48 protein-coding genes and 1 tRNA gene (2 of these 49 running past the window's edge) are annotated in these 57671 nt (G+C 48.7%); 26 read left to right on the top strand and 23 right to left on the bottom strand.

Annotated elements, in window-relative coordinates:
- The 4 genes from BLS44_RS01815 to BLS44_RS01795 all read left to right on the top strand — a co-directional run.
- Positions 1-753, top strand: the 3' portion of a protein-coding gene (locus BLS44_RS01815; protein WP_090388300.1) for a 3-keto-disaccharide hydrolase. Its footprint begins 48 nt before the window's first position; the window shows 753 of its 801 coding nt (coding positions 49-801); its start codon lies off the left edge, out of view; the stop codon is at positions 751-753.
- Positions 754-797: 44 nt separating this feature from the next.
- Positions 798-2135: a Gfo/Idh/MocA family protein gene (locus tag BLS44_RS01810; protein ID WP_090388299.1), complete on the top strand. Its 1338-nt coding sequence runs from the start codon at positions 798-800 to the stop codon at positions 2133-2135.
- Between the two features lie 509 nt (positions 2136-2644).
- Positions 2645-2718 (top strand) — tRNA-Pro (locus BLS44_RS01800).
- A 112-nt stretch (positions 2719-2830) separates the two neighbouring features.
- A complete protein-coding gene (locus BLS44_RS01795) occupies positions 2831-3076 on the top strand; it encodes a hypothetical protein (protein ID WP_143019630.1) in 246 nt (81 codons plus the stop codon).
- 14 nt (positions 3077-3090) lie between these two features.
- On the opposite strand, the gene BLS44_RS01790 is transcribed toward BLS44_RS01795, so the two are convergent.
- The 5 genes from BLS44_RS01790 to BLS44_RS01770 form a co-directional block, all read right to left on the bottom strand.
- On the bottom strand, positions 3091-5190 hold the full coding sequence (locus BLS44_RS01790; protein ID WP_090388296.1) for a beta-N-acetylhexosaminidase: 2100 nt from the start codon (positions 5188-5190) through the stop codon (positions 3091-3093).
- A gap of 97 nt (positions 5191-5287) precedes the next feature.
- Positions 5288-6442: a glycerate kinase gene (locus BLS44_RS01785; protein ID WP_090388295.1), complete on the bottom strand. Its 1155-nt coding sequence runs from the start codon at positions 6440-6442 to the stop codon at positions 5288-5290.
- 139 nt (positions 6443-6581) lie between these two features.
- Positions 6582-6947 (bottom strand): GntT/GntP/DsdX family permease, encoded by a 366-nt coding sequence (locus tag BLS44_RS01780; protein ID WP_245729065.1) that lies wholly within the window; start codon positions 6945-6947, stop codon positions 6582-6584.
- Between the two features lie 80 nt (positions 6948-7027).
- The gene (locus BLS44_RS01775) at positions 7028-7237 is read right to left on the bottom strand and encodes a hypervirulence associated TUDOR domain-containing protein (protein ID WP_090388294.1); all 210 of its coding nucleotides are present in this window, start codon (positions 7235-7237) and stop codon (positions 7028-7030) included.
- Between the two features lie 8 nt (positions 7238-7245).
- Complete coding sequence (locus BLS44_RS01770) at positions 7246-7797, bottom strand: DUF488 domain-containing protein (protein ID WP_090388293.1); 552 nt, start codon at positions 7795-7797, stop codon at positions 7246-7248.
- 186 nt (positions 7798-7983) lie between these two features.
- Between BLS44_RS01770 and BLS44_RS01765 the strand changes: the two genes are divergently transcribed.
- Positions 7984-8670, top strand: coding sequence for an SMUG2 DNA glycosylase family protein (locus BLS44_RS01765; RefSeq protein ID WP_090388292.1), 687 nt, complete (start codon positions 7984-7986; stop codon positions 8668-8670).
- A gap of 6 nt (positions 8671-8676) precedes the next feature.
- Here BLS44_RS01765 and BLS44_RS01760 read toward each other — a convergent pair whose 3' ends face one another.
- From BLS44_RS01760 to BLS44_RS01745, 4 genes are all read right to left on the bottom strand, one after another.
- Complete coding sequence (locus BLS44_RS01760; protein WP_090388609.1) at positions 8677-9606, bottom strand: Dyp-type peroxidase; 930 nt, start codon at positions 9604-9606, stop codon at positions 8677-8679.
- Positions 9607-9664: 58 nt separating this feature from the next.
- Complete coding sequence (locus BLS44_RS01755) at positions 9665-11251, bottom strand: sulfatase-like hydrolase/transferase (RefSeq protein WP_245729064.1); 1587 nt, start codon at positions 11249-11251, stop codon at positions 9665-9667.
- Between the two features lie 105 nt (positions 11252-11356).
- On the bottom strand, positions 11357-11953 hold the full coding sequence (locus BLS44_RS01750) for a GNAT family N-acetyltransferase (protein WP_090388290.1): 597 nt from the start codon (positions 11951-11953) through the stop codon (positions 11357-11359).
- 150 nt (positions 11954-12103) lie between these two features.
- Complete coding sequence (locus BLS44_RS01745; protein ID WP_090388289.1) at positions 12104-13234, bottom strand: glycoside hydrolase family 88/105 protein; 1131 nt, start codon at positions 13232-13234, stop codon at positions 12104-12106.
- A 291-nt stretch (positions 13235-13525) separates the two neighbouring features.
- Between BLS44_RS01745 and BLS44_RS01740 the strand changes: the two genes are divergently transcribed.
- The 3 genes from BLS44_RS01740 to BLS44_RS01730 all read left to right on the top strand — a co-directional run bounded on the left by BLS44_RS01740 (position 13526) and on the right by BLS44_RS01730 (position 17960).
- Positions 13526-14758: an oligogalacturonate lyase family protein gene (locus BLS44_RS01740; protein WP_090388288.1), complete on the top strand. Its 1233-nt coding sequence runs from the start codon at positions 13526-13528 to the stop codon at positions 14756-14758.
- Positions 14755-16200 (top strand): glycoside hydrolase family 28 protein, encoded by a 1446-nt coding sequence (locus BLS44_RS01735; RefSeq protein ID WP_090388287.1) that lies wholly within the window; start codon positions 14755-14757, stop codon positions 16198-16200. The genes BLS44_RS01740 and BLS44_RS01735 overlap by 4 nt, the downstream gene beginning before the upstream one ends.
- Before the next feature lie 164 nt (positions 16201-16364).
- Positions 16365-17960: a sulfatase family protein gene (locus tag BLS44_RS01730; protein WP_176954283.1), complete on the top strand. Its 1596-nt coding sequence runs from the start codon at positions 16365-16367 to the stop codon at positions 17958-17960.
- Positions 17961-18041: 81 nt separating this feature from the next.
- Here the strand turns inward: BLS44_RS01730 and BLS44_RS01725 are convergent, their stop codons facing one another.
- The 9 genes from BLS44_RS01725 to BLS44_RS01685 all read right to left on the bottom strand — a co-directional run bounded on the left by BLS44_RS01725 (position 18042) and on the right by BLS44_RS01685 (position 29461).
- Positions 18042-19376 carry a rhamnogalacturonan acetylesterase gene (locus tag BLS44_RS01725; protein WP_090388608.1) on the bottom strand — a complete coding sequence of 445 codons (1335 nt, stop codon included), beginning with the start codon at positions 19374-19376 and terminating at the stop codon, positions 18042-18044.
- A gap of 41 nt (positions 19377-19417) precedes the next feature.
- Positions 19418-22102 (bottom strand): glycoside hydrolase family 127 protein, encoded by a 2685-nt coding sequence (locus BLS44_RS01720; protein WP_245729063.1) that lies wholly within the window; start codon positions 22100-22102, stop codon positions 19418-19420.
- Between the two features lie 56 nt (positions 22103-22158).
- Entirely contained in the window at positions 22159-22932 is a 774-nt protein-coding gene (locus BLS44_RS01715; protein ID WP_090388607.1) for a rhamnogalacturonan acetylesterase, read from the bottom strand.
- Positions 22933-23022: 90 nt separating this feature from the next.
- Positions 23023-23943 (bottom strand): glycoside hydrolase family 43 protein, encoded by a 921-nt coding sequence (locus BLS44_RS01710; protein ID WP_090388284.1) that lies wholly within the window; start codon positions 23941-23943, stop codon positions 23023-23025.
- Between the two features lie 109 nt (positions 23944-24052).
- The gene (locus tag BLS44_RS01705) at positions 24053-25039 is read right to left on the bottom strand and encodes a family 43 glycosylhydrolase (RefSeq protein WP_090388283.1); all 987 of its coding nucleotides are present in this window, start codon (positions 25037-25039) and stop codon (positions 24053-24055) included.
- A gap of 4 nt (positions 25040-25043) precedes the next feature.
- Positions 25044-27863: a glycosyl hydrolase gene (locus BLS44_RS01700; RefSeq protein ID WP_176954282.1), complete on the bottom strand. Its 2820-nt coding sequence runs from the start codon at positions 27861-27863 to the stop codon at positions 25044-25046.
- A 94-nt stretch (positions 27864-27957) separates the two neighbouring features.
- Positions 27958-28272: an L-rhamnose mutarotase gene (gene rhaM / locus BLS44_RS01695; RefSeq protein WP_090388281.1), complete on the bottom strand. Its 315-nt coding sequence runs from the start codon at positions 28270-28272 to the stop codon at positions 27958-27960.
- A 202-nt stretch (positions 28273-28474) separates the two neighbouring features.
- Positions 28475-28948 carry a hypothetical protein gene (locus tag BLS44_RS01690; protein WP_090388280.1) on the bottom strand — a complete coding sequence of 158 codons (474 nt, stop codon included), beginning with the start codon at positions 28946-28948 and terminating at the stop codon, positions 28475-28477.
- Positions 28949-28972: 24 nt separating this feature from the next.
- On the bottom strand, positions 28973-29461 hold the full coding sequence (locus tag BLS44_RS01685) for a YkgJ family cysteine cluster protein (RefSeq protein ID WP_090388279.1): 489 nt from the start codon (positions 29459-29461) through the stop codon (positions 28973-28975).
- Between the two features lie 237 nt (positions 29462-29698).
- Between BLS44_RS01685 and BLS44_RS01680 the strand changes: the two genes are divergently transcribed.
- Positions 29699-30589 carry an Rpn family recombination-promoting nuclease/putative transposase gene (locus BLS44_RS01680; protein WP_090388278.1) on the top strand — a complete coding sequence of 297 codons (891 nt, stop codon included), beginning with the start codon at positions 29699-29701 and terminating at the stop codon, positions 30587-30589.
- A gap of 128 nt (positions 30590-30717) precedes the next feature.
- Here the strand turns inward: BLS44_RS01680 and BLS44_RS01675 are convergent, their stop codons facing one another.
- Entirely contained in the window at positions 30718-32388 is a 1671-nt protein-coding gene (locus tag BLS44_RS01675; protein ID WP_245729061.1) for an ABC transporter substrate-binding protein, read from the bottom strand.
- A 38-nt stretch (positions 32389-32426) separates the two neighbouring features.
- Between BLS44_RS01675 and BLS44_RS01670 the strand changes: the two genes are divergently transcribed.
- Together BLS44_RS01670 and BLS44_RS01665 are read left to right on the top strand one after the other, a co-directional pair.
- On the top strand, positions 32427-34088 hold the full coding sequence (locus BLS44_RS01670) for a M1 family metallopeptidase (protein WP_090388276.1): 1662 nt from the start codon (positions 32427-32429) through the stop codon (positions 34086-34088).
- Positions 34089-34097: 9 nt separating this feature from the next.
- Positions 34098-35609, top strand: coding sequence for an oligosaccharide flippase family protein (locus BLS44_RS01665; RefSeq protein ID WP_090388275.1), 1512 nt, complete (start codon positions 34098-34100; stop codon positions 35607-35609).
- Positions 35610-35774: 165 nt separating this feature from the next.
- Here BLS44_RS01665 and BLS44_RS01660 read toward each other — a convergent pair whose 3' ends face one another.
- On the bottom strand, positions 35775-36542 hold the full coding sequence (locus BLS44_RS01660) for a C40 family peptidase (protein WP_245729060.1): 768 nt from the start codon (positions 36540-36542) through the stop codon (positions 35775-35777).
- Positions 36543-36841: 299 nt separating this feature from the next.
- Here BLS44_RS01660 and dnaE point away from each other — a divergent pair, with 299 nt between their 5' ends.
- Positions 36842-40513: a DNA polymerase III subunit alpha gene (dnaE, locus tag BLS44_RS01650; RefSeq protein WP_090388272.1), complete on the top strand. Its 3672-nt coding sequence runs from the start codon at positions 36842-36844 to the stop codon at positions 40511-40513.
- A 121-nt stretch (positions 40514-40634) separates the two neighbouring features.
- Here the strand turns inward: dnaE and BLS44_RS01645 are convergent, their stop codons facing one another.
- Together BLS44_RS01645 and uvrA are read right to left on the bottom strand one after the other, a co-directional pair.
- Positions 40635-40952 (bottom strand): GIY-YIG nuclease family protein, encoded by a 318-nt coding sequence (locus BLS44_RS01645; protein ID WP_090388606.1) that lies wholly within the window; start codon positions 40950-40952, stop codon positions 40635-40637.
- A 272-nt stretch (positions 40953-41224) separates the two neighbouring features.
- Positions 41225-44059, bottom strand: coding sequence for an excinuclease ABC subunit UvrA (gene uvrA / locus BLS44_RS01640; protein ID WP_090388271.1), 2835 nt, complete (start codon positions 44057-44059; stop codon positions 41225-41227).
- Positions 44060-44366: 307 nt separating this feature from the next.
- On the opposite strand from uvrA, the gene BLS44_RS01635 reads away from it, so the two are divergent.
- From BLS44_RS01635 to leuB, 13 genes are all read left to right on the top strand, one after another.
- Positions 44367-45065, top strand: coding sequence for a hypothetical protein (locus BLS44_RS01635; protein WP_090388270.1), 699 nt, complete (start codon positions 44367-44369; stop codon positions 45063-45065).
- 150 nt (positions 45066-45215) lie between these two features.
- Positions 45216-45890 (top strand): YiaD family glycine zipper/OmpA-like lipoprotein, encoded by a 675-nt coding sequence (locus BLS44_RS01630; protein ID WP_090388605.1) that lies wholly within the window; start codon positions 45216-45218, stop codon positions 45888-45890.
- 39 nt (positions 45891-45929) lie between these two features.
- On the top strand, positions 45930-46634 hold the full coding sequence (locus BLS44_RS01625; RefSeq protein ID WP_090388269.1) for a porin family protein: 705 nt from the start codon (positions 45930-45932) through the stop codon (positions 46632-46634).
- A gap of 154 nt (positions 46635-46788) precedes the next feature.
- Positions 46789-47487 (top strand): outer membrane beta-barrel protein, encoded by a 699-nt coding sequence (locus BLS44_RS01620; RefSeq protein WP_176954281.1) that lies wholly within the window; start codon positions 46789-46791, stop codon positions 47485-47487.
- Positions 47488-47731: 244 nt separating this feature from the next.
- Positions 47732-48238 carry a GNAT family N-acetyltransferase gene (locus tag BLS44_RS01615; RefSeq protein ID WP_090388267.1) on the top strand — a complete coding sequence of 169 codons (507 nt, stop codon included), beginning with the start codon at positions 47732-47734 and terminating at the stop codon, positions 48236-48238.
- A gap of 637 nt (positions 48239-48875) precedes the next feature.
- The gene (gene leuC, locus BLS44_RS01605) at positions 48876-50291 is read left to right on the top strand and encodes a 3-isopropylmalate dehydratase large subunit (RefSeq protein ID WP_090388265.1); all 1416 of its coding nucleotides are present in this window, start codon (positions 48876-48878) and stop codon (positions 50289-50291) included.
- A gap of 216 nt (positions 50292-50507) precedes the next feature.
- Positions 50508-50798 carry a hypothetical protein gene (locus BLS44_RS01600; protein ID WP_143019629.1) on the top strand — a complete coding sequence of 97 codons (291 nt, stop codon included), beginning with the start codon at positions 50508-50510 and terminating at the stop codon, positions 50796-50798.
- Between the two features lie 50 nt (positions 50799-50848).
- A complete protein-coding gene (leuD, locus tag BLS44_RS01595; protein ID WP_090388263.1) occupies positions 50849-51445 on the top strand; it encodes a 3-isopropylmalate dehydratase small subunit in 597 nt (198 codons plus the stop codon).
- Positions 51446-51541: 96 nt separating this feature from the next.
- Entirely contained in the window at positions 51542-51769 is a 228-nt protein-coding gene (locus BLS44_RS01590; RefSeq protein WP_090388262.1) for a hypothetical protein, read from the top strand.
- On the top strand, positions 51751-52152 hold the full coding sequence (locus BLS44_RS01585) for a type II toxin-antitoxin system VapC family toxin (RefSeq protein WP_090388261.1): 402 nt from the start codon (positions 51751-51753) through the stop codon (positions 52150-52152). Before BLS44_RS01590 ends, BLS44_RS01585 begins: the two co-directional genes overlap by 19 nt.
- A gap of 30 nt (positions 52153-52182) precedes the next feature.
- The gene (locus BLS44_RS01580) at positions 52183-53730 is read left to right on the top strand and encodes an alpha-isopropylmalate synthase regulatory domain-containing protein (protein ID WP_245729059.1); all 1548 of its coding nucleotides are present in this window, start codon (positions 52183-52185) and stop codon (positions 53728-53730) included.
- 95 nt (positions 53731-53825) lie between these two features.
- Positions 53826-55001 (top strand): hypothetical protein, encoded by a 1176-nt coding sequence (locus BLS44_RS01575; protein ID WP_143019628.1) that lies wholly within the window; start codon positions 53826-53828, stop codon positions 54999-55001.
- Positions 55002-55209: 208 nt separating this feature from the next.
- A complete protein-coding gene (leuB, locus tag BLS44_RS01570) occupies positions 55210-56280 on the top strand; it encodes a 3-isopropylmalate dehydrogenase (protein WP_090388259.1) in 1071 nt (356 codons plus the stop codon).
- A 321-nt stretch (positions 56281-56601) separates the two neighbouring features.
- On the opposite strand, the gene BLS44_RS01565 is transcribed toward leuB, so the two are convergent.
- A complete protein-coding gene (locus tag BLS44_RS01565) occupies positions 56602-57036 on the bottom strand; it encodes a carboxymuconolactone decarboxylase family protein (protein ID WP_090388258.1) in 435 nt (144 codons plus the stop codon).
- A 173-nt stretch (positions 57037-57209) separates the two neighbouring features.
- Between BLS44_RS01565 and BLS44_RS01560 the strand changes: the two genes are divergently transcribed.
- Positions 57210-57671, top strand: the 5' portion of a protein-coding gene (locus tag BLS44_RS01560) for a 5-(carboxyamino)imidazole ribonucleotide synthase (protein WP_090388257.1). The gene runs 666 nt beyond the window's last position; only the first 462 of its 1128 coding nucleotides appear in the window; the start codon lies at positions 57210-57212; its stop codon lies beyond the right edge, outside the window.

Raw genomic sequence — 57671 nt, 5'->3', positions numbered from 1 at the left:
TTGCTGGGAGCCAATGTTTCCCGTCAGTCATCTCATCAGCCAGACACTTTTGTTGCAGCAAGAACTAAAAAAAGCATTAACCTGCTGGACAAAAACCATGCGGACAAATGGAGGGGATATAACGGGAAAACACTGCCCCCTGGCTGGACCATCAGCAACGGCATGTTATGGATGAATAACGAGGCCAAAGCAACCACTGCTTATAAAGGCGGGCGGGATGTTATCTTTACCGGCCAGGAATTTGAATATTTTGAACTGACGGTAGACTGGAAAATAGCTGCGGGTGGCAATAGCGGTATCTTTTATCATGTGAAAGAAGGGTATGATGGCCCCTCGAGCATCAGCCCGGAGTACCAGCTGATCGATGATGAAAACTTTGCAAGCATGCACCCGGATCTGAAGGACTACAATTCGCAGTTTGGCGCGGCACACCCGGAACAATTACAGGACTGGCAAAAAACCGGTGCCGATTATGCGATGCATCCGGCAGACGAGGCGAGGAAGCTGCTTCACCCTGTTGGCCAATGGAATACCACTAAAATAGTAGTGGCCCCTGGCCGTACAGAGCACTGGCTGAACGGTGTAAAGCTCCTGAGTTTTGAACCCTGGTCGGCCGACTGGTATGCCCGTAAAAAAGCCGGTAAATGGGCAAAAAGTGCGCTCTATGGCACTTTCAAAACGGGCTATATCGCATTTCAATACCACGGAAGTTCCCTGTGGTTTAAGAACGTCATAGTAAAGCCGCTTCAATAAACCCGGCCCGGATGAATGATTTATTTTAAAAACAATATACACATATGAAAAGAAGAAGTTTTATAAAAGCTACGGCAGCCGGATCGCTCGCCTTCGTGCTTCCGCTTTCGTCGTCAGCCTTTGCTCCCGGGAAAAAATTAAGGGTTGCCCAGGTCGGGTTAGGATCCATGGGCACCGGTGATCTGGCCGCAATTGCCTCACACCCCCTGGTAGAGATCGTTGCGCTCTGTGATGTGGACAGCAATAGCCTGAATGCCGCAAAAGCTCGATATGCCGGTGCAAAGACTTTTACTGACTATAAGGAGCTGTTTAAAACCATGGGCAATGAAATTGATGCGGTAGTGGTCTCTACCACCGATCATGCGCATGCACCTGTTTCGCTGGCCGCAATGGAAATGAACAAACACGTGTATTGTCAAAAGCCACTGACCCACTATATTGCTGAATCGCGGAAAATGGATGCTGTAGCCGCTCAAAAAAAGCTGGTGACCCAAATGGGTATACAGGTGCATTCCTTCTACGATTACAAACTGGCCACCATTCTTATTCAAAAAGGAATTATAGGAAAGGTAAAAAAAGTAATAGCATGGTCCCCCAAAGTATGGGGATATGATGGTGAAGCACCGGAGGGAAGCGATCCTATACCAGAAGGGCTGAACTGGGATCTGTGGCTGGGTACTGCTAAAAAGCGGCCCTATAAGAAAGGGTTCTACCACCCGGGCAACTGGAGAAAATGTATCGACTATGGCTGCGGTACCCTGGGCGACATGGGCGTTCATATTTTTGATACCCCTTACAATGCGTTAAAGCTAAGCGTGCCCCTAACAGTTAAGAACGAGTGCAGAGCCCCCAATGATTTTGGCCATGCTGAAAAAAATCATGTCACTTATGTTTTCCCCGGAACCCCCTATACCGCAAAAACGCTGGAATGGGTATGGTACGATGGTAAGGGTGCCCCGGAGGCGCAGGCAGCGCTGGAACTTCCGGGTGGTGAGGCATTGCCGGACCAGGGTGCCATGTTTATTGGCGAAAACGGGCAACGCCTGTTGTTACCGCACTTTATGCAATTGCCCAAACTGATCGTAAATAATAAATTTGAGCCGATCGACATCAAAAAATACGATCCCAAGGGAGCAGCGGGCAAACCAACTACCAGCTACGACGCAGAAACGCCCAAGCACTACCACGAGTTTGTAGATGCCTGCCTTGGTAAAGCAAAGTGCAGTGCGCCATTCTCCTACTCTGCCAAACTTACGGAAGTGATCCTGCTGGGCGTTATTGCAGCACGGTTCCCCAATGAAACATTACATTGGGATGGCAAGCAGGCGCGGTTTAAAGAAGATAAAGCAAACCACTTTATAGCAGGCGGAAGTATTTCCTGACGCTGCGGTCAGCGCCTTTCCTGTTGACAGAACAGCCCTATCATATCAATGCACAACTGTTGATATGATAGGGCTTATTCTATGACAACCGGAAACATCATCGCTTTCCCCCTGAATAACCACGCAGCCAGCCGTCTTAAAAGCCGGAACCCGTTACTGCCGCGCATATCTTCTGTCCAGGCATTGAAAGGACCTCTTTCCGCTCCATCCAAGGGGTGTTCAACCCTCCTGAGCTTTGCAGCAATCAACGGGAATCCCGCTACATTGGTGTTCGCCGGTCTTCTTTCCAAAACAGATAAAGAAGGCGCCATCTTTATCTCAAGAATACGGAACCGGGTGATCCGGGCCCAAAGAAGCACATGTAGCAGTCAGGTTTCGGCAAATCTTGCTGACGCCTGAACCAAGTACAATAATCCGTAGTGTTTCCACAATCCGTCTATGGAGAAATAAATGGGGGAAGTCTGTAAAAAATTCCAAAACTTATTATATATTGCGGCCCCTTCTGTTTTCGGGATGTAGCGCAGCCCGGTAGCGCGCTTCGTTCGGGACGAAGAGGCCGCTGGTTCGAATCCAGTCATCCCGACACAAAAGCTTGATTATCAATAAAATATTCAAGCTTTTTTTATACCCGGACCGATAGAGATTCACATAAGTGTGCCCGGTTGCGAAACAGTATTGAGACAGCCAGCTATCGGATGACGACACCAGTAAACGGGTATTTCACCGGGGGATCAACACTCCTGAAATGCATCAGTGATGAAACAGATATACTGGCTCCTGTTCATCCCGGTGATCCGTGGAAACACAACAGGAACAGATCCAATGCAAAGGCTTGCTCCGCAGAGCATCCTGCCGGTGGTGCAGAAAACATACAGAACACACAATCCATCAGTGCTCCACGCAGTATCTGCAAAGCACTGCCCCGTATCTTTCTACCATAAAATAAAATGCTCATTCATTTAACAGCAGCGCGAACCTGTATCATATGATCTCTTTCCCAGTTTCCCGCCCGGCCTTTCTTAACGGGTACAAAGGCAAAGCTCCAGTTCTGTTCCTTATAGGCACGGGGTACCCGCACTACTATTTTATTCCAGCCCTTTTGCAGCGGTATAGCGGCGGGTGGCCGGCTCCAATAAAATTCTTCGTCGGTAAACGGGATCTCATTGGCCGGCGTTTCCCAGGTAGCTTTCAGATACCGGTTTGCCCCCGGAGCATTCCATGTGGGCCCTGCCAGTTCCTCCCCATTGATGAAGACAGCGCCGCCGTTCGCGTCCCATTTTCCATCCTGCGGAATTCCGCCACTGCGCCGGTTACTGCGGGCCGCCGTTTCAAAACCTGTTATGGCATGCATGATCCTTCCTGTTTTTACATATACATACCCCGTCAGGTAAACGGTTTCATCCACCCCGGAGCTTAGTACCTTAGCCCCCAGCATATCGTTAAAGCGAAAGACGCCCCCGGCAACAACGGTGGTAGCAACACGGTCTCTTTGATTTGTTTTCAACTCTGGTGTAAAAGCCCTGTTTACAGCATCTTCCCTGCTCCTGTGAAAAGGGCCGCTCATAGTCCATTCCAGATCAGCCAGGGCATGATAAGGAAATGGATCGTTGTTAAAAAAAAGCAGCTGATGCCGGTACATACGGCTTTCAAACTCCCGGAAGTATCCATTGGCCGGTGTGCCCGGAAGCGGAAGCCGATTCATATAAATACTGTTATAACCTGACCGGCCGCACCAGGCGGCCTCACTGTAGGCAATAGCGCCGGGCCATACAGGGTTGTGTAACAGGATCCTGCTTTTATCATCTACCCGCACATCCGGCCAGCAACATACGATCCCTCCCCACGCCAGGCTATCGCCCCGGGGCCGGTTGCAGATCTGCTGAAAAAAGTAACGTTGTATGAGGCTATAGGCATCAAAATAATTCAGATAACCGGAATAAGAATCCACAACGGGATTATTGCTGTTGCGGATACCTGCGCTGCCGTCATCCCGCCAATGCTGTTCGATCGTACCAGGCTCCGGCGGCAACCCGGGGTTCCAGACCATTACCCGGCGTCCATTGCGTTTTACCCGATCGGTCATCCGCCTGATAAACGCTGCCGGGTTAGCGATCCCCACTTCATCCGAACCGATATGGATCACCGGGCAATCTTCCGCCGGGATCTGCGCACAAAACTCGTCGATCAGTTTTTCCAGTACCGCCATACCCTGCTCACTTTCCATCTTAAATCCAAAAGCAGGTTCAAAATACCGGCTATGCCCCGGCATATCCAGCTCTGGTATGATCCGGATCGATCGCTTCCGGGCAAAAGCGATGAGGTCTCTTATGGCATCAAACGAATACGTGCTGTCCGGATCCCGGCCTGCTTTTCTTTTTGCCGGGTCATTCAGCTGCGGGTATATCCTGCTTTCCGGTCGCCAGGCCGGGTTATCCGTCAAATGCCAGTGAAAGGTATTGAACTTATACCAGGAAAGCTTTTCCAACTGAGCTTTTAGCAGGGCCACAGGCTGAAAATTGCGGCCGTTATCATGCATAAAGCCCCGCAATCCAAATGCCGGCCAATCAGTAATGGTACATCCATATATCGTGTTCTCAGCGGTCTTCTGCGCCAGCAACTGCCGCAGCGTTTGCACTCCATAGTAAAACCCCGCAGCATCACTGGCCCGGATCGTAATAACGGCAGGCATTACCTGCAACTGGTATCCTTCCTTTACCGGTTGTCTTTTTTTCTCAAACAGGATCCGCGGAACCGTATTCTTCCCGTTTGCGCTCGCCTGTATCCCGCACTGTTGCAGCAGTTCCCTCAAGGAGCGAACGGCATCACCTGCCAGGCCGTTCATTGCACCCTGTATCCGGATGCTCATGTTCCGTTGCAATTTCATGGGTTGCCCCGTCCACACCACTTCCTGCGGAAAAGGGATCAGCGCTACCGGCGCGGCGCCTAATGCCTCCATGGTATGCGGCGATTGCCATTGCCCGTTTGTATGCTGCTGGCCTGCAACCGGCCGTACCACCAGCAGCAGCAGGAGCAGCCATCCATTTCTAAATTTCATAGAGATCCGATTCTTTGTTCCTGTGATCAAATTTTATATTATCGGGCAGCCGGCACCACCGCACCGCTGACCCGGAGCACATCCTTCGCCGATGCGATCAGACAAGAGCGTTACCACTCCGGTTTTGCGCCTGTAATGCCACCCCGATCCTTAGACCGGTGCGGACAAGGTTAACACGCGTTTGCCGGATAGCTTCTTCAAGCGCTACCGGCTGTTCATTAATCGGCCAGAGCGTTTGAAAATAGCGCTGTAATTCCGGGTCCGGGATCTCCGGCACTTTCCCCGCAACGCCAACGACGGGAATCCCCCTTTGCTTTGCCATGACCGCCACTCCGAAGGGCGCTTTCCCCTCCAGGGTCTGGTGATCGATCGACCCTTCGCCGGTGATGACCCAACCGGCGCCTTCCAGTTCCTGTTCAAAATTTATTCTCTCCAAAAAATACCCGATCCCATCCACGATCGCCACATTGCAAAAAGCCGATAAACCGGCCGCTATCCCCCCCGCGGCCCCGCTCGATTCCGGCTTATTGATATCTATGCCGGTAGTCAGTAATACAACCTGGCGCCACCGCTGCAATGCCGCCTCCAGTAACGCCACATCGCGGGCACCGGCGCCTTTCTGCGGCCCAAAAACGGCGGCAGCCCCCTTTGCTCCCAGCAAATGATTTTTTACATCACACAGGATCCTGATCTTCAACCTGCGCAGCCGCTGATCCAGCCCCGCCACACCGATTGATCCGAGGTTAACAAGGTCTGCCGGAAGCCGTTGCAGTGTTGCGCCATTTGAGGCGAGGAGCTGCAGTCCCAGCGCCCTTAATGCACCGGTGCCGCCATCTACGGTAGCACTCCCCCCGATACAAAGCAACAGCTCCCCCGCCCCGTGATCCAGTGCTGCCTTTATCAGCTGACCGCACCCTGTTGTATCGGCCTCCAGCGGCTTGTATTCCCCGGTATTAAGCAGGCGCAGACCGGAGGCATCCGCCATTTCAATGATCGCGGTCCCTGTTTCCTTTATCCATCCAAAGGGAGCCTTAACAGGTCTGCCGAGCGGATCTGCGACCTCCGCAACCACAGGTTCTGCACCCAGGTACTGCTGCAGCAGGCTACCCGTTCCGTCTCCCCCATCTCCAACAGGGCAGCAAACCATGGCGCCGGTATAACCACTGCTCCTGATACCCTCCGCCAATGCGGCCGCTACTGCAGCAGCCGGCAGACTATTCTTAAATGCATTCGGCGCTATGACGATCTTCATTTACAAAATGATTAAGGACAACAAATACACCATGGTGATGCCGGTGATGGCCATCCATACTGTAGCCGCGCTGTATACCTGCAATACCGGTGCGGCGGATCATTGATTGGTTCTGCCCGTTTAGCACTACGCACCGGAGTTACAAAAGATCGGAAGCCCCACAATAAACCCGGTAAGGCTCATGGCAAAGGCAGATCGTTTGCTGCCTGTCCGTTTTTACAATTGCATTGGCCATTGCTGTTGTTGCCCGGTTGGCGTGTAACACAAAACCCAATGCTGTACCAAGGACTATAATAAAGCCCGGCGAGCCCATCATTTTCCCAAAGCCTTCTATCATCAGGGAAAGAAGGGAAGCCGTACCCAAGCCGCCCAGGCTGCCGGTTACAAAGCAAGCAGGGGATAATGAGAAGAAAGGGTGCACCCGGTAACAGGCACTTGAAAGAATAATGAGACCGATACCGGCCGGCAGGACCAGCACAATAAAGAAAACAGGAGAAGCAGGCATGCCGCAATTTATTATTTAATTCCGAATATCCCGGCGCTGGCCCTTCCTTCACGTCCTTGCATACGCATCCCCGGCCCTTCTTATTCCCGCGTAAGTGCAGCTCCTTTGTGTGCGGCAATATGATCCGATTTGCTGCTCCGGATCTCGTATTGCGGATCTTCTGCAGTGGCGTGATGCGTGTACCCTTTGTACGAAAAGTCCTTTGTATGCACTTTAATGATAGTACCCGAAACCCTTCCCGCCTCTGAATTCCAGCTTACTTCATCACCTACTTTAAATTTTGTTGCCATAACCGTTTTTATTTCGCGTCAAATAAATTTTCATCAGCATAAAAAACACGCCCGTCATAAATACGTGCCGGTGCCGTATACGGATGCTCCTCTGCTTTGCCTACTCCCATAATATGCAGCACCGTCCAGCCCTTTGCCTTCAGGTAATCCGATACCAGGGCCCGGTGACAACGCCACCACACAGCTTCTGCACACATATATACAGTAGGTTGTTCCAGGGCCCGTACTTCCAATGCATCCATAGCAATCTTAAATGCATCCGTTTCCATATAGTCTGCATATCCCCGGAATGCCTCGTTACGCCACCGGCTGTTTTCCGACCCGGGCCTGGCTTTTCTGCGACCGCCCAGGTCTTCGATATGCACATAGCGGATGCCGGCCTGCTGCAGCGCCGCTGCCAGCGGCTCCCTATTAAACTGCGGGTACTTCCGGGAACCCGGGAACCGCCGTATATCTGCCAGCAACCCAATGTTAAAAGACTCCAGCATTTTTATAAATACTCCCAGCGGGTGTGTGGAGTGGCCAATAGTATAGATCGTATGTTGCATTGAAGGCTTCATGTCTGTTACCGCCTGTTAAAATTAAGAAATAAAAAATAAGCAGGCAGCCGCTGCTGCCCAGGACCCTATCATAGTCTCTTCAGCACCTTCTTAAAGATAATGGAACAACAGGTTACGAAGATCGGCTATGCGAAATGGGTCCTTTATCAACAATATATCATAAATTAGAGCATAAAAGAGCATACATTGAAAACGGTTGCAGAGAAGATCATCGCTTTTAACAAAAAGCTTCAATATAAAGGTGCCTTGCCCCCCGGATTCCGCGTGCTTAATCCTTTCCGCGAAAATCCTGAGACCTTCCCCGTGATGGAACAATTCTATTCCAGGTTCTACAATGACCATCACCAGCGCAGGCTTATTATCGGTATCAACCCCAGCCGCCATGGAGCGGGGCTTACAGGCGTTCCGTTCACAGATACCAAACGACTCGACAAAGTATGCGGCATCCGCATGCACTCCGTTAGCTCCCACGAGGTTTCATCAGTATTTATGTATGAAATGATCGAACAGTATGGAGGCGTTAATTTATTTTACCGTCATTTCTATATCAACTCACCCTTCCCGCTCGCCATTGTGAGGCAGGCCTCTCCGGGCAAATGGCTGAATGCAAATTATTACGATGATCCTGCACTATTTGAAGCCGTAAAGCCATTCATGATCCGGAGCCTCCGGCAACATATTTCCATAGGGATGGATACTAAAAAAGCATTTGTGCTGGGTAAAAAAAATGAAACGTTTATCCGTAAACTCAACCAGGCAACGCCCATGTTTGATGAGCTGATCACCCTGGAGCATCCGCGTTTTATACAACAATACCGGTCGAGATATAAACAGGAATATATTGATAAATACCTGCAGCTGTTAAGTGCTTAGGTCTTTTCAATCACCGGAAAAAGCCTTCAACATATCCAGTGTGGGTGCAAAGAACAGAGTTCCTGTTTTTGCCGTACTGAAATCCAGCAGGCGGTCATAGTTTCCTTCGGGGTCCCCGATGAACATCCGGTCCAGCATTTTTTTTACGGTACTAAACGTACTGGCATACGCGATGAAATAAGTGCCCATTTCATTGGCGGCCATATTGCCAAAGGGCATATTGCCCCGGATGATCTTAAGGTCATCCCCTACATTTGCCAGGGCCGAATGAGAATTCTTTGGTTTAACATCATCCGGCATTTCCACATCACTATCCTTATACCGCCCGATGATACGCTCCTGTTCACTCACCGGCAAAGCTTTAAAGGCAACCAGGTCGTGCAGGTATTTCTGAACAAAGAGATAACTGCCTCCCCTGTATGCCGGGTCTTCATCTCCTACCAGCCCAAAGTAAGCCCGTTCGTCAGCACCGTGCGGGTTCTCCGTCCCATCAACAAAACCGATGATCGCACGTCCGTCCCAATACCGGAAACCATGCACTTCTTCCACACAAAGCGCTGCCGGTTGCAGCAGTTCCGACAGGTCGGCAGCCATATCATAACAGATACTGCTGGTATTACCCCGCAGATGAAAATGCAGATCGCCCCGGGTGGCTACTGCTGTATGCTTTTGCCCGGAAACAGGAACAAAAGATTCCAGCTCACGGGGAAGCGGATCCGGAAGTGCAAGCCGGTTCCAGGCATCAAACCCGATCCCCATTACACAGCTCACCCCTTCATCCGGGAAACGGGTATATGCAGAATGGTTGAGGTTAATGACCAGCGCACAGATCCGCTGGAAGACTTCTTTAACAGCTACATCTTCTTTAAAGTTCCATACCATGAATATGGTATTAACGCTATGGTAGTCCAATACATTTTGCGGTTTGGGATTCATGTTCATGATTTATGCAACTAATTTAGTGGTTTTCCGGCTGAATACAGCAATCTGTATATCACCGGATCTGTACAACATTCTTTTCATCACTGAACCATCCGTTCTCCAGGTCACCTTCGCATTGCTCAAGCAGTTCCTGTTGCATGCGCTTTAATTTCCCGGGGTATTGTGCAGAAAGATCCTTTTGCTCCCCCGGATCATCCGGCAGGTGGTATAGCTGAAAAAGTTTTCGCGGTGCATAATAACGCAATTTCCATCCATCGCTGGTAACCAGGGCTGGTCCCATAAACGAAGCAAAGGCAATAGCAGTGTGACCCCCGCCACTGCGGGCCGGGCGCCCCTGTAAAACAGATAAGTATGAGCGCCCGTCCTTCGGGTCCTTCAGGGGAACATGCAGCAGATCGGCCATTGTAGAAAGAAAATCGTAGTTGGTCACGAGCCGCCCTGTTACCCTTCCCTTTCCAAACCGGGATGGCCAATATACGAACAGCGGTACTTTTACCCCTCCCTCCCAGTTACTGCGCTTTAAACCTGCCATTCCATGATTGCCGTCAAAAACATCGCCCCCGGCAGCACTGTAAAATTTGTTGGTTACATTGTTGTAGAATGCCCCGGTGCGCATATCCCGGTAGGGTTTTTCCACACGTCCTTTATAAGCATAATAAAGTTCATGACCATTATCGGAAGAAAAAACGATCATGGTTTTTTCCGCAATCCCCAGTCGCTGCAGTTCATCCATAATCACAGCAACGTCGTCATCCAGTCGTTTGACCATGGAGGCATAGGCTTTTTCAATATTGGTAAGCGAATCTGCAAACGCCAGTTCGGGGTGCAGGGCCGGTATGGCCACCGGGCCATGCGGCAGCTGGGTAGGATGGTACAGGAAAAACGGACGGTCTTTATTTTTTCTTATAAATGCCAGCATTTTTTGCAGGAACAGGTCCTGCGAGTACACTTCCTTTCCGTTCATATTCCACCGGTCCTGCTCCTGTATGCTATCAGAGCCCCATTCTCCTGTTTTTGCCGCATCGGGATGCGTATTGCCGGGAATGGTAATGCGTCTCCCATTCTCATGCAGGAACACAGGATAATAGCCATGGCACTGAATGTGATCATAATAGCCGTAATAATAATCCCATCCATGATTTTTTAATTGCCGGTCTGTAGTGGCAAATCCCCAATCCAGTTTTCCTACCTGTCCCGTTATATAACCCGCTTTTTTAAATACCTGGGGGAGGAAGAGCACATCCGGTTCCTGTCCGATAGCTGCATTCACCTTCGCCTGGGCCTGGGCATCTGTCAGTTGCCCCGTTGCTGTCTTTGTATAAATACCACCCCCGGTAAGCACATATTTCCCGGTTCTGCAATCACTGTACCCCGTAAGAAAAGTAGCCCTTGACGGCGCACAATAAGCGCTGGAATAAGCGTTCTCAAATACAATGCCACCACGGGCGAGGCGATCAATATGAGGCGTAGAAAAAAAGCGTTGTCCATAATAAGACAGCATGCCGGCACCCATATCGTCCGCCATTATATAGATCACATTGGGCTTATCTGCAACCAGCGGTTTCCTTTGCGCCTGCATAAAGAATGCCACAAAGATACCGGCCGCTAAAAAGACCGGCTTTAAAAGATCCTTTTTCATTACCATCCGGGGTTTTGTTGAAACAACAGGTAGTTACCAACACTATGGTAAATATAGAACAAATCAAAGAAAACAAGAACCCAGCATCAACAGGCAGGGAGCGGGTCATACATCATCCACCCGGGCGGATGCGTCCTTCTCCCATTTCATAAAATAAAGCGGGTACCCGAGGTTCAGCTCATTGTACACCCGGAAGCCATGTTTCTCATACCAGGGAATATTTTTTATGGTTGAAGTTTCCAGGCATACGACCCTTCCCAGTTCATCAGCCCGCTGTTTCAGTTCATTCAGCAGCCGGCTTCCCGTACCTCTTCCCTGTACCTCCCTGTGCACCCCGATAAACCAGAGGTAATACAAAGGCGCAACAACCTGCGTCTTTTTCAAAGCGGCTTCCCGTTTCAACACCTTAAAAACATTGGAACCAATGGCCCGGAGCACCAGCTTCAGATCCAGCAATACAGAGCGCATGGTGCTTTTCTTCAGGTCCGGGAACAGTACCAGGGCACACCCCCGGCCCTCCTCTGTAATAAACACCTCGCCGGACAACATGCAACGGTCAAAAGCATAAGCCATCAGGGCTTTTATCCTTTGCCTGCGCCCGGCATCCTGCCGGACAATATAATTAACGCTCCTGTTATCATCAAATGCGTTGGCCAGTATATCAACAACAGCAGCACGATCCCTTTTGCCCGCCTTTATCATTACGCAAAGATATCCGCATTTTCACTGCTGTAGCCATCGTTCTATTTCCGAACGGATCCTTTCTTAGTATTTCCCGCATATGCTGCAGGAGGCTCATTTATGTTCATAAAAAATCCCCGGGTGCACTCATCATAACCTTCAGCATTCCTTTTACCGTAACCGGTATACTTCGCTCCCAGCCAGCAAAAAGCATCCAAGCCCATAATCTTCAAAATCCGGAACGCTGCTATAGCCAACCGGCTGTCCGTCCTTTGGCTCCTTACCGGTTCCCTGCACATAGCCCAGGAATCCATTCTTATGTACGGCGTCGCTGACCATAGCGTTCCAGGCCCTTAAAAGGGCCGGCAGATACCGGCGCCGGTCCAGGATCCCTTTTCGTACCCCCCACGCGAACCCGTAGGTAAATAAAGAACTGCCGGAGATCTCCTTTCCGCCATAATGACCCGGATCATGCAGGCTCACAGTCCATAAACCCCCGGGCTGCTGTACTTTTATTAACGCATCCGCCATATCTGTAAAATCCTGCAGGTATTCTTTATAATGCGGATCAGATTCCGGTAAAATATCCAATACCCGCACCAATGCCGCAAATACCCAACCGTTTCCCCGGCTCCAGTAACAATCGTTACCATTAGGCTCTTTATAGGGAGGTACAAAATCTTTATCGCGCCACCAAAGGTGCTCTCCGCGGTTATACAATCCCCTGCCGCCATGATTGTTCTTTGTAAATGCATACAGGGCGTACATCTTATCAAAATACTTTTGCTCCCTGTACACAACGCCCAGTCTGGCAAATACGGGCATCGCCATCTGTATGGCGTCGATCCAGCTCCAGGCTTCATTGCCTTCTTTTTCTATTACCCGGTCCATACAAGCCTTTATATCCCGGATACGGTCTTCTTTTTTATCGACCTGGTAAAGGTCAATATAGGTTTGCCCGCAACACTGGTTGTCTGCACTCTTTGTAGCCGTGCCGCCCCACAATCCCCACCGGTGTTTTTCGCCCCAGTCTACAGCATAATCGTAATACTCTTTTTGCGGATCGATGGCGTACAGCGCCATCAGTCCTTCATAATAAACAGCGCGCGTCCACAGGTTGCTGGGGCGCTCTTTATTGGTAACCACCACCTTCCCCGGATCAGGCCATTTGTTCATAAAATACCGGTTGGTCCGCCGCAGCACACGTAACAGCTCTTTCTTTGCCGGGAGCCGTTGCGCCTCCGCGACGCCCGCGCCAAAAACAAAAGTCATTAGTACAATTAAAGATACAGATCGCATCATAGCAAGGAATTGAAGAGTGAAAGATCCACTCAAAGATAACGACACATTCAGGAACAGGCACGGATGAATATTCCCTGGCCCCGCCCCGGCGGAGTGTTCGGAAAATATACCAGGAGCAGGCCGGGGGAGCCTATAGAGCCCATGCGCTTTGTTACGATAGTTCTGCAAACACAGGGTATCCCGGGGAAGCATAGCGATGCGGCCTGGATCCAACATTATCCGATTAAGATGAATTTGTCATATCTCCGCGCATCATTAACCCGATAAAAATTCATAAATTGTACCCATCGAATGAAAAAGATATTCTTCGCCGGCCTGCTTCTGGGAGGCATAGCAGGCCACACACAACCGGTTCTGAAAACCGGTCCCGACATGCCCCGCGAGTGGATCGACGCCGACACGCATCACAAAGTGATCCGGCTCACCAACAACGACCGGAGCAACCTCAGCTTCTATTTCCACAACGACCCGTTTGCCGGCAGCAAAATGGTATATTACAGCACGGAAAAGATCCCTACGGCTGCCGCAAAACAGGAGACCTATAACAGCAATACCCGCGACCGGCAATTGTACCTGCTGGATCTGAACACCCTGCAATCCGAACGGCTTACCAACCACACTTCACCCATGCAGGGAGAAATCGTTTGTCCCCGGTTAAACAAAGCATTCTTCCAGGTTAAAGACAGCGTGTTTGCTGTGGACCTTTCCACAAAAAAGGAAAGCTTGATCTATATCTTCCCGGCAGACTTTAAAGCGACAGTTACCACAATTAACGCGGATGGAACCCTGCTGGCGGGCGCCCGGTATTCCGATGCCGAGAAAGAGCTGTTCCGGAAATATCCCGGCAAAGGCAGTTATTTCACGATCATTTATGAAGCCAAACTTCCCCGGACACTTTTTACCATCGATATCCGCTCGGGCCGGCTCAACAAAATATTTACCGATAGCGCCTGGCTGAACCATATCCAGTTCTCCCCCGCAGACCCCCGGCTGCTGATGTTTTGCCATGAAGGTCCCTGGCATAAAGTAGACCGGATCTGGACCATTAATGTTATTACAAAAACCGTAAAGCTGGTACATAAAAGGACCATGCCGATGGAAATAGCCGGGCACGAATGGTTCTCAAAAGACGGGAAGACCATCTGGTTTGACTTACAACAACCGAGAGGCGTCACTTTTTTTGTAGGCGGGACCGATCTGGCAACCGGAACAACAACAAAATACCGGCTGCAAAGAAATGAGTGGTCTGTTCATTATACCACGTCGCCCGACGGAAAGCTTTTTGCAGGTGATGGCGGCGCCCCCGGTGCAGTAGCCAAAGCCCCCGACGGTCAATGGATCTACCTGTTTACCCCGGAGAACGGGATCTTCAAAGCAGAAAAACTGGTCAATATGCAGCAGCATCGCTACCAGCTGGAGCCCAATATTCATTTTACCCCCGATCAGCGATATATTCTTTTCCGTGCCAATTTTGAGGGGAAAGAAAATATTTATGCCGTAGCAATAAAACCAACCCGGTCATGAAATTAAAATACTCCCTGTTGCTGTTACTGCTTGTAGTGTCCGGCACTGCGGGTCATACCCAGCTGCCTCCGCTTCCCTGGGCATCAAAAACAGGTGCTCAAAAATCCCCGTCGGGTACCCACATCTATTATGCAAACGATTACGGAGCCCAAAGCGATACGGCAACCCGGAGCACGGCTGCCATACAAAAGGCGATAGATCTTTGTGCAAAGAACGGCGGCGGCATCGTCGCATTCAGGCCCGGCACTTATGTTAGCGGTTCGCTGTTTCTCAAATCCAATGTGCATCTCAAAATAGACGCAGGCGTGCTGATTTTAGGTTCGCAGGATTTTGCCGATTACCCGGAGATTGACACCCGTGTAGCTGGTATTGAAATGAAATGGCCGGCCGCCCTCATCAATGTGATCAATGCGTCCAACGTAGCAGTAAGCGGAAAGGGTATCATCGATGCGCGCGGTAAATTTTGCTGGGACAAATACTGGAAGATGCGTAAGGAAGAATACGAGCCCAAAGGGCTGCGCTGGATCGTAGACTACGATGCCAAACGCGTTCGCACGTTCCTGGCACAAAACGCTTCAGACCTTACACTGAAAGGACTTACCTTTAAAAATGCCGGGTTCTGGACCGTACAACTGCTCTATTCCACAAGGCTGACCGTAGATGGTATTATTATCCGCAATAACGAGGACGGCAAGGGTCCCAGCACCGACGGCATCGACATCGATTCCTCCTCCTGGGTACTGGTCGAAAACTGCGATATCGATTGCAATGATGATGACTTTTGCTTAAAATCGGGCCGCGACTGGGACGGCCTGCGTGTAAACCGCCCCACAGAATATGTAGTGATCCGCAAATGTATCGCCCGCCGCGGCGGAGGCTTATTAACCCTGGGCAGTGAAACTTCCGGGGGCATCCGCCATGTACTGGCGACCGACCTGGTGGCTCATCAAACAGGCAATGGGTTCCACATAAAATCGGCGGTTACCAGGGGGGGCATTGTTGAGGACATCTATTTCCACAATATCAAAATGGACAGTGTGAAAAATGCGTTCCACTACACCATGAACTGGAACCCCAGCTATAGCTATTCCCAATTGCCCAAAGGATATGATGAAGATTCCATTCCCCCGCACTGGAAGGTAATGCTGCGCAAAGTTGAGCCGGCCTCCAAAGGAACCCCGGTATTCCGCAATATATATGTGTCTGATATCACCGCCAGGGGAATTACCAATGATATCATTACCGCTACGGGGTTGCCCGGGTCCGCCCTCAAGAATTTTGTATTCACCAACGTTCATATTTCCGGCGCCCATGCCGGCAGTATTACTCACGGTGACAACTGGGCATTCAACAACGTGGTCTTTACAGCAGCAGATCAGAAGCCATTATCTGTTGCTCAATCCAGCCGCATACAGGTGCCGGCATCTGCATCCGGGCCTTAACAGCTAATTGTACAAAAACCGCTCCTCCTTAAAGAGTAGCAGGAGTACCTGCCCCATTACCGCAATTTATTTTGCTTCTGTGAAAAAAAAAGTCGAACTCATATTAACTTCGGGCAAAATACAGGAAGTTCAAAATCCGCAATCTTCAAAAAATGCTGAATGCAATGAAATTAAAAACAGGAATCGGGATATTGTTGCTGGCCGGGCTTTCTCCTGGCGCAATGGCCCAGCAAAAGCGGCCCAACATTGTATATATCATGAGTGATGACCACGGCTACCAGGCGGTAAGTGCCTACGGGTACGGGTTAAATCACACACCCAATATCGACCGGCTGGCCAAAGAGGGCGCCCTGTTTACGCAGGCTACAGTCACCAATTCACTCTGTGCGCCCAGCCGGGCCGTGCTGCTTACCGGCAAGCATAGCTTTATCAACGGCAAGGTTGATAACATGGCGCGCTTTAACTGGGACCAGGATAATTTTGCCAAACAGCTTCAGCAACACGGCTATCAAACGGCCCTTATTGGCAAGATCCATATGGACGGACTGCCACAAGGTTTCGATTATTCCGCCGTGCTGATCGACCAGGGAGAATATTATAACCCGAACTTTATCATCAATGGTCAGCGACAACAGGTAAAGGGGTATGTTACGGACCTTACTACGGATATGACCCTGGACTGGATCGCCAAAAGAGATACCAGCAGGCCCTTCTGTGTGCTTTATCATCAGAAAGCACCTCACCGGGAATGGCTTCCGGCCCTCCGTCATATAAAGGAATATACACAGCAAACATTCAAAGAGCCCCCAACTTTATTTGACAACTATGCAGGAAGGGGCACTGCCGCCCATACAGCGGAAATGAATATCCTGAAACATATGAACTGGGCCGGAGACAACAAAATACCTCCCGCCCTGATGGATGAGCTGGGCATCCAACAATACCTTAGCTGGGACAAAGCCGCCTACAATAACAACCTGGGGCGTATGACCCCTGAGGAGCGCAGCACCTGGGATTCTGTTTATAACCCCATCATGGAAGATTTCAAAAAACGCTATCCCAAAATGACGCAGACCGAATTGATGCGCTGGCGCTATCAGCGCTATATGCAGGATTACCTGGGCACGGTGGCCGCTGTAGACGATGGAGTTGGCCGCCTGCTGGATTTTCTGAAACAAAACGGGCTGGATGAAAATACGATCGTTATCTATACCTCCGACCAGGGATTTTACCTGGGCGAGCACGGATGGTTTGATAAACGGTTTATGTATGAAGAGTCCCTGCGCACGCCCCTGCTGATCCGCTACCCGGCAGAGATCCCATCCGGCAGGCGCTCTGCTGCCCTGGTACAAAATCTCGATTTTGCCCCAACCCTGCTGGACTATGCAGGTATTCAGCCGCCGCAGGACATGCAGGGCCGCTCTTTCCGCAGGCTGCTGAACGGGAAAGATACCTCCTGGCGTGATGCAGCATACTATACTTACTACGAATACCCGGGCATTCATGCGGTAAAACGGCATTACGGGATCCGTACCGATCGCTACAAACTCATCCATTTTTACTACGACGTGAATGAGTGGGAGCTCTATGATCTGCAAAAGGATCCGCATGAACTAAAGAGTGTATACAATGACCCGGCATATGCAGGGACCCGTAAGACGATGCATAAAAAACTGGAGCAGCTAAGAAAGCAATATGGCGATTCTGACCAGAACGACCAGCGGTTCCTAAACCAGGCGCTGAAGAAAAAAGCTCCATAAAATATTATTCAAAACCTTACAGTTCTTCCCCAACATTGACGGCATTGGAGCGCTGAAATCAGCAGGGCCCATACCCCTGCGTTAATTCCCATCAGGTTTGGTCGCATCCCTGCCCGGGCTTTCGGGCCAGTAAAAGTCTGTATAGGCATCCGGCACTGAAGGATCGAAGAGCGGCTCACCCGGTTTGATCAGGCCGGCCAGTTTCAATGGCGCATTTCTTACACCGGTTATCATCAATCGCGCCACCTCATATGCACCAAACGGGCGGAAATGCGTATTATCCGCAATAGCTTCTTTTTTATTGGCAAACACACCGGCGGAAAAATGTGCAAAAGCCAGCAGGGACCCTTCCGGTCCCATTCTCTCAAAGAGGGTCTTGCTCATAGCATTGAGATCGATCAGTGCTACATGGCGCTCCCGGGCCGTTTGTCTTACGGCGGCCGGGTAATCTCCCAGGGTTTCCACGATCCTGCCGGCGCTGTCAAACTGTCTCCGCTGCACCGAAGTAACCAATACAGGAATACCGCCTTTTTTTCTAACCATATCGATAAAAAACTCCAGGTCCTTTTTATAAGTCGTAAAAGCGCCCACACCCGCCCCTTTTTGTTTCTGATCATTATGGCCAAATTCAACAAAAGCATAATCACCCGGCTTCATCAGGCTCAGCATTTTTGCAAACCGGCGGGCCGCTATGAATCCGCTTAATGTTTCGCCCGACTCTGCAAGGTTCACCACAGCAACCTTCCCCGGCTGAAAAAAAAAGGGGAACATCTGCCCCCAGGCCGAATAGGGTTCGCTGGCTCCGTCTACCACGGTCGAGTTCCCCGCCAGGAAAACAGACACAGCCGTTTTACTGGGTGTAATTTCGATAGCATTTACTTTGGGTTGGTTGCTGTTGAATTCAAGGGTAAGCTTATTATCCCAGTGCAGATATCCATATTCCCTCGCTTTGAGACGCACTTTCCGGTTCGTACCGGCAATGAGACTATCACGGATATTTACTGTAAATTCAATGAGGCGGTGCTTTCCCTTCTCCGTTTGAAGCCGGTTCACAAACATCCGCCTGTTTTCTGCCCGAACGGCAATATCTGCAGTACCCCGGTCGTCACCTGTCCAGATCTTTACATTATAATTCCCCTCGGGAAGTTTTACAGAAAAATAAAAGGGCTGGTCGCTGGTCAGGTAGCCATCCGTTAATGCGGCTTTCCCTGTATAAGTATTACTTACCACATGGGTACCCAAATCAATCCCGTATCCCCTTTGCTGATCAAATCCAGTGCCCGGCAATACTTTAACATATCCCTTCTCCACCCGACCCTGTCCAAAATCGAATTGAAAGCTTTGACCATACAACCCGGAATTCAAGACCAACACCAGCAAAACAAGCATACCTGCCCGGCCAACGATCTGTTTCATCCTATCTTGTTCTTTCGTTTTTCTGCTCCCGTTCTTCATTGCTATTCTGATACATTTGTCCGGATCCAGATCCGGCTCAACGGTTCTCGTGTTTCCTCAGCCGGCTCTGCCGTTGCCGGTACCCGGTTCATACGGCTATAATTGGGAACCGCCAAAAGGGGTGCCCCATCTGCCCAGGTTCCGCTGATCACCATAACACCATGTAGCAGGTCCGGGCGCCACTGCAGCCTCAGCGACCCGTTACTGATCCTCCTGGTAATATCCTGGTCGGCCGCTTCAACATTATAAACAAGCGGGCCATAACGAAGGGCGATCATCCCTTTATCCGCTGCTATGCGTTCATCGGCTTTTACACGCTGTATCTCCATGGGCAATTCTACGTCAATATGATCCCCCTTTCTCCATACTCTTGTAACAGCTGCATAACCCTGGTGCATTTTCCAGGCAACCGGCTTCCCGTTTACAGAAAGAGACCGGAGTCCCTGCACCTGTGGCACTGCCGTGTACAGCCGGCTGGTAGTACGGTTGGGCACGCGCACATACACAGTAAAGGCCTTACTTTGAGCGGGGTTTACGTTTATGGTAACCTTACCGCTCCAGGGATAATCGGTTTTCTGCACCATTTCCACATCCGTACCGGCAATATTGTCAACCTTTATAGTGCTCCCCACAAACAGATTCACATAGAGTCCCCGGTTTCCCCGGACATACATCCAGGTAGGTAACATTAATAGGGTGCGGGGTATATTTCCCACACAGCAGGGGCAGACATGCCAGGCATATCTTGGCTGACCGGTAGACAGGGCATTCGTGTAGGTAAAATAATTGCCATCGAGAGATAAGGAACCCAGCAAGGCATTGTACATGGTTTCTTCATACAGATCCGCATAGCGGGCATCATGATAAGCCAGGTTCATCTTATACTGGAAAAAGATCAGCCCGCAGCTGGAGCAGGATTCGCAGTAAGCATTGTTGCCTAATGAAAAATCAGGGCCAAAACCTTCGGAGGTTTCTCCGCTTCCTATGCCCCCGGTGATATAATACTTCCGGTTCACCATATTATCCCAAAGAGACATTACGGCGCTCTGATAATCCACATCACCTGTTTCCGCGGCAACATCTGCCATACCCGAGTAGTTATAAGTAGCGCGCACCGCATGCCCTACGGCCTCATATTGCTGCTGTACCGGTACATGACTCTGATCATAGGAGCTGCCGCCATTACGGTTATCCAGCAGGAACCGGGCCAGCCTGATATAGCTGTCGCCATGACTTTGATGTCCCTCCATATCGTTCACGAAACGGCCGAACCGTACCAGCGCCTGTTCCATTTCCTGGTGACCGTCATACCAGGCATTTTTTCCCGGGCCGATATGGGCAACCCAACAATCGGCCAGTTTTTTTGCGGCGTTGTACAACCGTTTATCCTTACCTTCTGTGAGCGTGTAATGATTAATTGCCGATTCAATAAAATACCCGGCAACATATCCTTCATGGTTACCCCTTCCTTCCGGTGACCAGCGTTTGTGCCACACACTGGTATCCCGCAATGTAAAGGCAGTTTGTAAATAGCCATCGGCTTCCTGTGCCGCCAGGATTATAGGAATCCACCTATCCAGCGTTTGCTGCATTTTCTGTTGGGCCGCGATCATTTCCGGGTCTCCCTGCGGGTCCACCATCAGGGCCTCACACATGGCCTCTACCGTCTGGTGTACCCAGGCGTTTGAAAAAACATACCCCTTATGCCGGCCATGCGGCGCACCACGCAGCGCTTTGGCAGCCTCGATGAAATTATCAAGCCCGCCGTTGCCAACCGTCAGGTCAGTACGCTCGCACTGATCAATACAAAAGGGGATCCAGTTCACGATCATCGCCCTGACCCGGTCGCTCCATAATTTATTATCGACCTTGTAACGGCGCGTATACACTACATCCAGGCGCCGGGCGGGTGGCGGCATTACTACTTTTACCTTCAGGGCTGATGTTGCCTGCTGGTTGCCGGACCCGGCCGTAAGTGAAAGCACGTAATCGCCGGGAGCGGAGAAAACAGCAGTACCCGCTTTATCACCGGCGTTGCTGAACGTTACGGTGCCCGGGCCGGATGTTTTTGTCCAGGCTATCCTTTGTACGGGTGTTGATGACCGGATGGCGCCGGCAAGATAGGTTTTCCCATTCAGCATCACATCCCTGTCTATACCCGCCTCAACAACCGGAGGATAAGCCGTTCCTTCTGTTTGATATACGATCCACTCCTGAAGGGGGGCTACCTGCCAGTATGCGGCATCTATTTCCAGCCGCAAACGGGTGGTCTTTATTTCGTCAAAACTGCTATGATTCAGTTCATCATTGTGCAGCGCAGATCCTGCAACGTTTGTTACCGGTACAAAAGCGTTCCCGTTCCAGTACTGAATATGATAGGCCGCCGGTAACGGCTCGCTGCCGTTAAAGTCATGCCAGTACAGCGCAATCTCTTTTACAGCTACCGGTTGCTTCCATTCATATTGCACCCATTGTGGCCCGGGCCGGGAGGACCTGTTGCGTTTGACAGGTGCCGCACCTGCCTTATTTTCCGGCAATACGCCGTCATAGAGATGCAAAAATTCATTCCCCGACCCGGTGACCCTGGCGATCATTGCCAGGTTGCGCCTTCCCTTTCCTTCCGGCTGGGCAAAACACACGGATACCAGAATCATGAGCAGGCCCAATAAACAGATACTCTTTTTCATAACTTTCAAGCTTATATAAATAACGGACAATCTCCTTAAAAACCATTTAACCAACTTCATCTCAAGAAGCCCCGGAGCGTACAGTTTTTTAACGCCTTCACACCCGAAACAACCATTTCCGCATTGAGTGTGGAACCTTCAAGATTGGGATGCGTATGATCCTTTGGAAAGAACTTATCGACCGCATCCTGCCCCATCCGGTCATATTGATCTGCAATGCGCTGATTCAGGTCGATAAAAAAAGCACCCGTCTGCTCAGCAACCTGTTTTGCCCAAAGACCGTAGTCCTGGCTCCCCCGCTGCACCTTTCCTGCTTTAAAATTATTGCGGGGCACCGGTGAACAAATGATGGGGACCGCACCTTTTGCCTTTGCATCATTTACAAATTTGCGCATATAATAGCCATAGGTATATACCGTTTCATTCATCTTACGAATGGGATTATAGATCTCCGCGGATTCATCGCCGATCCCCCTGATGGTTCCACGCGCCCTTGCCGTATCATCGAGCGGGCTGCCGTCATTGTGGCCGAACTGCATCAACACATAATCTCCCTTCCTGAGTTTTTTTAAAATAATCTCCCATCGCCCGTCTGTAATAAAAGTACGGCTGCTCCGGCCACCGATGGCATGGTTCTGCACTTCTATTTTTGCCGTATCAAAATAATGACCGATAAGGCTTCCCCAGCCCCAAAGCGCATCCGCTCCTTTTCCGCTTCCGTTCTTTACCGTAGAATCACCAATAATATACAGCACGGGCCGGGGTTTGAGATAAGAAAAAGATAACAGGATGATAGCGGCGGCTGCCGGGAGATGTTTTAGATATTTCATATTGGGAGATTTGGGCATCAGGGACTGAGATTTGAGCATTGAGATTCGAGGCCCGGTATCAGGACAAGATCCGGGGCCGGCAAATGACCGTTACTTAAAAAAAGTTTCAAATTCTTTTTCTGTGATGGTAAAAACCGTACCATGTTTCAGGCCTGGTGGCATAATGATCCGGGCGGAGATATCCTCCCAGTTTTTCAGATCAACAGACTGAACCGCTCCATAGCGTTGATCGCGGTATTTGTCGAAATAAACGATCCAGGTTTTACCCTTCTGTAAAACGGAAGGGCCCTCCGCCCAGTAGTTGCCCGTGATCGGCATCGATGGAGCGCTGTAATCTTTATAGATATACCGGCTGGTAGCCATCCTGATATTCTTTTGCGGCGCCGGCAATTTCGTTTCATCTTTCAGGAACATGATATATTGGCCATTATTTTCCCTGATGGTGGCATCAATAACGGTAAATCCCTTATTGTACAATAGTGCCGGCTTTGAAAAAGCTTTGAAGTCTTTGGTGAAAGCATAATACATCCGGTGATTGTACCGGCCATCGCCCGATACATCCGTGCCTGGAAACCGCCCCGGGATGGTGGTAGCCCAGTAGATCATGTAGCGCTTACTCTTTGCATCATAGTTAATTTCCGGTGCCCAGCAGTTCAGGGCATTTTCATGTTCCATCAGCGGTATATAGCGCTGCGGGCTCCAATGCACCAGGTCTTTTGAAGAAGCATACCCGATCCCTTTTTCGTTCCAGCTCACGGTCCACACCATGTGAAACAAGCCATCCGGCCCTTTAATGATACAGGGATCTCTCATCAGCTTGTCTTTACCTGCTGTGGGTTTTAAAAAGGACTGACCATTCCGGAGCGCCGTCCACTGATACCCATCCCTGCTATAAGCCAGGTGCAGACCATCCTGGCCATTATCTATAAAGTAGCTGAACAGGTACACTTCGCCGTCCTGCGCCGAAAGCCGGGCTACAATAAAACAAAGGATCACAAAATACTTTTTCATTTTTTATTCATTTAGTGTGTATCGGGCTGTATTACGCTCCTGATCTTTTTCACCATCTTCTTTTTTAATTACGAAAAACACAACAGCGCTTCTGAAGCCAATCAATGATTCAGGGTTTTAAACGGATCCGCACCGGTTCATCCCGGTCGCAGGTAAGGGTCCCCTTGCTATATTTTAGTTCCGCTACCTGGATGACGCTCCTTTTATCATCAAAAGAATTTTTAGCCGCCGGCTGATCCGTTCTTCGCCCCGGGTGGGTAAAATAAAACACATAGGCTTTTGCACCATTTACCACCACATCGCAATGCCCGCCGATAGCCTGATCATCCTGCCCTTTACCCGGGTTTTCAAGAATCCGGTGTTCCTGCTTTTTCCAGGTCAGCAGGTCATTGCCCGAAAACACTTCCATGCCCTTCCAGGCATCCACAGTCATAAAATATTTTCCTTTCCAGTAAAAGACTTTGGGGCCTTCACCCCGGGTGGCAATGGCTTCCCCCTTGTCCTGCCAGTGATACAGATCATTGCTTTCTGCATAATAAATACGCTTACCGTCCTTCTCGTTATTGTACCACATACGCCATAGTCCTTCTTTAACTTTATATACCGAAGCATCGATCACTTTTTCATTTACCAGGGGTAATGTTGACTGATAGTTCCAGTGGATGAGGTCGCTGCTGGTAAGATGTACGATCTGCCGTGGATGGCCCCAATCGCTGAAAGTACCGGGCACATAGGTAAGATACATATGATATACCCCCCTGTGTTCCGTTATATCCGGGGCCCAAAAGGTATACCCGGCATCCGGACGGTAACGGATATCCGCCGTATCTACATAGGTCCATTTACGGCCATCCGTACTTTCGGCAATACCGATACGGGTACCATGTACCCATTGTACCGTTGCATCCGGTATGGAAGCCCGGCGATTGGTATAGAACATCCACCACTTCTTTTTTTGTTGATTGTAAACGATCACCGGGTCTGCAGCACCATGATAAACAGGGTCATCATACAAAGGCCTGGGTGCGGCCGGCTGTGCACAGACCGCACACAAAGCACAGATCCAGATCATACAAACCGTCATCAGCTTCTTCATCTTTTTATTTTAAAGGGGTGAGCGTAACAGGTCCCATAAGGCCCGAAGGCTGCGGCTTCCAGTGTGCTGCATTCAACAATCCATCCTTTACATTTTCCTTTAGCCTTGCCGGCATATTGGTATTATAAAATATTTTCCAGGGCAGCTGATTCCGGTCCATATAAGCGATCCGGTTGGCCATCAGGTTGGCCACTACGATCTCCAGTTTATTTTTATCCTGCAATGCATCTGCGGGGATAACCGTAGTAAACGAGGGGCCGATCAGTGTAGCCAGACGTTTCCCATTAAGGATCACTTCTGCCGTTTCATGCACCCGGCCCAGGTTTAACAGGTACCGGGCCGCACTACCGGGCTTGTTAAATGCAATCGTATACCTGGCCGTGCCCGAAAAATCCTTCACGGCCTGCCCCCCGGTATCTGTCCAGGAGCCCAGGGTATGGATGATTTGCTGCGCCGGCAGCGCCGGGCCTCCTTCCAGGAAACGAAGGGTCCAGCTGCCTTCCACAGCAATTGCTTCGCCCGCTTTCTCCTTATAAGGGAACAGGGCCCCTTTCCGCTCCGCATCAAAGGTCTGGATCAACAGCGACCCATGGGGCGGCATCTGAACCCGCACTTCAACAACGCCCTCTTTTTGACGCCAGGCGGCCAGGCCTTTTTCACCGCTCATGGCATCAAATAAAGCCACGGATGCCGCATGCCCGCTCAATGTTACCCACTCTTCCACCTGCCGCCCGGAACGGTTGTTGACGAAATAGACATGGCCATCCGCATTCCGCCGCCGCAACATATAGATATCCTTATCCTCCGGCTTCTCGTTTCGCACAGCACCCGCCTGCATCAGGGCTTCCAGGTTTGCACTTATCCAGACCGTTCCTTTGCCAATGACCGCTTTCTGCATGGAGCCCTGGTTCGTGAACCGGAGCTGTCGGATCAGGTCCGAAAGCCGTTTACGGCGGACATCCAGCCGGTAAAGCCCGGGTACATCTTCAGGAAGTGCTTTATATACCAGTATTGTTGCTCCTGCTTTGGCCAGTGACAGTATTTTTTCAAAACTTTCTTCTGTAATAAAATGATTGGCCGGCAGCAAAAGAGACCGGTAAGGATTGCCGCCACTGTTAAGCATACCGGATGCAAACCCGATCTTTTGCAACTGCCGGTCCGAAAAGAAATCAAATCCATATCCCTTCCCGATCATCTCCTTCGACACCTGCTCAAAGGCTGTATTGACAAAATTTTTCTCCATCCCGTCAAAATGTTGCAGCAACGCATTTCCGGGTTCCGAATAACGATCAACAATGGGATAATATAGCAGCAGGTCATTATCCGGCCGGCCTTTTTGTAAAAAGCTTTGCACCCGTGTAATATAGGTATTCAGCGCATGAAAGTCCTTCCACTGAGGGTTAACCGGCTGAAAATGTACCGCCGCATAAAACAGCCAGCCCGGCCAGGCCGCTTCCCTTGGTGAATAAGCGGTTCCATGATAAAAAATATGATTTACTCCACCGAGAAAATACAGGTCGATCGCTTTTTTTACATCCCCCCAGGATGAAAGAAAATGTTCATTGAGCCAGGTAGCGGATTCGGATGAAACCAGCTGTTTACCGGTAACATTGGCAGCAGAGCTTGCAAATTTAAACCGCAGGATATCATTCCCCTCTGTTTCCGGTATATCCACCACACTATAAAGATCGAGCGTATTGGCAGGTGAACCATGGCTCTGGTTACGCAACATCTTCCCTTTGCCGTTGCTCCATTTTTGCCATTCCATGGTAAAATGCTCCAGCAATAATTCATCGATCACCGAGCGGTAATCATAGATCACGCGACTGTTCTTATCCGGATTATCTTTACCAAAGAGCGCCGGCAGCTCGCTGCGCAGATCATACCCTCTTCTCTTTTTAAATTCGGCAAGGAGCCCCGGTGTCCAGTTGGCCTGACCACGTGCATCATCCACTTCATAGGAGTCATTAAAGAACGAACGAAGGTAGCCCATATCATATCCCCTGAAGGCCTCATCAAAACGTTTAAAGTAGTGCACCGCAGCCTGTTTTGAAAAATGATCAATGGCATATCCCTCGCCACCCGGTGCCGCCCGTTCCACCATCTTGCCATGCAGTCCTTCAAACAATGCATAAAGGGTCCAGCTTTTTGTACCGGCAGGGGCCGTCCAGTTCAGTTTTCCGGACGCATCCACCTTTGCAGTAAGATCGGTCATAAGCCCCGCTGCGGGATAGGCTACCAGGGCTTTCAACGGCAGTTTCCCGGGAAACTGCACCTGGTCCAATGCCAATTCCTGCAGATCCTTATTATCCGAAAGCGGATTCCTGACCGTACCCGGCGATGCGGACCTATTATTAGCAGCACGCACAAACCCTTCCTGCGGGTACGCTACCGGCTCTTTTAGCTGCTGTCCCCCGTTTAACGAATAAATTTTAAGATAGACCGACTTACTGGCATCCGCCTCTTTTACCCAGGGCCCGCCAAAAGGCCACCCCGTACCATTGGCCAGGTCTACTCCCAACCCCAGTCGTTTACTTTCTTTAAGGGCAAACGAAAACAGTTCCATCCACCGGGGCGACAGGAAATCAACAAAATTTTTCTCCTGGCCATGAATACCATAGATAGGTGTAATTTCCGTACCGCCAATACCCGCCTGCTGGTATTGTTCAAGATTCCAGGTAAGTCCCTGCTCATTCACCGCGCTACCCTCCCACCACCATCTTGTCCAGGGTTTGTTGATTGAAGTCACCTGCGGCCAGCTGATCTGTGCCCGCAGGGAGGCTATACTAAAACAAGTGATGCATAAGAATATTGCTCTTCTCATAATCATTTTTCATCTGCATTTTTTAACGGCAGCTTTTTTATTCCCGGGAATGGTTCCTTCCAAAGCAATCGACCCTTTTTTATGCCGGGGAAGGCTATTCCATGTAAAATACTTCCTCCAACGGAACCGACACCGGCGACTGGTCAGCATTCGTTTCCATGATGTCACACATAAAGGCCCACCACTTTTGCATTAGCGGGTGATCCGGAAGGTTGTCCATCGTACAGCCCGCTTCCAGCTTCAATATCCCCAGCAGGTCGTTGGTTTGCTTATCCCAAAAAATACTGTAATCGCTGATACCGGTCTGTTTTAGCAAACGCTGTAACTCCGGCCATAAGGAACTATGCCTTTTTTTGTACTCAGTTTCATATCCTTTAAATAATTTCATTTTAAAAGCAATCCGTCGCATAACCCAGGAATTTCAATGATGATCCAATAAGACACCAGCCGGCAAACAGCAGTAACTAAAATAGGCCGGTTTGCCTTATCTTCCATCCTGCGCTATCCTGAGCTCCGTAATTAATTGTAAATTTAACAAATATTACAACACACCGTGCTGTAAACAGACGCCAATATTTCCAGCCCCTCTTTCCCCGGGCAAAAACGAAACCTTATTTATTTATGAGCATTATAATTTCGATCAGCAATGCTATAATTGCCAGGATCATGGCAATGGTGGCTCTGTGGCCCGCAGATTTCCCGGCGCTGACAGCAGCAAGATCCGGCTGCGCCGGCCCGCCGTTCTCCTGCTGTTGCTGCAGGGCCCGGGCCCATTGCCGGGCCTGTGTTTCCTGTTGCACCCGGATCAGCTCCGCGTTATAGGTATGCAGAAAGCCTCCCTTGTCCATATATGTTTCCAGGTGCTCCGTTGCAGGAAGCCCCACATTATCACTTAAAGGATCATACTCCACAACGGCGGGGTCGATCGCCAGGATCACATTCCGGTAACCGGCATACTGAGCGGGAGGGATAAACCGGAGCGCGTCCGGCGCCTGATCTTTATGAATAACCCCGTTCTCCCGGATATACTGGAGAATGGTCTGGATATTTTCGGCATCTGCTTTTGTAAGATCAGTGATGGACATCGTTTTTCAGCTAAAAATACGACACTATTTTGAGGTATCTGCGATCAGTTTTTCCAGCACATAATACGTAATGGGGCAAAACTCGCTGTTTTTCAGGGTCAGCGCCGGACGCTTGATCAGTACGTCCTCATCCGTATAAGGGAACCGGGCACAATCCGACGGGCGCATTTCATAAATAGCACAGGCATGATCCGGCCCCAGGAAAGGACATGGGGATTGTTTTACTACAAAATCGCCTTCTTCGTCCACCCGCAGGTAGGTATCGATAAAAACACTTTCCTTCATTCCTAAACCACGCGCGATCCTTTTTACATCCGGGGTCTTAAACCGGGGAGAATAATTTTTACAGCAATTGGCACAGGTCAGACAATCCACCGCCTCAAATGCTGCTTCATGCAGGGCGGGCAATTGCTTCAGCACTTTATTTTTATCAGCCCGCTTCAAAAATTGCTGGTACGCTTTTCTGTGCTCTTTTGCTTTTTTTTCCCAGTTCTGTAATTTGTCTGTAGCCATGATCCGGATTCTTTCCGTTTAGTGCCTGCAAAATTAACCGTTTATCAGCGAACCGGCTGCAGATCCCCAGCCAGGAATGCAAAACATTCTTGCACCCTGTATGAAGGTCATTGCCGGTTTTGCTCAAAAGTAATGGCTAAAAAGATTTAACTTTATACTCATGGAGTGAAAGCCCCGGATAGCTACCCCGGGGTATTTCCCAAAAGAATGAAAATTACGGGAGCCTAACCTCCGATCATGAAAAACACAAAAGCAACCATTATACCGCCTATTGGCCGGTATTTAGATCCACTGACCGATTTTGGGTTCAAAAAGATATTTGGCTCAGAGTCCAATAAGGACCTGCTGATCGCATTCCTGAACGAGCTCTTCATGGGCCATAAAATAATACGCGACCTCGTTTACAACCCGCAGGAGAACAGTGCACCGGCAAAACATTACCGAAAAACCATCTTTGACCTCACCTGTACCGGGGCCGGTGGCGAAACTTTTATTATTGAAGTGCAGCGGGCGGGTCAAAAATTCTTTACCGACAGGGCACTCTTTTATACCGCCAGTAAATTATACGAGCAGGGCCCAAAAGGCAAAAAAGACTGGAACTTTGAGTTGAAAGAAGTGTACCTGGTTGCGATAATGGACTTTAACTTTGACGATACCATACCCGGCAAATACCTGCACCGGGTAAGACTGACAGAGGAGGAAACAGGGCATACATTTAATAATAAACTGGAATTCATATTTTTAGAACTGCCCAATTTCAGCCTAAAAAAGGAAGATATTAAAACCGGTCTGGAGCACTGGCTGTATATACTGCGCAATATGGGGAAATTAGAAAATATTCCGGTAAATTTGTCAGAGAAAGTATTTTATAAGTTATTCGAGGAATCTGAAATAGCTAATCTAAAAAAGGAGGATTTCATGTTGTATCAAAAAGATGTTCTGGATAGATGGACCGAGTATTCCGTATTAAAAACCGCGGAGGACAGGGGCATTGAAAAAGCCAAAAGGGAATATATACGTAACCTGATCATGAAGCTGGGCCTTACGGATGAACAGATCGCAGATGTAACCGAGGTATCTGTCGGCTTTGTAGAAAAGATCCGGGCTTCATTAAAGGACACGCAATAAAGAGGTTAAGATCATTACACTCAAAAGACTGTTCCGCATAGTGAAACAGTCTTTTTTTTATTCATGTTCCAACCCGGCTTTTCAGAATAAATATTGTGTTCCGACGACCAGTACCGGCGCAGAGCGGGTCAGCGATCCAGGATCTGCACCCTCCGCAATTCCAGCAAATTCAGCGCATTGGGCTGGTATCCTTTGATATTGGGTTGCACCAGTTGTATCACTTTATCATACCAAAGCGGTACCACCGGGGCATCATTGATAGCCAGCTGATCGGCCTGCCGGTATAAGATATAACGTAGTGAATCGTTGGTCTCCTTGATCGCCGCCTCAAAAATCGCATCAAACCGGGCATTTTTGTAACGGGTATAGTTGGGCGGGGCCGGGTTTTTAGAATAGAACACCGATAAATAATTTTCAGCATCCGGATAATCCGCTATCCAGCCGCCCCGGAAAAAGGCTGCTCTTGAGTTTGCCGTCATCTCAAACAGCAGGGCCTTCTGCACTACCTCCACCTGTATGCGCATCCCTACGGCTTCCAGTTGCTTTGCGATAAAATTGGCAAAATCGGCATACATAGAAATCGTGAGCAACCTGATCACCGGCAGTCCTTTACCCCCCGGGAAACCGGCCTCCTTTAAGAGCGCAATAGCCTTTGCCGGGTCATAATGATATCCCTTCACAAGCGAATCGTTAAAAGAGGGCAGGCCCTTAGGCACAAAACCGGATTCTGCGGGGGTTCCCAGCGAATTCCTCAAATAAAGGATCATTTTCCTCCGGTCAAACCCATAGTTGATTGCCTGTCGTACTTTTTTAAACCGGAGCGGCGAACTGCGCACGATCTCATTAGCTGAATCCACCAGGATCCCCAGGTACTCAATATTAAGATAGGGTTGTGTTTTTAGAACCAGTTTTCCCTCCCATGCCTTTTTAAGCACTCCTTTTTTTGTAAGCACCTCGTCCTTAAAACTGGGATCCAGTTCATTTATAAAATCAAGATTTCCCTGGCGTAATAACAGGAATTCCGTAGCGCGGCTTTCTTTAAAGCTTATTTTAATACCGTCAATATAGGGCAGCCGGTTACCTGCACTGTCCCGTTCAAAATAATTAGGGTTCTTTTTAAACACCAGGCCCTGCCCCTCTTCCCAGGCTACAAACTGGAATGGCCCGGTGCCTACAGGATGGCTGCGAAAATCCACTCCAAATTGCTGCACGGCCTCGCGGGCTACCACGGAACAATACTGCATGGATAAGATCCCGAGGATCGGCTGATAGGGTTGCAACAGCTTCAACCGGAAAACCGTGTCGTTCACCGCCGTAAATGGTTCCCGCGGATCTACCTTCCCGTTAAAGATCCAGGCACCCGGACTGGCTACACCGGGATCAATGATCCGGTTCAGGCTAAAAACCACATCTGCGGCTGTCATGTTGCGTCCCTTCGATCCCGGAAAAACCGGGTTATCATGAAAAAGGACATCGCTTCTCAGGTAAAAGGTGTAGGTCCGTTTATCTTCAGATACCTCCCAGCGGGTAGCCAGGGACGGCTTAATATTTAAACTGTCATCAATCTCTACCAGGGTGTTGAACAACTGGTGTGCGGGCCACATCGTAGACTGGTTTTTGGCAAATGCCGGGTCCAGCGACGCAATACCCGTATATTCATTATACCGGAACACTTTCCGCTCTTTTTCCGCATGATCCGTGCATCCTGCAAATGGTATCACCAACAGCAAAAGAGCGACAACCCTATCGTACGGCCATTTAAAAACCTTATGCATCCAATATAGTAGCCTTGTTTTCATCTTGAACGTTTAAATTTACAATCCAAACCATTTCGGTAATGATTTTTTTGAAAAATATTCTTAAGGTACTCTGTTTGATACTGTTCTCCGCCGGTGGACTCCGGGCACAATTACTGCATCAACAGGAAACACTTACCCGCCAGGACAGTTTAAGGGGCGGTTACGGCGCAGGCAGGAGCTGGTGGAATGTGCTCAAATATGATATCCGCCTCTCTGTCAACATTGGGGAAAAAGCCATCAGTGGATACAATGATATTACTTATGCCATCCTACAGGATTCAAAAGGTCCCATGCAGATCGATCTCCGGGAGCCCATGGAGATCGAAAAGGTGGAAGATCTTGGTACCCGTAAACCGGTTACCTTTCGCCGGGAAGGAAATGTATACTGGCTGCATACATCCGGCATGACCACCCATAAAAAAAGCAGAACCATCCGCATTTATTTCAGGGGAAACCCCGTGGTTGCCAAAACGCCACCCTGGGATGGAGGGTGGATCTTTACAAAGGACGAAAAAGGGCGTAACTGGGTCAGCACGGCCACCCAGGGCATCGGCGCCAGTTCCTGGCTCCCGTGCAAGGACCACCAGGCCGATGAGCCGGACAACGGTATGACCATTAACATTAATGTGCCGGATACCCTGGCTGCAGTAAGCAACGGGCGGCTGACCGCCAAAACCCGTAACGGGAATGGTACTACCGACTGGAAGTGGACCGTAACTCAACCCATCAATACGTACCTGATCACCCCTTATATTGGTCATTATGTTCATTTCAGCGATACCCTTCAGGGAGAAAAAGGGAAGCTGGATATTGGGTACTGGGTACTGGACTATAACCTGGACAAGGCAAAAGAACATTTTAAGATCGTAAAGCCCATGCTCCGTTGCTTTGAGCACTGGATGGGGCCCTACCCTTTTTATGAAGATAGTTATAAACTGATAGACGCCCCCCATCTTGGTATGGAGCACCAGAGTGGCGTAGCATATGGCAATAAATACCTGAATGGTTACCTGGGCAAAGACCGGTCCGGAACCGGCTGGGGCGATGACTGGGACTTTATTATTGTACATGAAAGCGGGCATGAATGGTTTGCCAATAATATCACAACCCGGGATATTGCCGACATGTGGGTGCATGAAGGCTTTACCACGTATTCTGAAACCCTGTTTGTGCAATGCCGGCATGGTTTGAAGGCCGCCAACGAGTACCTGATCGGGCAACGGAAGATCATCCGGAATGACAAACCCATTATCGGGATCTATGGGGTGAACAAGGAAGGCAGCAGCGATATGTATGATAAAGGGGCCAGCATGATCCATACCATCCGCCAGATCATCAATGACGATGAAAAATTCCGCAGCCTGTTAAGGGGCCTGAACAGGGATTTCTATCACCAGACGGTAACCGGCAGGCAAATAGAAGCATACATCATCCGGAAGACCGGCAAGCCGCTGCAAAAAGTGTTTGACCAGTACCTGCGTACCACCGGTATCCCGGTGCTTGCCTATACCATCAGCGGCAATAAAGTGCGGTATAAATGGACCAACTGTGTACCAGGATTTGATATGCCGGTACAGCTGGCCAGCGGGCAATGGCTCAATCCTAAAGAGCAGTACCAGGAGGCGCCATTGAGTATTTTAGACAACAATGTGCTTAATGTCAATCCCAATTTTTATATCAGGACAGAAAAAGCTTCTTAACCCGGTTCTATGAGTGCAGAGATCAGGAAACACAGTATTATTTCATCTGCCGTTATTTATATCGGCTTTGCTGTAGGCGCATTAAACACTTATTTATTCGGCAGGGAAGGCTTTTTTACCGAAGAACAATATGGGCTTACGCAATTGTTCAATTCAACAACCCTGGTCATCGTTTCCTTTGCATCCCTGGGGATGCCTTCTTTTATTTACAAGTTCTATCATTACTACAATGACAACCTGGAGCCCCGGAAAAATGACATGATCGCCTGGTCGCTGTTAACCGGGCTTGCCGGCTTCGTCATTGTCTTTGTGCTGGGGGTTGTATTTGAACAGTTCTTTGCAAGGAAATTCAGCAACGGCTCCGCCTTAGCCGTTTATTATTATTACTGGATGTACCCGATGTCGCTGGGATTAACCATTTTCGGAATCCTGGAAGCATATGGATGGAGTTTAAAGAAATCGGTCCTTACCAACTTTTTAAAAGAAGTACAATGGCGGCTGCTGACCACTGTGCTGATCATTTTGTTTATACTCAAGGTCATTCCCGATTTTGGCCTGTTCATTAAGCTGTATTCCTTTATCTATCCCCTGATAGCTTTGATGTTGTTATTTTACCTGGTGGCCACTAAAAAGATCCACCTTACCTTCCGCATCAGCAAAGTAACCCGCCGCTTTTTTAAGAAACTCCTCCGCTTTATATTTTTTGTATACTCCGGGTTGCTGGTATTCACCATCTCCCAGCAGTTCGACTCCCTGGTACTGGCGTCTGTTACGGATAAAGGTCTGAAAAATCTTTCCATCTTTACATTGGCCCAGTTCTTAACCAGCCTCATACAGGCCCCGCAACGCAGCATTATTGCCGCTTCCATCCCCTATATATCAAAGGCCTGGAAAGAAAAAAAAATAAACCAGATCCAAAATATCTATCAACGGTCCTCCATCAACCAGCTGATCTTTGCCAGCCTGCTGTTTACATTGATCGCCCTGAACTATACGGATGCCATTGTTACACTAAAGCTCAGGCAAAGCTTCCTGCTTGGGTTTGTTCCCTTTATTCTTCTGGGGCTAACCCGGGTCATTGATATGGGTACCGGCGTTAATTCCCAGATCATCGGAACATCTACTTACTGGAAATTTGATCTGGTAAGCGGTATTATCCTGCTGCTGTTTATGCTGCCCCTCACCTATATTTTCACCAAAAAGTATGGCCTGATGGGGCCTCCTGTGGCAAACCTCATTTCCACTACCATTTATAATATCGTCCGCATCATATTCCTTTGGAAAAAGTTCCGGCTCTTCCCTTTTACCAGGCAAACACTCTATACGCTGATCCTTGGTGCAGTCGTGTACCTGGCGGCCTGGCTGCTGTTCCGCAACCTGCATGGGTTTCCGGGTTTGTTTGCCCGCAGTATTTTTATCCTGGTACTGTTTACCGGAGGTATATATTTTATGAACCTTACCCCAGACCTGAAGCCCGTACTGGCATCATTGACAAAGCGGCTGAAGAAAGACCGGAACTGAATTTAACATTTGAAGATGTGCTGGTTTGAAGACGCGTTCATGTTTGGCATTGACAGCTGCTTCATATCTTCACAGGTTCATCAGAAATCTTCAGCGCTTCAGTGTCATTGAATAAAAAAAAGCGCTCCTATAAAAGAAGCGCTTTCATTCCTAATAAAAAAATCATTAATTACTGACCCCGGAAGCGCCGTCGTTATTATTGTGCGCAAGATACTCTTCTGATGAGGCTTCTACGCGGCCTGCACCAATAAAGCGAGAGATATAGTATGCCTCGTACAGGTCGCTGATCGTAACGCCCTTACTGGTTGAAGCATGTACAAATTTATTGTTTCCAAGATACATCCCCACATGGGATACCCCGCCTGTGGTATTAAAAAAAACGAGATCTCCCTCTTTTAATTCAGTACTGGAGATCTTCCGCACACGGCCATACTGCTCGCGGGCCGTCCTGGGCAGTTCAATACCATAAGCTCCGCGGTACATTTCGCGGGTAAAAGCACTGCAGTCGATACCATATTTGGTGGTACCGCCATACTGGTAGCGGGTTCCATACCAGTCGTCCATCGTTTCCAGCAAATCGTTATTGCGGATAGAATTGGGCAGCACATTTAAAATAGCAGCATACTTCTTTTGAAGCTCCGTTGCCGGGGCAGTCCTGGGAACCAGGATAGCAGCTGCCTGTACCGCTTTTACGTCCCGTACCTCGCTGGATGCAATGTTCTTTTCGATACGTTGCATCCGGGTATCGGATTTCGAGTTACCGGAAGAAATAGTTACCTGCTCCATATAAACATTGGAAGCAGGACTGGGCTTTTGAGTGGGTTGCAGCTCAGTATTTGTATCTTTTTTATTTGATGAGGCAAAAAATTTAGAGGCGGTCGAGCAGCTAGCCATCAGCACCATCACGCTAAGTCCCGTCAATATATGTCTCAAAATAATTTCTTTTAATATTTTTTCAAAATATCAGCAGCCAAACAAGCGTGCTAAAATTCCATTTTCCAATTTTAACTAAACGCAGATCGTAAAGTTTTATTGCCCGATATTTATATATTTTTAAATTATATTTATAACAACAACAATACAAGTAGTATAACGCCATCAAGTTTTCCTTATCGAAAAAAAGCACACAACCATTCGTAAGCATAAACTTTACAACGGGTTTTATTGTTTTTTTCCTGCGGGTGTGCATAAAATCTCCCGGCATTTTACGGTTTTTATCCCATTTTAGCAGCATGAAATTTTCACATTTACACGTTCATACCCAATATTCTTTACTTGACGGTGCCGCACCGATCGGCTCACTATACAAAAAAGCCATTGCCGATGGCATGCCCGCCCTGGCCATCAGCGACCACGGAAATATGTATGGGGCTTTCCAGTTTGTGGCAGAGGCCTATAAGCACCTCGATGAAAACGGGAAACCAAAGGTAAAACCTGTAGTAGGCTGCGAATTTTACCTGGTGGAAAACCGGCACGAAAAAACCTTTACCAAAGAAAAGAAGGACAAACGCTACCACCAGATACTGCTGGCCAAAAATGAACAGGGGTACCGGAACCTTACCAAGCTGACCTCCCTGGGCTTCATCGAGGGCCTGTATGGGAAGTATCCGCGTATTGATAAAGAACTGATCCTGCAATACCACGAGGGGCTGATTGCCACCACCTGCTGCCTGGGCGCCTCGGTTCCCCAGGCCATTTTGCGGAAGGGGGAAGCAGAGGCCGAAACTGAATTCAAATGGTGGCTGGACCTCTTTGGCGATGATTTTTATGTGGAGCTGCAACGGCACGGCATTGGCGACCAGGAGAAGGTGAACGAAGTGCTGATCCGCTTTGCCGCAAAATATAAAGTGCCCATCATAGCCAGCAATGACTCTCACTACGTAGAGCAGGACGATTTTAACGCGCACGATATCCTGCTTTGCATCAATACCGGCGAAAAGCAGTCGACCCCCGCCTTCCGGGGTGATTTTGCGGATGATGATGTAAACATGAAAAACATGCGTTTTGCTTTTGCCAACGACCAGTTCTACTTTAAGAACACGGAAGAAATGAGCAAGCTGTTCCATGATATTCCGGAAGCGATTGATAATACCAACGCAATCGTTGATAAAATTGAACTGCTGGATCTGAAACGAAGCATCCTGCTGCCCAACTTTCCTATACCGGAAGATTTTAAGCGGCATAAGGAGGACGAAAAAACAGACAAGGGAGTGGTTACAGCAGATTCGCTTAACCAGTGGGAATACCTCCGGCACCTGACTTATGAAGGGGCGCAGCAACGTTATGGCGTGATGCCGGACAGCACCAAAGAGCGCATCGACTTTGAATTGTTTACCATCAAAACCATGGGTTTTGCCGGGTACTTCCTCATTGTAAGTGATTTTATCAAGGCCGGTCGCGACAGCGGCGTATTTATCGGGCCGGGCCGGGGTTCGGCTGCAGGTTCGGTGGTGGCCTATTGCATCGGCATTACCAATATCGATCCTATTAAGTACAATCTCCTGTTTGAGCGTTTCCTGAACCCCGACCGTAAATCGATGCCGGATATCGATACGGATTTTGACGATGAAGGCCGCCAGCGGGTGATCGACTACGTGGTACAGAAATATGGAAAGAACCAGGTAGCACAGATCATTACCTATGGTACCATGGCCGCAAAAATGAGTATCAAGGACGTAGCCCGCGTAATGGACCTTCCCCTGGCAGACTCCAACGCCCTGGCAAAACTGGTTCCGGAAAAACCGGGGATCTCCTTAAAGCGCGTTCTACATGCCCCGCTTTCCCCAAAAGCCGGTGAAAAATCGCTGACCGAAAAAGAAGGGCTGGGTGCAGATGATCTTGAAAACGTAAAACGGATCCGCGATGTATACAACGGAAACGACCTTCAGGCCAGGGTGCTGCATGAGGCCGAGATCCTGGAAGGTTCTGTGCGAAATACGGGTATCCACGCTGCGGGGATCATTATTGCGCCTAAGGACCTTACCGAACTGATCCCGGTAAGTACTGCCAAAGACTCCGACCTCTGGGTTACCCAGATAGAAGGAAGTGTGATCGAAGAAGCCGGTGTTATTAAAATGGACTTCCTGGGGTTAAAGACCCTTACCATCATCAAGGATGCGCTAAAGCTGATCAAGCAGAACTACGACCTGGATATTATCATCGACGATATTCCATTGAATGATGAAAAGACCTATGAACTCTACCAGAAAGGCGAAACCAATGCCACGTTCCAGTTTGAAAGTGCGGGGATGCAAAAATACCTGCGGGAACTGAAGCCCGACCGTTTCGATGACCTTATCGCCATGAACGCCCTGTACCGCCCGGGGCCCCTGGCCTACATCCCGGACTATATCGAACGGAAGCACGGCCGCCAGGAAGTGGTCTTTGACCTTCAGGAAATGGAAGACGATCTGAAGGACACGTATGGGATTACCGTATACCAGGAGCAGGTGATGCTGCTGAGCCAGAAACTGGCCGGCTTTAGTAAGGGGGATGCCGATGTACTACGGAAGGCGATGGGTAAAAAACAAAAGTCGGTACTGGACAAAATGAAAAAGCAGTTTGTGGAAGGTGCCTCGCAAAAAGGGCACCCTGCAGATAAGCTGGATAAGATCTGGACGGACTGGGAGGCATTTGCACAATATGCGTTCAACAAATCGCACGCTACCTGCTATGCTTTTGTAGCCTATCAAACCGCTTACCTCAAGGCCCACTACCCCAGCGAATATATGGCCGGGGTATTGAACAACGCCGGATCCCTGGAAAAGATCACCTTCTTTATGGAAGAATGTAAACGCATGGGATTGCCGGTATTGGGCCCGGATATCAATGAATCGCAAAAAGGATTTGCCGTAAACAAAAAAGGCGAGATCCGGTTTGGACTGGGGGGGTTAAAAGGCGTGGGTGAAGCTGCAGTAGAAAGCCTGATCCAGGAACGCGATGAGAACGGAGCCTATACTTCTATCTTCGATATGATCAAAAGGGTCAACCAACGTACCGTAAACAAAAAAACGCTGGAAAGCCTGGCTTATGCCGGCGCCTTTGATTGCTTTGCCGACCTGCATCGTGCCCAGTACTTTCATATACCACAGGGCGATACCACCAATGGCCTGGAGAAGATCGTAAAATATGGCCAGATCTGCCAGGCACAGGCGCAAACCACAACCAATACCCTGTTTGGCGATCTCGCTGAAGTGATGGAAGTACAGGTACCCAAGATCCCTGAATGCGCACCATGGCCGCTGGTAGTACAACTCGACCATGAAAAACTGGTAACGGGTATCTTTATCAGCGGGCACCCGCTGGATGATTACCGTTTTGAGATGGAACACTATGGTATTAGCAAAATCTCCTACATCAACGAATACAAAAACCAGGAAAAGGAAAAAGTGAGTTCCGCGGCCTCTTTTAAAATTATGGGGCTGGTATCGGATGCGCAACACCGCCTCTCCAGGACCGGCAACAAGTTTGGAAGCTTCATTATTGAGGACTATAGCGGAAAGCTGGATATGGTCCTCTTCTCCGAAGACTACATGAAATACAGCCCCATGCTGCAGCTGGGTGCTACCGTGTACCTTACCGGTTATTTCAAACAGCGGTTCAATGGCGATTTTGACTTTAAGATCACCTCCATCTGTCTTGCAGAAAGCGTGATAAAGAACCAGACCAAAAATCTGAAAATAGAATTACCGGTAGAAGAGGTTACGAAGGAAGCCGTGGAGTTTATTCATTCCAACCTGAAAGCGCATAAAGGCCCCAGTACGCTGAAGCTCTCTATAAAAGACAGCGAGGAAGACATAACCGTAGACCTGTTAACACGGGGAAAAGGATTTGAGATGAACAATGAGCTGATCGAATACCTCTCAAAGCAAGCCAACTGGAACGTGGCGGTGGAACTGAATTAGGGTAATCCGGTTCCCGAACCTAGTCCTCCGTCATTTCGAGCTCAACCAACTGTCGTTTCGAGCTTGCCCCATTGTCGCTTCGAGCCTGCCGAGAAACCCTTACGGAAACATGCTTCCTCTGTCAATACAAAAGGCTATAGACTTCATCATAAACCTCCTCATTTAAAAGTCTCCATTCAGGGTTCTTCACTTTTATCAATGCAACTTTCTTTGTTCTCGACCATCGTTTTAATTGCTTTTCCCTTTCGATAGCCGTAACAATAACATCAAACCACTCGTAATAAACAAGACCTGTCACGTTGTACTGATCTGTAAAACTATTTTCATTCTCATGGTGAGCATGCTCCCATATTCTCCGCCGGAGATTGGACGTTACACCGATATACAAAACCGTTTTTAGCTTATTGGTCAAAATGTAAATAAACCCGCCTTTTTTCATAGGGCAATCTTTGATGTTTAAAATAGGTTTATTTAAAGGCAAGAAAAATCCCCGGTCGTTTCGAGCTAACCCCATTGTCGTTTCGAGCTTGCCGAGAAACCTCTACGTGATCATGCTACTATACAGGTTCTGAAATATCCTCTTGCTCGATGATCACCGGGAGGTCTCTCCGCTCCGGTCGAGACGACCATTCTTTTTTATTCGTTGGGGCGAGCGTGTTTTTCGGTCGTTTCGAGCTTGCCCAGCCCCCACGGAAACATGCTCCCTCCTCATCACAACTCCCCTTTCAGATACTGTCCTGTATAGCTTTCTTTACACTTTACCAGTGCTTCCGGTGTTCCTTCAAACAGGATGCGCCCGCCGCCATCGCCGCCTTCCGGCCCCAGGTCAATGATATGATCGGCCACTTTGATCACATCCATATTGTGCTCAATCACCAGTACTGTATTGCCTTTATCCACCAGCTTGTTCAATACCTGCAGCAAGTGTTTGATATCTTCAAAATGCAAACCGGTCGTTGGCTCGTCCAAAATATAAAAAGTTTTACCCGTATCTTTTTTAGAAAGCTCCGTGCTCAGCTTTACCCGCTGGGCCTCCCCCCCGCTTAGCGTTACAGCACTTTGCCCAAGGGTTATATAGCCCAGCCCTACATCCTGCAGGGTTTTTATCTTCCGGTAAATAGAAGGCACTGCCTGGAAAAACTCCACAGCATCATCAACCGTCATATCCAGCACATCCGAAACAGATTTACCTTTATAGCGGATCTCCAGTGTTTCGCGGTTGTAACGTTTGCCATTGCATTTTTCACAGGGCACATATACGTCCGGCAGGAAATTCATTTCAATCACCCGCATGCCTCCCCCTTCACACACATCACAGCGGCCTGTTTTTACATTGAATGAAAAACGCCCGGCATTATACCCACGGATCTTTGCCTCCGGCACCGCCGCAAACAGGGTGCGGATATCGGTGAAAAATCCGCAATAAGTAGCGGGGTTGCTTCTTGGAGTACGGCCGATAGGCGACTGGTCGATCTCCACTACCTTATCAATATGCTCCAGCCCTTTTACCGATTTATACTCCATGGGCGCCTTTTTGGAATGATAGGCGTGCTGCGATAAAATGGGATACAGGGTTTCATTAATGAGCGTTGATTTACCGCTGCCGCTGACCCCGGTTACCACAATCAGTTTCCCCAGCGGAAATTGCACACTTACATTCTTTAGATTATTACCGGTGGCACCTTTCAGTTCCAGTGTCTTCCCGTTGCCCGGTCTTCGCTCCGGGGGCGTTGCTATTTTCAGATGGCCATTCAGATACCCCGCGGTGATGGTATCCAGTTTCAGGATCTCTTTGGGTGATCCCTTGGCCACCACGCGCCCGCCATGGTAACCGGCCTTGGGGCCAATATCGATAAGATAGTCCGCAGCCAGCATAATGTCTTTATCATGCTCCACCACCAGCACGCTGTTACCGATATCCCGCAGGTTTTGCAGCGATGTGATCAAACGGTGATTATCCCGCTGGTGCAGCCCGATGGAGGGCTCATCCAGGATATACGTGATCCCCTGCAACTGTGATCCGATCTGTGTAGCCAGCCGGATCCGCTGCGATTCGCCGCCACTCAGGGTCCGGGACGGCCGGTACAGTGTCAGGTAGGTCAGTCCCACATCCAGCAGGAACTGCAGCCGCTCCCGGATCTCCTTTAAGATATCCTTGGCAATCGCATTCTGTTTTTTTGACAAACGGGATTCGATCCCCTTCAGCCAATCGCCCAGTTTATCCAGGTTTAAATTGCTGAGTTCTGCAATGTTTCGCTTATCTACACGAAACCACAGGCTTTCTTTTTTAAGGCGTGCGCCGTTACAGGAGGGACAGGGTTTTAATACCATGAACTGCTCCACCCACTCCCGCAGCCATTCGGAGGTTTGGGTAGAAAAGAACCAGCGCTTTAACATAGGTATAATGCCTTCATAACTGCCGGTATAGATATCCGGAATCGACTCATCTCCTCCATCCAGGTCAAGCCCCTGGTCAGCCCCTCCATCCCCGTACAACAGCAATTCCAGCTGGCCGGCCGGCAGGTCGTCTACCGGTTTATTCATGTTGATCTTATGCTTTTTGGCAAACGCCACCACCTGCTGAAACACGCTGGCGCTGCGTTCTTCTCCCAGGGGCGCAATACCACCTTCGCTGATGCTCATTTTAGGGTTGGGCAATACCGATTCCATATCGATCGCATAAGCCGTGCCAATCCCCTTACAGTAAGGGCAGGCTCCATAGGGCGAGTTGAAGGAAAACGAATTAGGCGAAGGCTCTTCATAGCTGATACCGGTATCTTCGCACATCAGCTGCTTGCTGTATTGTACCGGTTGTGCGGCCTGCTCTACCAGTAAAAACATCAGCTCTTTTCCCAGTTTCAGGGCAGCCTGCACGCTCTGGCTCAGCCGGGCCCTGGATGCGGCGTTTATTTCCAGCCGGTCAACCACAATCTCAATATCATGGATCTTATACCGGTCCACCTGCATTTTGGGAACCAGGTCCCTGATCTCCCCATCAACCCGTACCTTTAAAAATCCTTTTTTCCTTACATCTTCAAACAGCTCCCGGTAATGTCCCTTGCGGCCACGCACTACAGGGGCCAGCAGGTTGATCTTCTGGTTCAGGAAGCGCTCATAAATATTGTCAACAATTTCTTCCTCGCTCCACTTCACCATCTTCTTACCGGTATTGTAGGAATACGCTTCTCCAACACGCGCAAACAACAAGCGGAAAAAATCATAAACTTCGGTGATCGTTCCAACCGTTGACCGCGGGTTTTTATTGGTGGTCTTTTGCTCGATCGAAATCACGGGCGACAGGCCGGTGATCTTATCCACGTCTGGCCGCTCCATATCACCGATAAACTGGCGGGCATAAGCCCCGAACGTTTCCATATAACGGCGTTGCCCTTCAGAATAAATAGTGTCAAAAGCCAGGGAAGACTTCCCGCTGCCACTGATCCCGGTGATCACCACCAGCGCATTTTTAGGAATGGAAATATCGATGTTCTTCAGATTATGCACCCGGGCGCCCGACACCTCAATTAGTTCATTGTCCGCTTTCAATTGTATAACAAATTTGGAATGATCAAAAAAAAACAGGCACAAACCTACACTTTTTTTCCTTCCAAATCTGCCCGCCTGCCAGAAATCAGCCAGGCATCAGCGCTGTGCGGTCTTTCCCCAGGTTTCCTGAAATATTGAAATTCAATCCTTCCCGGCGCCCTTCGCCATGATCCCGGATCCCGGCCGGGAAATCCCGAAGCGTCATAAGCAAAAATTAAAATATATATTTTTCCGGTTAAACACCTTGTTTGGCATAATAATTTCAGTAGGTTGGGTAATTTGAATCATTCTTAAATAAAACGTATTTATGAAAAAAAGATCTTTTCTTACATTCATTATAGCAATAGCCGTAACAATGGCAACCTTTGCTCAGACAAGTACACCCGAAGTTCCCCGAAACTATAAGCCCCAACCCAAGGAATTGCTCCCGATGCCGGATTCAATGACCGAAAACGAGATATTTCCGGTACTGGGAACATTTGACCTGACCGATACAAAAGGGACCGCTTCCCATGTAACCATTACCAGGGATGGCGAAAACAAAGGTATTGTATGGGTGAGCGGACTGCCACAGGGTAAGTTCAAAGCGTTAATAAAAGATGCTCCCGCCACCTACAAAATCCCGGCACAAAAGGCCCTGGCCAATGACGATGCGATGGAAGCCGCTGAAGATGATGCAACAGCAACAAAAACAAAAAGCAAAGTGGTAAGTGGCCGCTCCATCCAGGAAGGCACCCTGATCTTTGACAAAGATGCCAATACATTGTATGTAAATATTGGCAACAAATATAATGAAGAGCAACCCACTGCCGCATTTCCTGAAATGAATGCAACAGAAGAGAATACGGCTCCCGAAGTGGAAATGACCGACGATACCGCTAAAAAGGCTAAAAAGACCAGCACTAAAAAACCGGTTATTAAAGGTATTACCTATACCGGGGCAAAAACGGATGTGCCGGCTGCGGCTCCGGAAGCCAGCCCGGAGGCGGCCCCTTCTCAAAATTAATCCGGATCAATTAAAATTGTTAAAATCAAAGGGTTGCCCAATTTGAGGCAACCCTTTTTTATGGATACAGGTCTTTAGTCCAAACTGTCAAATTTTCAAATTACGTTTTGGCATATTATTTGGCAAAACATGAATATCAAAAGAAAAAACATGAAACAACTGAGAAATTTATCGTTGGGAATCGCATTGACCGGGTTAACCCTTGCAGGTTGCGATTCGATGAACCGGACACAAAAAGGGGCAATCATCGGAACCGGTGGTGGCGCTGCTATGGGAGCTGTAATTGGGAAAGCGGCCGGTAATGCCGGGTTAGGTGCTATTATTGGTGCCACTGTAGGGGGCGTAACCGGTGCCATTATTGGCAAAAAAATGGACAAACAGGCAGAGGAGATCAAGCAACAGGTTCCGGGTGCAAAAGTAGAGCGCGTGGGTGAAGGGATCACTGTAGAGTTTAACAGTGCTGTACTGTTTGGCTTTGACCAGTCTTCACTTTCCGGCGCTGCTCAAAACACGCTGAACGACCTGATCACGATCCTGAACAAATACCCGGATACGGACCTCGAGATCCAGGGACATACCGATAACACCGGTACCGCCAAATATAACCAGGCCCTGTCTGAAAGAAGAGCATCCAGCGTGGCCAACTACCTGGGTTCACACGGCATCGCCCTGGAACGGATGAGCACCAAAGGCTATGGCTTCAGTGTTCCCAAGTATTCCAACGATACGCCTGACGGCCGGGCACAAAACCGCCGCGTGGAATTTGTGATCTCTGCAAACGACAAGATGAAAGCAGATGCCGAAACAGAAGCCAAGAAAGGATAATCAACACTCAAAAAAAATTGATCATTAAACCTAAATTTTATGAAAAAGAAAAATCAGTTATTAAAAGCATTTATGGTTGCCGCAGCGGTCAGCATCTCCGGTGCCGCAATGGCACAGGTAGAGATCGGCATCCGGGCAGGAGCAAACTTTTCCAACGCCACCATCAAAGATGCCAATGACAAAAAAGCGGATACCAAGCTGAACCCGGGTTTTCATGCAGGAGTAACTTTTGACATTCCTGTTGCCGATGAGTTTTATGTACAACCGGGTGCCTTGTTCAGCACAAAAGGATATCAGGTTAAAGACGCAGGCAGCTTTTGGGGCAACACCTACGAAGGTAATTTAAAAGTATCTCCCTCCTATATAGAGGTTCCGGTAAACTTTCTTTACAAACCGGAACTGGGAGCAGGTAAACTGTTATTAGGAGCAGGCCCTTATGTGGCCTACGGCCTGGGCGGTAAATGGAAAGCAGACGGCCGGGTGGGCAACGTGAGCGGCGGCACCGATGGCAAGCTGGAATTCAAAAACGACTACAAAGATGGGTCTGATGATAAGAGTATCTATGGTAAACCTTTTGATGCCGGTGCCAACCTGCTGTTTGGTTATGAATTTGCCAACAAATTATCGTTCCAGCTGAACGGTCAACTGGGCCTTTTGAACATCGTGCCCAATAATGATGGCAAAAAACCGGATGCAAAAACGAAAAACTCCGGGTTTGGAATCTCTGTCGGATACAAGTTCTAAAACAGTTAGTCCCCAACTCTTGAAACACAAAGCCGCCCCCCGGGGCGGTTTTTTAATTTTAACCAAACTTTGCATCGTTTTTTTACAGACACCTTTAAAAACGCATTACCTTGATCCCGCAAATAAAACTGTTAACAAAACCGGGGACCTGCTTATGAAATATCCTGCTTTTATGCTCCACGCGCTGCTGACCTGTTTATACTATTTGCCCGTTACCGGCACAAAAGCACAAACAAAGCTTAGTTTTAATGCGGGTGCCAACGTATCCAAAGTATCCTGGAAGGAATCATCAAACGGCGTCGCCATCAAAAACAGGTGGAACCCCGGGTACCAGCTGGGCCTGCTTACCACCATACCGGTAACGCTTCAGCAACATTCCCTGCACCTGCAAACCGGGCTCACCTTTAGTACAAAGGGATACCGCCAGGATTATGAAGACGATATCCACAAAGGGATCTTAAGCGTTAACCCCTGGTATGCAGAAATACCGCTGAATATCCTTTACCGGGTACCCGGCGAAGTGGAACGCTTTTTTTTGGGAGCAGGGGGCTATATTGCTTATGGGCTTGGTGGCAGGTGGACCCTGGACTACGAGCCCCGGGGCTGGGATAACGGCTCCGTCGAATATACCGACATCAGTGACCAGGACCCGTATGATCAAAAATTCAATTATGGCCGGAGGTCGGATCTGGGTATTAGCCTGCTGCTGGGCCTGCTCATTTCCGAACGTTTTACACTTCAGTTAAATGGTCAGCTCGGGCTAAAAAATATCGCTCCGCCCGAAAACAAAAAAATGACCAAAGAGGAATTCAGGAACCGGACCCTCAGCCTTTCTTTAGCCTACGATCTCTAATACGGGGAATTCTGGTTAGGTTCGTGTGCGTTTCACTTCTCACTGATCACTTTTCGGTTTGAAGTTTAAGGTTTCACGTCACATCCTTGTGGGTCCCCCTCAAAGTTCACGGACAGTTTTCTTGTTTAGTATGGCGGAACATTGTTGAATGTGTTTGAATATTGTTTAAAGGGTGCTGAAAGCTGACAACAGAAGACTGACCGCTGCCCCGTGCCACAATCCCGTCCCTCCCCTATCTTTGCCCATGATGCAACAGGAAGATACCTACATAAGAAAAGCCACCGCTGAGGATGCAGCCGCCATTCACCAGCTGGCGCTGGATATCTGGCCAAAAGCCTTTGAGCAACTTCTCAGCCAGGAGCAAACCAGCTACATGATGCAGATGATGTATGCCCCTTCCGTCCTGGAGCAGGAAATGGAGCGGGGCGTGGAATATTATATCCTTAATCATAAAGGGGTTGATATGGGCTATACCGCTATTGAACAAAAAGCGCCCGGATCCTGGAAACTACACAAGATATACCTCTCGCAGCAACTGCATGGGAAAGGACTGGGCAAATACCAGCTCAAAAGCATGGAAGCCGTTGCAAAAGGGTACGGGGCCCGGCAGCTTTTACTGAATGTAAACCGCCGGAATAAGGCTGTTGACTTTTATAAAAGCCAGGGATACGAGATCGTAAAAACAGAAGACATCGACATCGGCAACGGCTATTTCATGAACGACTACGTAATGCAGAAAGAACTCGGTTAATAGAGACATGCTCCTGTTTTTCCACAGAAGCACAGGGTTACCGCATTGAAATTGAGTGAAAAGAGCGGAACCAGGCACGGTAAGTACCGTAGCAAGGTGTTAAAGAGGAAAACGCAGCTCCTGTAGGAGCCCGGTTGATCAAAACGACACATTTGCCATAAACACAATGCTCCCCCGGAGCGGATCAAAGCAATGTTTGCCGGCACAGAAGTACCTGATGCCCCGCGGGATCAGCACTACCTTTGAAAAGCGCCATTTTCTGCAGCGGGTCCCTTATAAAGCAAGGTGGCCAAACCCCTCCCGCGCCCGCGTTTACAGCTTAACCGGTCCAATTAATTTTTTGTTCCGATACGCTATCCAAACGGGCACCCGGAATGGCGACGTGCAGTTGCTGATCCTGAAGCAATGCAAAAAAACAACCATAAGAAACTAATAATCAGCATATAAAGACAATTACAACTTTCCAATCTCCCAATTTTCAGATTTTCAGATTCAAAAAGATTTTACACTTTCCAAAAATTCAAACAAGCAGGCCGTTCCCTAAATAGGCGCTTTATATTGTACTATTCCATTAAAAATTTGTCTAATTTTACAGGCATTCAATTGGATATATTTAAATAACAATTCAAGTTTTATAATGAGCAACGCTACTACTTTGTTTGATAAGGTGTGGGACGCCCACGTGGTACGCCCTATTGCAGATGGACCGGATGTACTGTTTATTGACCGTCATTTTATCCACGAGGTAACCAGCCCCGTGGCCTTCCTGGGTCTTGAAAAAAGAGGCATTCCTGTAATGTACCCTCAACGTACATTTGCCACAGCAGATCACAATACCCCAACCCTGAACCAGGATCAGCCGGTTAAAGATCCTTTATCAGCCAACCAGCTGGCAGCGCTCTCCAGTAATGCCGCTAAATGGGGCATTTCATTATGGGCATTGGGAAGTCCAAAGAACGGGATCGTGCACGTGGTAGGGCCAGAGAACGGGATCACACAACCGGGAATGACCATTGTTTGCGGAGATTCGCACACCTCCACCCACGGAGCCTTCGGAAGCATTGCATTCGGTATCGGTACTTCCGAAGTGGAAATGGTACTGTCGTCCCAGTGTATCATGCAGCCCAAGCCGAAAAAGATGCGTATCACCATCAACGGCAAACTGGGCAAAGGAGTACTGCCCAAAGATGTAGCGCTGTACATGATCTCCCAGATCACGGCCAGCGGTGCTACCGGTTACTTTGCAGAATATGCCGGTGAGGTTTTTGAAAACATGAGCATGGAAGGCCGTATGACGGTGTGCAATATGAGTATTGAAATGGGTGCGCGCGGCGGTATGATTGCCCCTGACCAAACCACGTTCGACTACATCAATGGAAAGGACAAAGCGCCTAAAGGAGCCGATTGGGATACGGCCCTTGCGTACTGGAAGACCCTGAAAACCGATGAGGGGGCTGTATTTGATAAAGAACTGCACTTTGATGCAGCCGATATTGAGCCCCAGATCACCTACGGTACCAACCCGGGCCTCGGAACAGGCATCACCAATCATATTCCCAAAGCATCCGAAGTAAAAGATGGCGAAGCCTCCTATAAAAAATCGCTGGCCTATATGGACTTTTCAGAAGGAGATGCGATACTGGGTAAAAAGATCGACTATGTATTCCTGGGCAGCTGCACCAATGGCCGCATTGAAGATTTCCGCGCCTTTGCCTCCATTGTAAAAGGCAAAAAGAAAGCAGATACTATTACGGCCTGGCTGGTTCCCGGTTCCCATATTGTAGAAGCACAGATCAAAGAGGAAGGTATCCTGGATATTTTAAACGCTGCCGGTTTTGAACTGCGTCAACCGGGCTGCTCCGCCTGCCTGGCCATGAACGAAGACAAGATCCCCGCCGGGAAATATGCAGTAAGCACCAGCAACCGGAATTTTGAAGGCCGCCAGGGACCTGGTGCCCGCACGCTGCTGGCAAGCCCCTATGTAGCGGCAGCGGTAGCAGTAACCGGTGTGGTAACCGACCCTCGCGAGCTGATGGAGGAAGTTCCGGCATAATTTTTTTGCCCAGGCTGCAGTATCCATGGCAGCTGCGTTGCGTCGCACACTTGTACTATCGTAAATAAATCCTCTTTTCGGTGCTTTGTGGTAAGGAATACACCTATAAATATGGACATAGCTCGTTTCTTATTATTATTTCTTATTTTTCTCACGGTGTCTTGTGACACGATGTACAGCGTCACCGCAAGAAACGATTCCTCAGAGGATAAACAAATGGATGTTTTAATTGCAGATAATAACAAGCTACGGTACCATCCGGATTCGGTAAGGACCCTGCCCAATACGGGTCCGAAGATCGCTATAAAAAAGAACTATCAGGATCTTTCTTACTCGTTTTTAATTCCTGCAAAACAACAGGTAATCGTAGACGGGGGAATTAACGGACCATCAAAGCAATTTGCAATTATTGTCAATAAGACCGACAGCATTTACCTGAAGAAAAAAGACAAACGGGTAAAAATAAAAAGAATTGGTATGGGTATAGATTGGACAGTAACAATCTAATAAAGATGCTCAACATTTGAAAGTATAATCTTTAATGTATAATTTAAAAAATGGCATACGATAAATTTACAGTATTAACATCCACAGCGGTTCCTTTACCCATTGAGAACGTGGATACCGATCAGATCATTCCTGCCCGCTTCCTGAAAGCCACGGAGCGTAAGGGTTTTGGCGATAACCTCTTCCGCGACTGGCGGTATAACAACGACGATACACCCAAACAGGACTTTGTACTCAACAACCCCATCTACTCCGGAAAGATCCTGGTAGGCGGTAAGAACTTCGGAAGCGGCAGCAGCCGCGAGCATGCGGCCTGGGCCATTTATGATTATGGGTTCCGCTGCGTGATCTCCAGCTTTTTTGCCGATATCTTTAAGGGAAATTCGCTCAACATCGGTTTACTGCCGGTAACGGTAAGTGAAGCCTTCGCCGATAAAATATTCAGGGCCATCGAAGCCGATCCCAATGCACAGATCGAAGTAAATCTTGCGGAACAGACCGTTACCATCCTGGCAACCGGCGAAAAAGAAAGCTTCGATATCAATGGCTATAAAAAGCACAACATGATGAACGGCTTTGACGATATCGACTATCTGCAATCCATGAAGCAGGAGATCAATACCTTTGCAGATAAAAGCCTGTATTAGATTTTAAAGTCCCACAGGTTTGAAGATCTGTGGGGCTTCTTTCGAGCTCCGCTTCAGGAACATTTCGATCTTTGTAAAATCCGTAATTTTGAAACTATGGAGATCAAGGTGCAAATACCATTTCAGCAATTGCTGACATTAGTAAAATCGCTGACGCCATCGCAAAAAGCTAAATTAAAAAAGGAGCTTGACGACGAAGCTGTAAAGCCGCAGCAGGATAGTTTTATCGATTTCCTGTTGAACGGACCTGTATATTCCCGGGAAGATATTAACATTATTGAGGAGAATAGAAAAAGTATTGCAGCATGGCGCACAAAAAGCTAATGATCGATACAAGCATTCTGATTGATTATTTCCGAAAAACAGATAAAACCAATTCAAGGCTTGTAGCACATTTCCGGCAGTACGACCAGATCTATATTTCGACAATTACAGAGTTCGAAATTTTTAATGGTGCCACGCAAGTCCATAAAGATTTTTGGGAAGGCTTGCTTTCCCGGCTGATTGTTTTAAGTTTCGACAGGCCTGCAGCCAGGAAATCGGCAGAAATCGTTTCGCTGCTAAAAACAAAGCGAAAAACGATCGACAAACCGGATCTATTCATTGCAGCTACCGCCATCACAAATGATTTAATGTTAGACACCCTTAATATAAAGCACTTTATCAGCATTGATGTTTTAGAACTATTTACACAAAAAAACAGTTGATGAAGAACCACAAAAATCTATTTTATATCAATGACAACTCCCAATAAAGCGTATCCTCCCATAAAACAACGACCCATCGAAATAATGGATACCACGCTGCGGGATGGTGAACAGACCAGTGGCGTATCTTTTTCAGCAACAGAAAAATTAACCATCGCGCAATTACTTCTGACGGAGGTCAAAGTGGATCGCATTGAGATCGCCTCCGCCCGCGTTTCCGAAGGCGAGTTCCAGGCCGTAAAACGCATTACCGACTGGGCTAAAGAAAACGGGCATCTGCATAAAATAGAAGTGCTGACCTTTGTAGACGGCGACACGTCCATCAACTGGGTGCAAAAAGCAGGCGCCAAAGTGATGAATATCCTCACAAAAGGATCGCTGAATCACCTCACCCACCAACTCAAAAAAACACCGGAGGAGCATTTTAAAGACATTGCCGCCGTTATAAAAAAAGCTCAGAAAAAAGGGATCGATTCCAATGTATACCTGGAAGACTGGAGCAACGGCATGCGCAATTCAAAAGAATACGTTTTCCGGTATCTCGACTTTATTGCAAAGCAGCCCATTAAAAGGGTACTGCTGCCAGACACGCTGGGCATCCTGATCCCTTCTGAAACCTATAGTTATATTGCTGAGATCACGGAGCGGTATCCCCAGTTACATTTCGATTTTCATGGGCATAACGACTATGACCTTGGTGTGGCCAATGCACTGGAAGCCGTAAAAGCCGGCGCCAAAGGGCTCCACCTTACCATTAACGGCATGGGGGAAAGAGCCGGAAATACGCCACTGGCCAGTATTGTAGCCGTTTTGAATGATTTTCAGAAAGACGTTAAGACCGGTGTCAATGAAAAAGCATTATATAAGATCAGTAAGCTGGTGGAGGCCTTCTCAGGCTTCAGGGTGTCGCCTAACAAACCGGTGATCGGTGAAAACGTATTTACCCAAACAGCCGGCATTCACGCCGATGGCGACAAGAAAAAGAACCTGTATTACAACGACCTGATGCCCGAGCGCTTCGGACGCAAACGCAAGTATGCATTGGGCAAAACTTCAGGCAAGGCCAATATTGAGAACAACCTGCAGCAACTGGGCATACAATTGTCAGATGAAGATCTGAAAAAAGTAACCCAGCGCATTATTGAGCTGGGCGACAAAAAAGAAACCGTAACCCAGGACGATCTGCCCTTTATTATTTCCGATGTATTGGACAGCAATACGGCCATGGAAAAAGTGTACGTGGAGAACTATGTACTGACCCATTCCAAAAATATGCGTCCCTCTACTACAATACGCATCAGATTTGAGGACAGCGTTGTAGAAGAGAATGCGCAGGGCGATGGCCAGTACGACGCGTTTATGAATGCGCTCCGTAAGATCTATACACAAAAGAAACTACCCCTGGCAAAGCTGACCGACTATATTGTACGGATCCCGCCCGGTGGAAAATCAGATGCACTCTGCGAAACCATTATTACCTGGAACCTCAACGGAAGAGAGTTTACCACTACCGGGCTGGACAGTGATCAGACAGTGGCTGCGATCAAGGCCACGCAAAAGATGTTGAACCTGGTATAAGCCGGCTGTATTGCAGGTACTGCAACGGCAGCCGGAGCGCCTCCCCTGCCGTTATGCATTTCGGGCAGTATCTGCATCTCATAGAAAATGAAATCATGAAAAAAACTTTACTGCTTCTATGGACCTGCACTGCGCTCTGCAGTGCCGCAACGGCACAACAGATAACCACCCAGGCAGATGATTCAAAATCTGAAGACATTATAAAAACCCGTCGCATCCTGCTGGATCGTTTTATTGCCAACAATAAAATTGGCATTACATTGGTAAAAGAACAACTGGTAGCATTAGACGACACCAATTATATTGCCATATATCCTGCAGAATTCTGGTTACTGTCTTACTGGACCGGCGATTATATCCCGATATTAAATACCATAAAGGGGATGGACAGCCTCAAAGAAGGGAAAATTCGCATTCCCCCGCCCCCGGATTACCTTGCTGTAAAACTGGCAGAGAAAGTAACAGAACAGGAAGCCCGTCTTTTAAAAGATATTGCCACAGCCAACCTCCCCGAGGAACAGAAAGCCTTTTTAACGATGCACCTGAAATACCTGCTGGCAGGCGGAGAAACCCGGCAGCAAGAACTCAACAACCTGGCCGATCAGTTCATTTCCGCGTATCCTAACAGCAGCTACAGATCCTTTACCCAATCTTTCATAAGATTGAAATATACGCTTACGGCCAGTGGCAGCGCCGTATCCTTTCATAGCGGGCAATTTCGACTGGGTGGCGCATTAACCAACTATTACAATCACCTTACCGCTTTCGGACTCTCTCTTGACCTGGTACACAATAATTGGCTGGGACAGGTGGACCTGGCTTTTGGAATGGGCCACACTCAAACAGACATGCCACTAAACAACGGAGCTACCTGGCCTAAAAATGCAAAGGTCACCGGCGGCTACCTGGCGGTAACAATTGGAAGATATATAGCAAACAGCAATATTATCAGCATTGCCCCCATTGCGGGTATCGGTGTTTTTGGAGTTGACCCCAACGAGAATGTAAAGGAGCACCCCAAGCTTAAAGATGCCGGTATAAAAACCAGTGTTGCCGGTAGCCTGGGCTTTATAAGCGACATCAGGCTAAAAAAAATAAATCTTACAAAACAGGTCTATTACCAGGAAAGTACACAGGCGCCCTTTATAAGGATCGGCTACGAGTATATAGCATCGCCGCTAAAAAACAAGTTCATCCGGTATAGCGGAAGTGTGCATAAACTTACCCTGGGCATAGGTATCCTGAGCAGGCGTGTAAAGCGAGTGCACTAACCGGGAAAAGCGGGCGGAATAACTACGTACAATTACTGTTACTCCCTGGAATTATAAAAGAACCGCTCCGCTGAAGGTTTACAGGCAAAAAATCATCTTCTTTTTTTGAAGAAAATAGCCGGCTATCCAGTACCTTAGGGGCCCATCCGCCGGGCTTTTTGAAAATTTTCCAACAAACCCGGCCCCTGATTATAAAACAAACAAAAAAATGAAAAAAAATATTCTCATTGTGCCCGGAGACGGGATCGGACAGGAAGTAACCGCTGTAGGTAAAAAAGTGCTGGATAAAATTGCGGCAAAATACGGCCATGAGTTCACATACGATGAAGCCCTGATCGGCCATGCCGCCATTGAAGCCACCGGCAACCCGCTTCCCGATGAGAGCCTGGAGAAAATGAAAAAATCGGATGCGGTGCTGTTTGGCGCCGTAGGACACCCGAAATACGATAATGATCCGTCTGCTAAAGTGCGTCCGGAACAGGGCTTGCTGAAAATGCGGAAAGAGCTGGGATTATATGCCAACCTGCGCCCGATCAAACTCTTTGATGAGCTTCTGGGTGCCTCCAGCATTAAGCCCGAGATCTTAAAAGGTGCCGATATCCTGTTTTTCCGCGAGCTCACCGGTGATATCTATTTCGGTGAAAAAGGCCGTAAAGACAATGGGGATACGGCTTTCGATATTGCACAGTACAGCCGCTACGAAGTAGAACGCATCGCGCGCAAAGCCTTTGAGGCGGCAATGACCCGCGGCAAAAAATTATGCTCCGTTGATAAAGCCAATGTGATCGAAACCAGCCGCCTGTGGCGCGAAGTGGTACAACAGGTTGCTAAAGAATATCCTGAAGTAGAGGTAGAGCATCAGTTTGTAGATGCAACTGCCATGTTACTCATTAAAGACCCCAAACGCTTTGACGTGGTGGTTACGGCCAACCTGTTTGGAGATATCCTCACCGATGAAGCATCCCAGATCGCGGGCTCCATGGGCATGCTGGCCTCCGCCTCCATCGGGGATGGTACCGGGGTTTATGAGCCCATCCACGGCTCTGCGCATGATATTACCGGCAAAGGAATTGCAAATCCTATGGCTTCCGTACTATCCGCAGCGTTATTACTGGATATTTCTTTTGGCATGAAACAGGAAAGCGAAGACGTGATCAATGCAGTTGACCAGGTACTAAAGGCAGGATTCCGTACCGGTGATATCGCAGATGCCACAACACCAAAGGAAAAAATACTGGGTACAGATGCTATTGGTGAAGAATTGCTGAGCAGGATCTGACCATACTTCCTGTTCAGAGCGGCAATGTTAAAAAATGCTCTATATACAAAAGTTAAGAACAAAAGCGGGCCCCGGTCCGCTTTTACTTTTGGTGCTTATCCCCGCACCGGGAATGTATCATACCGGTGCCGCTCAACATTCCATTAGCTTGCCAGGCCCCGAGTCGCAGGAGCGATCAGGATAGCCTTCTGCATTACGTCCCGGGCTGGACCTATGCCCCGGTCAACCAGCAACTGCGAACCTCAGTTTCCTGCACAGGAAGGTAATATAGAGCAGAATGCGTTGGGCCCGGGCCGCTAACTTTAGTTTCCTGTAAGCAGCTTATAAAACCGGTACTTTATGAAAGGTGATCGCCACCCGGTTCAGCATATTCATATGTGCAATAGCCAGGCTCAGATCGGTAAGATCCTTATCATCAAAATGCAGGCGGGCAGCGTCAAAAACGGAAGCGCTTACTTCCTGTGCCGGCAACAGGGTCATTTCCTCAGCAAACGCCAGTGCCGCCTTTTCCGCCGCCGAAAAAAAAGGCATATGTTTCCAGTTAGAAACCCCGTTTAGCTTACGGGGCTCCGTTCCTGCTGCAATGGCATCCTTCCAATGAAGGTCTACACAATAAGGACAGCCATTGATCTGCGATACACGCAACCAGATCATATGTAAAAGAGCCGGTGCAAGATCCGTTTTTTTTAAATAGCCGTACATGGCCAGCAGGGCTTTATACCCTTCGGGGGCCGTTGCTGCATAGTCGATACGCATAAAATGATTTTTGCGCTAAAATAATGATATTTGGAATCGGGAGCCGAGGTTGGGAATGGAGAATAGAGCGGGCCGCCATCAGCTTATAGCTTTAGCGGGATCCGGAACCATGCCGCTTTGGGCTAAATGCCGAAAGCTGATAGCCGATACCCCAAATCTCATATCTTTGCGCCATGCAAAAAGTAGGGATCCTTGGCGGTGGCCAATTGGGAAGAATGTTGCTGCAGGCGGCAGCCAATTATCCGGTAGAAACATATATACTGGAGAACGATGATCAATGCCCGGCGGCTCATTTATGTCATCATTTTTTCAAAGGTGATATCCGGGATTATGATGCAGTATATGCATTCGGGAAGGGCCTGGATGCGCTTACCATTGAGATCGAGAACGTGAATGTAGATGCCCTGGAAACCCTCGAAAAGGAAGGGGTAACCGTTATCCCCCATCCATCCGTACTGCGCACCATCCGCAACAAAGCCGCCCAGAAAAAATATTATACAGATCACCAGATCCCTACAGCGGAATACATCCTTACACATAATATCCAGGAGCTGTCGGAACAGGCACATTTCTTTCCTGCTGTGCATAAAATTGCAGAAGGCGGCTACGACGGACGCGGGGTTCAGATCATCGAA

It is taken from the genome of Niabella drilacis (genome assembly GCF_900101395.1).
Lineage (GTDB): Bacteria > Bacteroidota > Bacteroidia > Chitinophagales > Chitinophagaceae > Niabella > Niabella drilacis.
Note: the sequence above shows the minus strand (reverse complement) of the source record. Positions and strands in the feature narration are given on the sequence as shown.

Bases quoted from the DNA above. Each gene is read 5' to 3' on its own strand.
- BLS44_RS01810 (WP_090388299.1), top strand. From the start codon at position 798: ATGAAAAGAAGAAGTTTTATAAAAGCTACGGCAGCCGGATCGCTCGCC.
- BLS44_RS01795 (WP_143019630.1), top strand. From the start codon at position 2,831: ATGACGACACCAGTAAACGGGTATTTCACCGGGGGATCAACACTCCTG.
- BLS44_RS01790 (WP_090388296.1), bottom strand. From the start codon at position 5,190: ATGAAATTTAGAAATGGATGGCTGCTCCTGCTGCTGCTGGTGGTACGG.
- BLS44_RS01785 (WP_090388295.1), bottom strand. From the start codon at position 6,442: ATGAAGATCGTCATAGCGCCGAATGCATTTAAGAATAGTCTGCCGGCT.
- BLS44_RS01780 (WP_245729065.1), bottom strand. From the start codon at position 6,947: ATGCCTGCTTCTCCTGTTTTCTTTATTGTGCTGGTCCTGCCGGCCGGT.
- BLS44_RS01775 (WP_090388294.1), bottom strand. From the start codon at position 7,237: ATGGCAACAAAATTTAAAGTAGGTGATGAAGTAAGCTGGAATTCAGAG.
- BLS44_RS01770 (WP_090388293.1), bottom strand. From the start codon at position 7,797: ATGAAGCCTTCAATGCAACATACGATCTATACTATTGGCCACTCCACA.
- BLS44_RS01760 (WP_090388609.1), bottom strand. From the start codon at position 9,606: ATGAATCCCAAACCGCAAAATGTATTGGACTACCATAGCGTTAATACC.
- BLS44_RS01755 (WP_245729064.1), bottom strand. From the start codon at position 11,251: ATGAAAAAGGATCTTTTAAAGCCGGTCTTTTTAGCGGCCGGTATCTTT.
- BLS44_RS01750 (WP_090388290.1), bottom strand. From the start codon at position 11,953: ATGATAAAGGCGGGCAAAAGGGATCGTGCTGCTGTTGTTGATATACTG.
- BLS44_RS01745 (WP_090388289.1), bottom strand. From the start codon at position 13,234: ATGATGCGATCTGTATCTTTAATTGTACTAATGACTTTTGTTTTTGGC.
- BLS44_RS01740 (WP_090388288.1), top strand. From the start codon at position 13,526: ATGAAAAAGATATTCTTCGCCGGCCTGCTTCTGGGAGGCATAGCAGGC.
- BLS44_RS01735 (WP_090388287.1), top strand. From the start codon at position 14,755: ATGAAATTAAAATACTCCCTGTTGCTGTTACTGCTTGTAGTGTCCGGC.
- BLS44_RS01730 (WP_176954283.1), top strand. From the start codon at position 16,365: ATGAAATTAAAAACAGGAATCGGGATATTGTTGCTGGCCGGGCTTTCT.
- BLS44_RS01725 (WP_090388608.1), bottom strand. From the start codon at position 19,376: ATGAAACAGATCGTTGGCCGGGCAGGTATGCTTGTTTTGCTGGTGTTG.
- BLS44_RS01720 (WP_245729063.1), bottom strand. From the start codon at position 22,102: ATGAAAAAGAGTATCTGTTTATTGGGCCTGCTCATGATTCTGGTATCC.
- BLS44_RS01715 (WP_090388607.1), bottom strand. From the start codon at position 22,932: ATGAAATATCTAAAACATCTCCCGGCAGCCGCCGCTATCATCCTGTTA.
- BLS44_RS01710 (WP_090388284.1), bottom strand. From the start codon at position 23,943: ATGAAAAAGTATTTTGTGATCCTTTGTTTTATTGTAGCCCGGCTTTCG.
- BLS44_RS01705 (WP_090388283.1), bottom strand. From the start codon at position 25,039: ATGAAGAAGCTGATGACGGTTTGTATGATCTGGATCTGTGCTTTGTGT.
- BLS44_RS01700 (WP_176954282.1), bottom strand. From the start codon at position 27,863: ATGAGAAGAGCAATATTCTTATGCATCACTTGTTTTAGTATAGCCTCC.
- rhaM (WP_090388281.1), bottom strand. From the start codon at position 28,272: ATGCGACGGATTGCTTTTAAAATGAAATTATTTAAAGGATATGAAACT.
- BLS44_RS01690 (WP_090388280.1), bottom strand. From the start codon at position 28,948: ATGTCCATCACTGATCTTACAAAAGCAGATGCCGAAAATATCCAGACC.
- BLS44_RS01685 (WP_090388279.1), bottom strand. From the start codon at position 29,461: ATGGCTACAGACAAATTACAGAACTGGGAAAAAAAAGCAAAAGAGCAC.
- BLS44_RS01680 (WP_090388278.1), top strand. From the start codon at position 29,699: ATGAAAAACACAAAAGCAACCATTATACCGCCTATTGGCCGGTATTTA.
- BLS44_RS01675 (WP_245729061.1), bottom strand. From the start codon at position 32,388: ATGAAAACAAGGCTACTATATTGGATGCATAAGGTTTTTAAATGGCCG.
- BLS44_RS01670 (WP_090388276.1), top strand. From the start codon at position 32,427: ATGATTTTTTTGAAAAATATTCTTAAGGTACTCTGTTTGATACTGTTC.
- BLS44_RS01665 (WP_090388275.1), top strand. From the start codon at position 34,098: ATGAGTGCAGAGATCAGGAAACACAGTATTATTTCATCTGCCGTTATT.
- dnaE (WP_090388272.1), top strand. From the start codon at position 36,842: ATGAAATTTTCACATTTACACGTTCATACCCAATATTCTTTACTTGAC.
- BLS44_RS01645 (WP_090388606.1), bottom strand. From the start codon at position 40,952: ATGAAAAAAGGCGGGTTTATTTACATTTTGACCAATAAGCTAAAAACG.
- BLS44_RS01635 (WP_090388270.1), top strand. From the start codon at position 44,367: ATGAAAAAAAGATCTTTTCTTACATTCATTATAGCAATAGCCGTAACA.
- BLS44_RS01630 (WP_090388605.1), top strand. From the start codon at position 45,216: ATGAAACAACTGAGAAATTTATCGTTGGGAATCGCATTGACCGGGTTA.
- BLS44_RS01625 (WP_090388269.1), top strand. From the start codon at position 45,930: ATGAAAAAGAAAAATCAGTTATTAAAAGCATTTATGGTTGCCGCAGCG.
- BLS44_RS01620 (WP_176954281.1), top strand. From the start codon at position 46,789: ATGAAATATCCTGCTTTTATGCTCCACGCGCTGCTGACCTGTTTATAC.
- BLS44_RS01615 (WP_090388267.1), top strand. From the start codon at position 47,732: ATGATGCAACAGGAAGATACCTACATAAGAAAAGCCACCGCTGAGGAT.
- leuC (WP_090388265.1), top strand. From the start codon at position 48,876: ATGAGCAACGCTACTACTTTGTTTGATAAGGTGTGGGACGCCCACGTG.
- BLS44_RS01600 (WP_143019629.1), top strand. From the start codon at position 50,508: ATGGATGTTTTAATTGCAGATAATAACAAGCTACGGTACCATCCGGAT.
- leuD (WP_090388263.1), top strand. From the start codon at position 50,849: ATGGCATACGATAAATTTACAGTATTAACATCCACAGCGGTTCCTTTA.
- BLS44_RS01590 (WP_090388262.1), top strand. From the start codon at position 51,542: ATGGAGATCAAGGTGCAAATACCATTTCAGCAATTGCTGACATTAGTA.
- BLS44_RS01585 (WP_090388261.1), top strand. From the start codon at position 51,751: ATGGCGCACAAAAAGCTAATGATCGATACAAGCATTCTGATTGATTAT.
- BLS44_RS01580 (WP_245729059.1), top strand. From the start codon at position 52,183: ATGACAACTCCCAATAAAGCGTATCCTCCCATAAAACAACGACCCATC.
- BLS44_RS01575 (WP_143019628.1), top strand. From the start codon at position 53,826: ATGAAAAAAACTTTACTGCTTCTATGGACCTGCACTGCGCTCTGCAGT.
- leuB (WP_090388259.1), top strand. From the start codon at position 55,210: ATGAAAAAAAATATTCTCATTGTGCCCGGAGACGGGATCGGACAGGAA.
- BLS44_RS01565 (WP_090388258.1), bottom strand. From the start codon at position 57,036: ATGCGTATCGACTATGCAGCAACGGCCCCCGAAGGGTATAAAGCCCTG.